At 68.3% G+C, this 56,049-nt stretch carries 58 protein-coding genes, 1 tRNA gene and 1 riboswitch (1 of these 60 only partly in view); of the genes, 35 read left to right on the forward strand and 24 right to left on the reverse strand.

The window, feature by feature from the left end:
• The 3 genes from LF262_RS15185 to LF262_RS15195 form a co-directional block, all read right to left on the reverse strand.
• On the reverse strand, nt 1-262 hold a 262-nt coding region (locus tag LF262_RS15185), incomplete at its 3' end, for a hypothetical protein (protein ID WP_372462787.1).
• An 82-nt stretch (nt 263-344) separates the two neighbouring features.
• Entirely contained in the window at nt 345-1,334 is a 990-nt protein-coding gene (locus LF262_RS15190) for a hypothetical protein (protein WP_235781248.1), read from the reverse strand.
• A gap of 96 nt (nt 1,335-1,430) precedes the next feature.
• Nucleotides 1,431-2,504 carry a Gfo/Idh/MocA family protein gene (locus LF262_RS15195; RefSeq protein ID WP_235781249.1) on the reverse strand — a complete coding sequence of 358 codons (1,074 nt, stop codon included), beginning with the start codon at nt 2,502-2,504 and terminating at the stop codon, nt 1,431-1,433.
• A gap of 99 nt (nt 2,505-2,603) precedes the next feature.
• Here LF262_RS15195 and LF262_RS17165 point away from each other — a divergent pair, with 99 nt between their 5' ends.
• On the forward strand, nt 2,604-3,041 hold the full coding sequence (locus LF262_RS17165) for a hypothetical protein (protein ID WP_308190547.1): 438 nt from the start codon (nt 2,604-2,606) through the stop codon (nt 3,039-3,041).
• Nucleotides 3,002-4,075, forward strand: coding sequence for an HAD-IC family P-type ATPase (locus LF262_RS15200; RefSeq protein WP_308190548.1), 1,074 nt, complete (start codon nt 3,002-3,004; stop codon nt 4,073-4,075). The genes LF262_RS17165 and LF262_RS15200 overlap by 40 nt, the downstream gene beginning before the upstream one ends.
• A gap of 71 nt (nt 4,076-4,146) precedes the next feature.
• Here LF262_RS15200 and LF262_RS15205 read toward each other — a convergent pair whose 3' ends face one another.
• A complete protein-coding gene (locus LF262_RS15205) occupies nt 4,147-5,862 on the reverse strand; it encodes a hypothetical protein (RefSeq protein WP_235781250.1) in 1,716 nt (571 codons plus the stop codon).
• A gap of 135 nt (nt 5,863-5,997) precedes the next feature.
• On the opposite strand from LF262_RS15205, the gene LF262_RS15210 reads away from it, so the two are divergent.
• On the forward strand, nt 5,998-6,519 hold the full coding sequence (locus tag LF262_RS15210) for a gamma carbonic anhydrase family protein (RefSeq protein ID WP_235781251.1): 522 nt from the start codon (nt 5,998-6,000) through the stop codon (nt 6,517-6,519).
• A gap of 30 nt (nt 6,520-6,549) precedes the next feature.
• Here LF262_RS15210 and purU read toward each other — a convergent pair whose 3' ends face one another.
• Both purU and LF262_RS15220 read right to left on the reverse strand, forming a co-directional pair.
• Entirely contained in the window at nt 6,550-7,398 is an 849-nt protein-coding gene (gene purU, locus LF262_RS15215) for a formyltetrahydrofolate deformylase (RefSeq protein WP_235781252.1), read from the reverse strand.
• Nucleotides 7,399-7,428: 30 nt separating this feature from the next.
• Nucleotides 7,429-8,529, reverse strand: a complete 1,101-nt coding sequence (locus tag LF262_RS15220; protein ID WP_235781253.1) for an NAD(P)-binding domain-containing protein — start codon at nt 8,527-8,529, stop codon at nt 7,429-7,431.
• Nucleotides 8,530-8,611: 82 nt separating this feature from the next.
• Nucleotides 8,612-8,698, forward strand: a riboswitch (ZMP/ZTP riboswitch).
• Between the two features lie 100 nt (nt 8,699-8,798).
• On the opposite strand from LF262_RS15220, the gene glyA reads away from it, so the two are divergent.
• Both glyA and LF262_RS15230 read left to right on the forward strand, forming a co-directional pair.
• Nucleotides 8,799-10,106 carry a serine hydroxymethyltransferase gene (gene glyA, locus LF262_RS15225; RefSeq protein WP_235781254.1) on the forward strand — a complete coding sequence of 436 codons (1,308 nt, stop codon included), beginning with the start codon at nt 8,799-8,801 and terminating at the stop codon, nt 10,104-10,106.
• Nucleotides 10,107-10,113: 7 nt separating this feature from the next.
• The gene (locus LF262_RS15230) at nt 10,114-11,019 is read left to right on the forward strand and encodes a bifunctional methylenetetrahydrofolate dehydrogenase/methenyltetrahydrofolate cyclohydrolase (RefSeq protein ID WP_235781255.1); all 906 of its coding nucleotides are present in this window, start codon (nt 10,114-10,116) and stop codon (nt 11,017-11,019) included.
• Nucleotides 11,020-11,175: 156 nt separating this feature from the next.
• Here the strand turns inward: LF262_RS15230 and LF262_RS15235 are convergent, their stop codons facing one another.
• Nucleotides 11,176-12,561 carry an MFS transporter gene (locus LF262_RS15235; protein WP_235781256.1) on the reverse strand — a complete coding sequence of 462 codons (1,386 nt, stop codon included), beginning with the start codon at nt 12,559-12,561 and terminating at the stop codon, nt 11,176-11,178.
• Between the two features lie 223 nt (nt 12,562-12,784).
• Here LF262_RS15235 and LF262_RS15240 point away from each other — a divergent pair, with 223 nt between their 5' ends.
• The 8 genes from LF262_RS15240 to LF262_RS15275 all read left to right on the forward strand — a co-directional run bounded on the left by LF262_RS15240 (nt 12,785) and on the right by LF262_RS15275 (nt 19,631).
• Nucleotides 12,785-13,768, forward strand: a complete 984-nt coding sequence (locus LF262_RS15240) for a LysR substrate-binding domain-containing protein (protein WP_235781257.1) — start codon at nt 12,785-12,787, stop codon at nt 13,766-13,768.
• A gap of 163 nt (nt 13,769-13,931) precedes the next feature.
• Complete coding sequence (locus LF262_RS15245) at nt 13,932-14,870, forward strand: ABC transporter ATP-binding protein (RefSeq protein WP_235781258.1); 939 nt, start codon at nt 13,932-13,934, stop codon at nt 14,868-14,870.
• Entirely contained in the window at nt 14,863-15,747 is an 885-nt protein-coding gene (locus tag LF262_RS15250) for an ABC transporter permease (protein WP_235781259.1), read from the forward strand. The genes LF262_RS15245 and LF262_RS15250 overlap by 8 nt, the downstream gene beginning before the upstream one ends.
• Entirely contained in the window at nt 15,744-16,574 is an 831-nt protein-coding gene (locus tag LF262_RS15255) for an ABC transporter permease (RefSeq protein ID WP_372462788.1), read from the forward strand. Before LF262_RS15250 ends, LF262_RS15255 begins: the two co-directional genes overlap by 4 nt.
• 46 nt (nt 16,575-16,620) lie before the next feature.
• The gene (locus LF262_RS15260; RefSeq protein WP_235781260.1) at nt 16,621-17,154 is read left to right on the forward strand and encodes a hypothetical protein; all 534 of its coding nucleotides are present in this window, start codon (nt 16,621-16,623) and stop codon (nt 17,152-17,154) included.
• Nucleotides 17,155-17,163: 9 nt separating this feature from the next.
• Nucleotides 17,164-17,991: an exodeoxyribonuclease III gene (locus LF262_RS15265; protein ID WP_235781261.1), complete on the forward strand. Its 828-nt coding sequence runs from the start codon at nt 17,164-17,166 to the stop codon at nt 17,989-17,991.
• 22 nt (nt 17,992-18,013) lie between these two features.
• A complete protein-coding gene (gene trpS, locus LF262_RS15270) occupies nt 18,014-19,054 on the forward strand; it encodes a tryptophan--tRNA ligase (protein WP_235781262.1) in 1,041 nt (346 codons plus the stop codon).
• A gap of 4 nt (nt 19,055-19,058) precedes the next feature.
• Nucleotides 19,059-19,631 carry a 2'-5' RNA ligase family protein gene (locus LF262_RS15275; RefSeq protein ID WP_235781263.1) on the forward strand — a complete coding sequence of 191 codons (573 nt, stop codon included), beginning with the start codon at nt 19,059-19,061 and terminating at the stop codon, nt 19,629-19,631.
• 92 nt (nt 19,632-19,723) lie between these two features.
• On the opposite strand, the gene LF262_RS15280 is transcribed toward LF262_RS15275, so the two are convergent.
• From LF262_RS15280 to sdhC, 4 genes are read right to left on the reverse strand one after another with little or no spacing between them, the layout of a single operon-like run.
• Nucleotides 19,724-20,500: a succinate dehydrogenase iron-sulfur subunit gene (locus LF262_RS15280; protein WP_235781264.1), complete on the reverse strand. Its 777-nt coding sequence runs from the start codon at nt 20,498-20,500 to the stop codon at nt 19,724-19,726.
• On the reverse strand, nt 20,500-22,287 hold the full coding sequence (sdhA, locus tag LF262_RS15285; protein WP_235781265.1) for a succinate dehydrogenase flavoprotein subunit: 1,788 nt from the start codon (nt 22,285-22,287) through the stop codon (nt 20,500-20,502). The genes LF262_RS15280 and sdhA overlap by 1 nt, the downstream gene beginning before the upstream one ends.
• A 37-nt stretch (nt 22,288-22,324) precedes the next feature.
• On the reverse strand, nt 22,325-22,804 hold the full coding sequence (locus LF262_RS15290) for a succinate dehydrogenase hydrophobic membrane anchor subunit (protein WP_235781266.1): 480 nt from the start codon (nt 22,802-22,804) through the stop codon (nt 22,325-22,327).
• A 1-nt stretch (nt 22,805) separates the two neighbouring features.
• Nucleotides 22,806-23,186, reverse strand: a complete 381-nt coding sequence (sdhC, locus tag LF262_RS15295) for a succinate dehydrogenase, cytochrome b556 subunit (RefSeq protein ID WP_308190549.1) — start codon at nt 23,184-23,186, stop codon at nt 22,806-22,808.
• 253 nt (nt 23,187-23,439) lie between these two features.
• On the opposite strand from sdhC, the gene LF262_RS15300 reads away from it, so the two are divergent.
• From LF262_RS15300 to LF262_RS15365, 14 genes are all read left to right on the forward strand, one after another.
• The gene (locus tag LF262_RS15300) at nt 23,440-24,600 is read left to right on the forward strand and encodes a mannose-1-phosphate guanylyltransferase (protein WP_235781267.1); all 1,161 of its coding nucleotides are present in this window, start codon (nt 23,440-23,442) and stop codon (nt 24,598-24,600) included.
• 41 nt (nt 24,601-24,641) lie between these two features.
• Nucleotides 24,642-25,841, forward strand: coding sequence for an amidohydrolase (locus LF262_RS15305; protein WP_235781268.1), 1,200 nt, complete (start codon nt 24,642-24,644; stop codon nt 25,839-25,841).
• A gap of 49 nt (nt 25,842-25,890) precedes the next feature.
• Nucleotides 25,891-26,307, forward strand: a complete 417-nt coding sequence (locus LF262_RS15310) for a cytidine deaminase (RefSeq protein ID WP_268933942.1) — start codon at nt 25,891-25,893, stop codon at nt 26,305-26,307.
• Nucleotides 26,308-26,326: 19 nt separating this feature from the next.
• A complete protein-coding gene (locus tag LF262_RS15315) occupies nt 26,327-27,649 on the forward strand; it encodes a thymidine phosphorylase (RefSeq protein WP_235781269.1) in 1,323 nt (440 codons plus the stop codon).
• A gap of 161 nt (nt 27,650-27,810) precedes the next feature.
• Nucleotides 27,811-28,551 carry a DedA family protein gene (locus LF262_RS15320; RefSeq protein WP_235781270.1) on the forward strand — a complete coding sequence of 247 codons (741 nt, stop codon included), beginning with the start codon at nt 27,811-27,813 and terminating at the stop codon, nt 28,549-28,551.
• 47 nt (nt 28,552-28,598) lie between these two features.
• Nucleotides 28,599-29,741: an adenosine deaminase gene (locus LF262_RS15325; RefSeq protein ID WP_235781271.1), complete on the forward strand. Its 1,143-nt coding sequence runs from the start codon at nt 28,599-28,601 to the stop codon at nt 29,739-29,741.
• Nucleotides 29,742-29,778: 37 nt separating this feature from the next.
• On the forward strand, nt 29,779-30,492 hold the full coding sequence (locus tag LF262_RS15330; RefSeq protein WP_235781272.1) for a MazG nucleotide pyrophosphohydrolase domain-containing protein: 714 nt from the start codon (nt 29,779-29,781) through the stop codon (nt 30,490-30,492).
• 176 nt (nt 30,493-30,668) lie between these two features.
• Entirely contained in the window at nt 30,669-31,949 is a 1,281-nt protein-coding gene (eno, locus tag LF262_RS15335) for a phosphopyruvate hydratase (protein ID WP_235781273.1), read from the forward strand.
• A 155-nt stretch (nt 31,950-32,104) separates the two neighbouring features.
• On the forward strand, nt 32,105-32,755 hold the full coding sequence (locus LF262_RS15340) for an FtsB family cell division protein (protein WP_235781274.1): 651 nt from the start codon (nt 32,105-32,107) through the stop codon (nt 32,753-32,755).
• Nucleotides 32,756-32,833: 78 nt separating this feature from the next.
• Complete coding sequence (locus tag LF262_RS15345) at nt 32,834-33,514, forward strand: DUF501 domain-containing protein (protein ID WP_372462789.1); 681 nt, start codon at nt 32,834-32,836, stop codon at nt 33,512-33,514.
• Nucleotides 33,511-34,485 (forward strand): Ppx/GppA phosphatase family protein, encoded by a 975-nt coding sequence (locus LF262_RS15350; RefSeq protein ID WP_235781275.1) that lies wholly within the window; start codon nt 33,511-33,513, stop codon nt 34,483-34,485. The genes LF262_RS15345 and LF262_RS15350 overlap by 4 nt, the downstream gene beginning before the upstream one ends.
• On the forward strand, nt 34,482-35,849 hold the full coding sequence (locus LF262_RS15355) for a S8 family serine peptidase (RefSeq protein ID WP_235781276.1): 1,368 nt from the start codon (nt 34,482-34,484) through the stop codon (nt 35,847-35,849). The genes LF262_RS15350 and LF262_RS15355 overlap by 4 nt, the downstream gene beginning before the upstream one ends.
• A gap of 32 nt (nt 35,850-35,881) precedes the next feature.
• Nucleotides 35,882-37,360, forward strand: a complete 1,479-nt coding sequence (locus LF262_RS15360; protein WP_235781277.1) for an NAD(P)/FAD-dependent oxidoreductase — start codon at nt 35,882-35,884, stop codon at nt 37,358-37,360.
• A 128-nt stretch (nt 37,361-37,488) separates the two neighbouring features.
• Nucleotides 37,489-37,562 (forward strand) — tRNA-Leu (locus tag LF262_RS15365).
• 164 nt (nt 37,563-37,726) lie between these two features.
• On the opposite strand, the gene LF262_RS15370 is transcribed toward LF262_RS15365, so the two are convergent.
• Nucleotides 37,727-37,987, reverse strand: a complete 261-nt coding sequence (locus LF262_RS15370) for a hypothetical protein (RefSeq protein WP_235781278.1) — start codon at nt 37,985-37,987, stop codon at nt 37,727-37,729.
• On the opposite strand from LF262_RS15370, the gene LF262_RS15375 reads away from it, so the two are divergent.
• Nucleotides 37,950-39,101: an ABC transporter substrate-binding protein gene (locus LF262_RS15375; protein ID WP_235781279.1), complete on the forward strand. Its 1,152-nt coding sequence runs from the start codon at nt 37,950-37,952 to the stop codon at nt 39,099-39,101. The two genes, LF262_RS15370 and LF262_RS15375, sit on opposite strands and share 38 nt — an antisense overlap.
• A gap of 219 nt (nt 39,102-39,320) precedes the next feature.
• Here the strand turns inward: LF262_RS15375 and LF262_RS15380 are convergent, their stop codons facing one another.
• The 5 genes from LF262_RS15380 to LF262_RS15400 form a co-directional block, all read right to left on the reverse strand.
• Nucleotides 39,321-40,103, reverse strand: coding sequence for an ABC transporter ATP-binding protein (locus tag LF262_RS15380; protein ID WP_235781280.1), 783 nt, complete (start codon nt 40,101-40,103; stop codon nt 39,321-39,323).
• Nucleotides 40,100-41,170 carry an ABC transporter ATP-binding protein gene (locus tag LF262_RS15385; protein ID WP_235781281.1) on the reverse strand — a complete coding sequence of 357 codons (1,071 nt, stop codon included), beginning with the start codon at nt 41,168-41,170 and terminating at the stop codon, nt 40,100-40,102. Before LF262_RS15385 ends, LF262_RS15380 begins: the two co-directional genes overlap by 4 nt.
• Nucleotides 41,167-42,135, reverse strand: coding sequence for a branched-chain amino acid ABC transporter permease (locus tag LF262_RS15390; protein ID WP_235781282.1), 969 nt, complete (start codon nt 42,133-42,135; stop codon nt 41,167-41,169). Before LF262_RS15390 ends, LF262_RS15385 begins: the two co-directional genes overlap by 4 nt.
• 10 nt (nt 42,136-42,145) lie before the next feature.
• A complete protein-coding gene (locus tag LF262_RS15395) occupies nt 42,146-43,441 on the reverse strand; it encodes a branched-chain amino acid ABC transporter permease (protein WP_372462790.1) in 1,296 nt (431 codons plus the stop codon).
• 333 nt (nt 43,442-43,774) lie between these two features.
• On the reverse strand, nt 43,775-44,071 hold the full coding sequence (locus LF262_RS15400; protein ID WP_235781309.1) for a GroES family chaperonin: 297 nt from the start codon (nt 44,069-44,071) through the stop codon (nt 43,775-43,777).
• A gap of 220 nt (nt 44,072-44,291) precedes the next feature.
• Here LF262_RS15400 and LF262_RS15405 point away from each other — a divergent pair, with 220 nt between their 5' ends.
• Complete coding sequence (locus tag LF262_RS15405) at nt 44,292-45,209, forward strand: Bax inhibitor-1/YccA family protein (protein WP_235781284.1); 918 nt, start codon at nt 44,292-44,294, stop codon at nt 45,207-45,209.
• A gap of 85 nt (nt 45,210-45,294) precedes the next feature.
• Here LF262_RS15405 and galK read toward each other — a convergent pair whose 3' ends face one another.
• The 3 genes from galK to LF262_RS15420 are packed head-to-tail and all read right to left on the reverse strand — an operon-like array spanning nt 45,295 to nt 48,385.
• A complete protein-coding gene (gene galK / locus LF262_RS15410) occupies nt 45,295-46,452 on the reverse strand; it encodes a galactokinase (protein ID WP_235781285.1) in 1,158 nt (385 codons plus the stop codon).
• Nucleotides 46,449-47,576 carry a galactose-1-phosphate uridylyltransferase gene (gene galT, locus LF262_RS15415; RefSeq protein ID WP_235781286.1) on the reverse strand — a complete coding sequence of 376 codons (1,128 nt, stop codon included), beginning with the start codon at nt 47,574-47,576 and terminating at the stop codon, nt 46,449-46,451. The genes galK and galT overlap by 4 nt, the downstream gene beginning before the upstream one ends.
• Nucleotides 47,573-48,385, reverse strand: coding sequence for a DeoR/GlpR family DNA-binding transcription regulator (locus tag LF262_RS15420; protein WP_235781287.1), 813 nt, complete (start codon nt 48,383-48,385; stop codon nt 47,573-47,575). The genes galT and LF262_RS15420 overlap by 4 nt, the downstream gene beginning before the upstream one ends.
• Nucleotides 48,386-48,533: 148 nt before the next feature.
• On the opposite strand from LF262_RS15420, the gene LF262_RS15425 reads away from it, so the two are divergent.
• From LF262_RS15425 to LF262_RS15440, 4 genes are read left to right on the forward strand one after another with little or no spacing between them, the layout of a single operon-like run.
• On the forward strand, nt 48,534-49,484 hold the full coding sequence (locus tag LF262_RS15425; protein ID WP_235781288.1) for an aldose 1-epimerase family protein: 951 nt from the start codon (nt 48,534-48,536) through the stop codon (nt 49,482-49,484).
• Nucleotides 49,485-49,500: 16 nt separating this feature from the next.
• A complete protein-coding gene (locus LF262_RS15430; protein ID WP_235781289.1) occupies nt 49,501-50,715 on the forward strand; it encodes an AI-2E family transporter in 1,215 nt (404 codons plus the stop codon).
• A 21-nt stretch (nt 50,716-50,736) separates the two neighbouring features.
• Entirely contained in the window at nt 50,737-51,990 is a 1,254-nt protein-coding gene (ilvA, locus tag LF262_RS15435; RefSeq protein WP_235781310.1) for a threonine ammonia-lyase, read from the forward strand.
• 10 nt (nt 51,991-52,000) lie between these two features.
• A complete protein-coding gene (locus LF262_RS15440) occupies nt 52,001-52,618 on the forward strand; it encodes a rhomboid family intramembrane serine protease (RefSeq protein ID WP_235781290.1) in 618 nt (205 codons plus the stop codon).
• Between the two features lie 87 nt (nt 52,619-52,705).
• On the opposite strand, the gene greA is transcribed toward LF262_RS15440, so the two are convergent.
• On the reverse strand, nt 52,706-53,203 hold the full coding sequence (greA, locus tag LF262_RS15445) for a transcription elongation factor GreA (protein ID WP_235781291.1): 498 nt from the start codon (nt 53,201-53,203) through the stop codon (nt 52,706-52,708).
• A gap of 170 nt (nt 53,204-53,373) precedes the next feature.
• Nucleotides 53,374-53,790, reverse strand: a complete 417-nt coding sequence (locus LF262_RS15450) for a DUF4307 domain-containing protein (RefSeq protein WP_235781292.1) — start codon at nt 53,788-53,790, stop codon at nt 53,374-53,376.
• Nucleotides 53,791-53,808: 18 nt separating this feature from the next.
• Here LF262_RS15450 and mca point away from each other — a divergent pair, with 18 nt between their 5' ends.
• Nucleotides 53,809-54,714: a mycothiol conjugate amidase Mca gene (mca, locus tag LF262_RS15455; protein WP_235781293.1), complete on the forward strand. Its 906-nt coding sequence runs from the start codon at nt 53,809-53,811 to the stop codon at nt 54,712-54,714.
• A gap of 4 nt (nt 54,715-54,718) precedes the next feature.
• Nucleotides 54,719-55,024: a hypothetical protein gene (locus tag LF262_RS15460; protein WP_235781294.1), complete on the forward strand. Its 306-nt coding sequence runs from the start codon at nt 54,719-54,721 to the stop codon at nt 55,022-55,024.
• Here the strand turns inward: LF262_RS15460 and LF262_RS15465 are convergent.
• Nucleotides 55,021-55,161, reverse strand: coding sequence for a hypothetical protein (locus LF262_RS15465; protein WP_235781295.1), 141 nt, complete (start codon nt 55,159-55,161; stop codon nt 55,021-55,023). The genes LF262_RS15460 and LF262_RS15465 overlap by 4 nt on opposite strands.
• Nucleotides 55,162-55,182: 21 nt before the next feature.
• Nucleotides 55,183-56,049 carry the 3' portion of a bifunctional polysaccharide deacetylase/glycosyltransferase family 2 protein gene (locus LF262_RS17170; protein WP_235781296.1) on the reverse strand. 864 nt of this gene lie beyond the right edge of the window, so the window shows 867 of its 1,731 coding nt (coding positions 865-1,731); its start codon lies off the right edge, out of view; its stop codon occupies nt 55,183-55,185.

The raw sequence follows: 56,049 nt of genomic DNA on the forward strand, positions 1-56,049 counted from the left end.
CGCCGACGACGCCGGGCACTGCCTGCGCAGTCGGGTTGGCGGCTCCGACACCCCCGACGGTGACAGAGGTTGGGGCTCCGACGACGAGAACCGGATCGGTGACGACACTCAGTGGGTTGATCGCCGCTGGTGGCTGGGCCGCTCCATGGTGTGGATCGGCTGAGGGTAGGGTCGCGTCCGCACTTGCGGCGACTTGGCCGAGGCCGAACAGGCCTCCCGCGACCAGCGTGCCGAGCATGGCTCGGCGCACAAGCGTATGCATGATTCTTCTCCTGACAAAGATGGTGGTGGCGCTCACGTGCGCCGGGGATCGTATGCCTGCATGAGGGCAGGCCTGTCCCCTCTTAGTCGGGAGTAGAGCCGGGGTCGAAGCAGGGCGAGGCCGGCAAAGGCGTTGCCCAGGGATGAAGTCGTGGGCCGAAGCGCCAGAGGAGCAGGAGCCCGAAGGCGACGGCAGTGAGTGCGCTCAAACTGCCGGCACCGCTCCAGGGACCAACGTACGAGCTCCCCAGAGAGCCTGGGGCCGGCAGATACGGAAGCGGGGGAGCCGCTGGCCAACCCGGTGCGTCCGGATGCGCAGCAGCAGGGGCGTGTGAGATCAAGACGGCGATTGAGAAGGGCGCCGGTCGCAACAGATCGCCGAGCAGGTCGCCTCGATAGCTGGCACCGGCATTTTGGTCTGCGGACGCGACTGCGTTGCCCAGACCGACCTCAGCGTTGACCGCTACAGCCTGTGGGGCAGGAGCCTCTGGGACAGCAGCCTCTAGGACAGCAGCGGGCGGGGGAGCCGCCTGCGAATCTGCCTCCACGGCGACGTGACCGCTTGTCGCGTCTGCGAGCAGCACAGGGGCAGGAACCTGGATCAGGGGAACAGATGCATCGGAGGCCACGGCGGTAACCTCGCCAGTCACCCCGGCCACGGTCCCGAGGACATTCCCGAGGGCGGCCGTGGATCCGGCCGAAACAGACTCGACCACGGGCGCGAGCGGGGCCAATAAACCTTCCGTGAGGGGCGCGGTGACAGCGGGCAGCGTCTGCACCGCGGTGCTCGCGGCGGATGTTGCCGTCTGGACCAGATGCGCAGCCGTGCCGGTCGGATTGGAGGCGAGTGCCGTCGTCGTGCCTGAAGCGGAACCGACGGTTCCGGGAAGCGCCGAAACCGAGGACGACGGCGCGGGCGCCGCTACGGTGCCGAGGAGATCGCCTGCGGCGGGGGCCGAGGCGGCAGCAGATCCCGCTGAGAGGAGGAGCCAGCCGACGCCTAGACCAGCGGCTGCAGCGGCATGCCGGCCGAAGGAGAGCCATCGCGTCCGCCATGTGGCGTCATCGCGCATGCTTGCCCTCCTCCCCAGTCAGGCGGTCCTGTGGCACAGGCCGTCGGGCCTTATCGTAAGCAAAGGTCCTCAATTGGTCCAGACCGGAGGACGTTTTTAGGACCTGATGTCGTTTGGGTAGGCGATGCCCAGCTGCCGGCGGACCCCATCGAAGAGGCGCATGGTGTCGAGCGTATGCCTCCAGGGCATCGTGGGGCTTTCACCGATGCCCTGCTGGATGCAGCGGACCACCTCGCGCAGCTCGTACACATAGCCTCGGCCGACCACCTCGATCTTCTCGATCTGCGCCGGGTCCCAGCCGCGCCGGACCACAAGCTCCGTGGGGTTGTTGATGCTGCCCACGCTCGTCAGCACGCCTCCTGCCCCGGCCACCGTAGCCGTTCGCGGCCCGTGGGCCAGGAGAGATGAGATGAGGGTGGCCAGCTGGCCGCCGCTGTAGGAAAGCGTGAGTGCGTTCTGCTCGTCCACGCCCGCGTCGTTGAGGCTCCCGACCGCCGTGAGCGAATCCGGGAAGCCTAGGGCTCCCACGGCCCACAGCAGCGGGTACACGGTCAGGTCCAGCAGTGCGCCCCCGCCTGCGGCCACGTCCCAGATGCGGCTGGTGGGATCCTTCGGTGCGGGGAACCCCAGGTCTGCGGAGACCCACTGGATCTCGCCGAGGTCTCCGGACTCGATGATGTCGAAGGCCCGGAGCATGCCCGGGACGAACCGGCTCCACACCGCCTCCATGAGGAACAGCCCTTTCGCAGACGCCAGGTCCACAAGTTCCTGGGCCTCGTGCGCGTTGACCGTGAAGGCCTTTTCCACCAGAACGCCCTTGCCCGCCTCGAGCACGGCCTTCGCCACTTGGTGGTGCTGCCCATGGGGGGCCGCGACGTACACGACATCGATGTCGGGGTCGTCGGCAAGCTGGACGTAGCCCGGAGTGGACCCCTGATCGGCATAGGCGTGGGCGGCCCCGAACTCGCGGGAGAAGCCGAGCGCGCGTTCGCGGGACCGCGAGCTGACGGCGTGCAGGACAGCGTCCGGCAGCAGGGAGAGATCCCGCGCCACGGTCCTCGCGATCGAACCCGTGGCCACGACGCCCCACCGGACCGTGCGGCCGGTCGGCTCGAGCGGATCGTTGTTGGGCTGCAGCGACAGCCACGGCCGCTGGATGTGACGCGTCATGGGCCCCATCCTTCCACGCCACGACGACGCTCGCGGAGCACATATGAGGCCAGCCTCGCCTCGCTGGACTGGGGCTGCCCTGACGGGGAGGATCGCACCATGGGGATGCTCCGACTTGTGCGAACCTATCCGATCGTCATCGCCGGCGCCGTCGTCCTGGCCCTCGCGCTCGTCCTCGCGGTGATCGGCCAGGGGGACGCGGCCCAGCTGGTTGCGAGCGCCTTCGCGGGAGCGATCGCGGCATGGACGTTCATCGGAATGGTCCGGGAGATCTTCCGCGGCCATTGGGGTCTGGACATCCTTGCCGTCACCGCCATCGTCGCGACGCTCCTTGTGGGCGAGTACATCGCCGCCGTGATCATTGTGCTCATGCTTTCCGGCGGCGAGGCCCTCGAGGACTATGCCGCCGGGCGGGCCAAGCGTGAGCTCACCGCACTTCTGGACCGGGCGCCGCGCGCCGCTTCGCCGAAGTCCTTGTCGTCGCTACCCCTTGTCCATTGCTCATCGCAGCCCCCGTGGCGTTCATGGGCGGAATGAGCCGCGCAGCCAAGAGCGGCGTGATCGTCAAGGGCGGCGCGGTCCTCGAGCTGCTCTCACGAGTGAAGACGGCAGCCTTCGACAAGACGGGCACGCTCACCCGCGGCCGGCCCGAGCTCGTCGCCGTCCGTCCCGAGCGGGGGTTCGACGTCGAGGAGCTCCTGACGCTGGCTGCCTCCGCTGAGCAGTACTCGACCCACGCGCTCGCGGGATCAGTGGTCCAGGCGGCCGTCGCTCAGGGTGTAAACCTCCTGCCCGGCTCGGGCGCAGAGGAAGCCGCCACCAACGGGGTGCTCGCGGACATTGATGGCCAGCGCGTGCTCGTGGGCAAGCGTGCCTACGTCGGCGCCGAGACCGGCCGCACCATCCCCGAACCACCGCTGGAGCCGGGCGAGCTGGCCGTTTACGTGGCGGTCGACCGGGCGTTCGCCGGCGTCGTCGTGCTCCGCGACCTTCCCCGCCCCGAGGCGAGGGCGACGCTTGCGCGGCTCGCCGAGCTCGGCGCGCGGCATACGGTCATGCTCACGGGCGACGGCGCGTCGACGGCCCGCAGCATTGCCCGCCAGCTGGGGGTCTCGGACGTGCGTCCAGAGCTCCTGCCCCTGGACAAGGTCGAGATCGTCCGGGCGGCCGAGCCGCGGCCGGTGCTCATGGTCGGGGACGGGGTCAACGACGCCCCGGTGCTCGCGGCCGCCGACGTCGGCATCGCCATGGGCGCCCGGGGCTCGACGGCTGCCAGCGAGTCCGCGGACGCTGTGGTGCTGGTCGACGACATCGCGAGGGCCGCGACCGCAGTCGAGATCTCGCAGCACACTGTGCGGGTGGCACTGCAGTCGATCTGGCTCGGGATTGCGCTCAGCGTAGGACTCATGGTGGTGGCCCTCACCGGCGTCCTGCCCGCCGTTGCCGGAGCCCTCCTCCAGGAACTCGTGGACCTCGCGACCATTCTGAACGCCTTGCGGGCCATCGGAGGCGGTCGCCCGAGGGTGGGGCACCCGGTGCAGCCCGCAGCGGAGCCCGCGCGGCTTCCCTGACTCCTCTCAGCGCGACGGCGGCTGCCCCCCGAGAAGGGGACGGCCGCCGTCATGGGCCGGAATCCCGGTTCTCAGGGGGCCACAGTTGCCATGAAGACGTCCTCGTCAGGTCCGGCAGCGCCGCTGTTGCGCGTGTCGGACCAGACGGCGTGTACGAGGTCCGATCCCGGCGCTGTGGAGGCCGCGATGCTGGAGTAGTCGCCGAGGAAGCCAGCCTGGCTGCGATTGGCCTGCGGGCTCGGGTACTCCTGCCCATCGCTGAGCGGGCGGTACACGCCGAACGCGCTGGCGCCCGCGGGGCGCGAACGGAGCCCGTAGCCGAACGTGCCGCCTCCGACCGCCGAGCCCGCGTAGGGGTTGGCGTTGTAGAAGCTAACAGCAGTCGTGCCGGTGCGCGTGATGGCTACGGACGGCTGGAACAGGGCCGCTCCGGGGACGCCCCCGAACACCGTTCCCTTGCCTTGCGCATCGCTCCACGTCCGGCCTCCGTCGTGGCTGTCGGACACGACCACGTTGTACGCTTCGCTCCCCTTGCGGCTGTCCTGCCAGACGGTCACGAGGTGGTTCGAGTTCGTGGGGTCGACGGCGATCGCCGGGAAGTCATTGGTCCGGACATTGAGGGACTTGACGCACTCCTCCGGGCCGCGCCCGAAGTCGCACAAGCTTATGTTGCTCTCATCGTCCACGCCGACCTTGACGACCGGGCCCATGGTGCCATCGGTGTTGATGCGGCGTCCGAGCTGCTGGTTGACGGCGGTGGGGGTGTTGCCGTTGCTCCACGTGACGAACACGCTTCCGTCGATCGGATCCACCACCGGCATGCTGCCTTGGTCGAAGTTGCACGCGTCCGCGGGAGCCTTCTTGTCGAAGGTGTTGCCGCCGGTGCACAGCGGTGACGTCCCCGAGACGTTGGCGATCGGGGACCACTTCTGGGTCGCACCGTCCCACTTGGAGTAGAAGATCTCGGAGCTGCAGAAGGCGCCGGGGTTGTTGCCCGTGGAGCACTTCTGGTCGGCAGTGAACACTGTGAACGTCACGTACACGCTCTTCTGGCCGGGTCGCGGGTCACCGGCCATGAACTGCTTGTCATAGAACGTGTGTCCGTCGTTCGTCTCGGCGACGACGAACTTCGATGGGCCTGCACCCACATTCGCGTAGGCCGAACCCTTGAGGCCCACGGTGGAGGGCACAGCGAGGAGGCCGCTGGCGTTGCTGTTGACATCGAAGACTACGCAGGAGTACCAGGCGACACCCGCTCCGTTGAAGGTCACATTGGGATCGCTTGCGGCGTCGTAGGTGTGGCCCGTGCCGGGATTGAGATGCTGGAAGAACGGCGGGAGCCCGTCACCGAACGTGGTGCCTTGGTCCAGCGAGTAGTCGAAGCCGCAGTGGTTGAAGCCGACGCGGCTGTCGTTCTGGCCGGCGATGACATTGCGGGGGTCCAACGGGTTGACGGCGACCTGCTCCTCGGCCTGTCGGCGCGCAGTGCAGTCCTGGTTCACCCGTGGATTCGTGGCTGAGCCCCGATTCGCGCAGCCGAGGGCAGACGCGGTGCCGTCAGGCGGGAGGTCCGAGGAGGACGCCTTGTCCGCCCCGAGCGCGCGCTCCTCGTCGAAGGTCACCTCCGTTCCTCCCGAGACGTGGGGGAGAGCCTTGCCGTTGTCCAAATGGCCATGCGCCTTGGCATCGAGGTTCGGGTTGACTGCCTGGGCGCTGGCAATGAAGCCACCTCCCAGCGACAGGGTCCCGACCAGTGCTGCAATGGCGAGGGCGAGGCGAGCCTTCATATCCGGTCCAATCGCTAGGAGTGATGGAGATCACGGCAGCGACAGTCTCCGCCGAGGCCAAGGGGCTGTAAACACGTCGATCAACGAATCGGTCGGATAATTTCGCGACAGGGGGCCGCCCACTAGTCTTGGCGCATGAGCCCAGTCATCGACTTCGGGGACAGCACCCCGGACATCCATCCCAGCGCGTTCGTGGCGCCCACGGCGTCGATTATCGGCGACGCGCATCTTGCCGAGCGGTCGAGCGCGTTCTACGGCGTCTCTGTCCGTGCGGACACCGCGACCATCAGCGTCGGCGCCGGCAGCAACCTCCAGGACAATGTGGTCCTGCACGCGGACGCCGGCTTCCCCTGCACGCTGGGCGCCGGGGTCTCGGTGGGGCACAACGCGGTCGTGCACGGCTGCACCGTGGGGGACAACGTCCTCGTCGGCATGAGCGCCACCATCATGAACGGCGCGGTGATCGGTTCCGAGTCGCTCGTGGCCGCCGGCGCCGTGGTGCTCGAGGGCACCGAGGTGCCTCCCCGGTCCCTAGTGGCAGGCGTGCCCGCGAAGGTCCGGCGGGAGTTGACGGAGGAGGAGGTCAAGGGCCTCTACCGCAACGCCTCGCACTACGTGGAGCTGGCGCGGGCGCATCGGCAGGCCAACGGCCACTAAGGGCGCTCAGCGGCTGAACGCGGCGCGATCCTAGGCGAAGACGACCGTCCGGTGCCCGTCGAGAAGGACACGGTGCTCGGCGTGCCATTGGACGGCCCGGCACAGGGTGCGCCCCTCGACGTCGCGGCCCAGTCGCACGAGCTGGTCGGCGGTCTTGGAGTGGTCCACCCGGATGACCTCCTGCTCGATGATCGGCCCCTCGTCGAGCGTGGCGGTCACATAGTGCGCGGTCGCGCCGATGATCTTCACGCCGCGCGCGTGCGCCTGGTGGTACGGCTTGGCCCCTTTGAACGAGGGCAGGAACGAGTGATGGATGTTGATCGCCCGTCCCTCGAGGGCCCGGCACAGGTCATCGGAGAGCACCTGCATGTACCGCGCGAGGACCACGAGCTCCACCTGGTGCTGACCGACGAGCTCGAGGAGCCGCGCCTCCGCGTCCGCCTTCGTGGCCGCGGTGACGGGCAGGTGCACGAACGGCACGCCGTAGAACTCGGCCATCGGCGCGAGGTCGATGTGGTTGGAGACGACCACCGGCACGTCGATGGGCAGGGTCCCGGTCCGCTGCTGGAACAGGAGGTCGTTGAGCGTGCGCCCGTCCTTGGAGCACATGATGAGCGTCCGCACGGGCCGCCCGCCGTCGAACAGCCCCAGCTTCATGGAGAACGCGTCGGCGACCGGCGCGAGCGCGGCTTCGAGTTCCGCTCGCGGCGACTGGGTCTCGACCTCGACTCGCATGAAGAACGTTCCCGTATCGGGGCTCTCGTACTGGCGCGACTCGGCGATGTTGCAGCCTGCCGCTAGGAGCGCGCCCGAGACGGCGTACACGATTCCGGGCCGGTCGGGGCAGGAGAGGGTGACGATGAAGGTGTTGCGTTGCACGCGCCCTAGCGTACCGAGCCGTCCGCGGCACTAGCGCACGACGGCGCCTGCCTCCTCGCGTTCAACAGTTCGCCGCAGCAGGCGCGTCGCCGCGATCGCGGCGGCACGTCCAGCCCGCGTGGCCCCGACCGTGGACGCCGAAGCCCCGTACCCCACGAGGAAGAGGCGGGGCTCGCGCACCACGCTCACGCCGTCGGTGCCCATGAGCACTCCGCCGCCGGCCTCGCGCACGTGCAGCGGTGCGAGATGCCCGAGGGAGGCCCGGAAGCCGGTGGCCCACAGGATGGCATCAAGCTCTAGCTCGGTGCCGTCGGCCAGCACCGCCCCCGTCGGCGTGATCCGCGCGAGCGGCCCGCGCGAGAGAAGCACTCCTGAACGGATGCCGGCGTGGTACTGCTCGGTCAGCGGCAGGCCGGTCGCGGCGGAGACGGAGAGCGGCGGGAGCCCCGCGCGGGTGCGCTCGTTGACGCGGCGCTCCACATCCACGCCCCAGTCCGCATCGAACGCCGCGTCGGTCCATTGCGGCGGCCGCCGAGTGGACCAGAACGTCTGGGCGCCGGCGGCATCGAGCTGGAGCAGGAACTGGAGAGCGCTGGTCCCGCCGCCGACCACGAGCACGCGCTGTCGGCGGAACTCCTCTGCGGCCACAAAGTCGTGCGTGTGGAGCTGCCTGCCTCGGAACGTCTCTCGGCCGGGGTAGTGCGGCCAGTAGGGGCTGTCCCAGGTCCCGGTGGCCGAGATGACCTTCTGGGCCAGCCACGAGCGGCCGTCCGCCGCGCGCACGAGGAGGCGGTCGCCGTCGTCCGCCGGCTCCACCGCAGCGACGCGCACTGGCCGGATCACCGGGAGCGCGAAATCCCGCTCGTACTCGCCGTAGTAGCGGCGCACGACGGCGGAGGCCGGCTCGCGCGGGTCCGGCACCTCGAGCGGGAGTGCGGGCAGCGGATGCAGGTTGTGCGCGGCATCGAACGTCAGGGAGTCCCAGCGGTGGCGCCATGCGCCCCCCGGCCCGTCGTTGCCGTCGAGGACCACGAAGTCTTCCCAAGGTTCGAGGCCCCTACGCCCGAGCCAATACGCAGCGCTGAGCCCGGCCTGGCCCGCGCCGATGACCACGGTTTGGAGGGTCTCCATCTCGTCTCCTCTTGAGTGACACGTCAACTAATAGATGGAACCTTCCGGCGCTTCCCGGCATTCCCGGCCAGCGCGGTAAACTGGGCGGCGTCGTGACTGGCGTTGGGTGGATCACCACCGGGGAGCGGCACCAATGGGACACCGCGGATCGTACGCCTGGGCCGGGGGTCGAGAAGCCGCGCCTTCACGCTCCGCCACGCAGTACCAGGCGGAGCGCTGGGCCGGTAGCCTGACCAGTAGCCTCCCGCCACCTGAATCCAGGAGATCCCGTGACCCCCACCACTCCTACCGTGTCCGCAGTCAGCAACCTGCCGCTGAGTGAGGTCGACCCCGAGATCGCAGCTGTCCTCGAGCAGGAGCTCGGCCGCCAGCGCGACACCCTCGAGATGATTGCCTCCGAGAACTTCGCACCGCGCGCAGTCATGGAGGCGCAGGGCTCCGTGCTGACCAACAAGTACGCGGAAGGGTACCCCGGCAAGCGGTACTACGGGGGCTGCGAATACGTCGACGTTGCCGAGAATCTTGCGATCAGCCGCGTCAAGTCCCTCTTCGGCGCCGAATTCGCGAATGTCCAGCCGCACTCCGGCGCCCAGGCCAATGCCGCGGCGCTCTCGGCGATGATCAACCCGGGCGACAAGATCCTGGGCCTCTCGCTCGCGCACGGCGGGCACCTCACGCACGGTATGAAGCTCAACTTCTCGGGCAAGCTCTACCAGGTGGCCGCCTATCAGGTCGAAGAGGACACGTTCCGCGTTGACATGGACAAGCTGCGCGAGCAGGCACTGGCCGAGCGTCCGCAGGTGATCATCGCGGGATGGTCGGCCTACCCCCGCCAGCTCGATTTCGCCGCGTTCCGTTCGATCGCCGACGAGGTTGGCGCGTACCTCTGGACTGACATGGCCCACTTCGCCGGCCTCGTGGCCGCCGGCCTGCACCCGTCTCCCGTCCCGCACTCCCATGTCGTGACCTCTACGGTGCACAAGACGCTCGCGGGCCCCCGCTCCGGCGTGATCCTTGCCAAGGAGGAACTCGGCAAGAAGATCAACTCGAACGTCTTCCCGGGCCAGCAGGGCGGACCGCTCATGCACGTCATCGCGGCCAAGGCCGTGGCGTTCAGGATTGCTGCGTCGGACGAGTTCAAGGAGCGCCAGGAGCGCACGCTCGAGGGCGCCAGGATTATCGCGGACAGGCTCAGCCAGAAGGACGTCGCAGATGCCGGCGTGTCCGTCCTCACCGGCGGAACCGACGTGCACCTCGTGCTCGTGGATCTGCGCAACTCCGCCCTCGACGGACAGCAGGCCGAGGACCTCCTCCACGAGGTCGGCATCACGGTGAACCGCAATGCCGTCCCGTTCGATCCCCGCCCGCCGATGGTCACCTCGGGCCTGCGCATCGGCACCCCTGCGCTTGCCACCCGCGGGTTCGGCGCGGCCGAGTTCACCGAGGTCGCCGATATCATCGCGACCGCGCTCAAGGTCGGGGCAGGCTCCGGGCCTTCCAGCGTGGAGTCCCTCCGCGGGCGCGTGGACACGCTCGCACAGGAATTCCCCCTCTACCCCGGACACGAGGAGTGGTGAGGCGCCGATGACGACCCAGCCAACAAGCAACGCCGTCGTCCTTGACGGCAAGAAGGCGTCCGCCGAGATCAAGGCCGAGCTCGCCGAGCGCATCGCTGCCCTCGAGGCCCGCGGCGTGACCCCCGGCATCGCGACGGTCCTTGTGGGGGCCGACCCCGCCTCGCAGCTGTACGTGGGCATGAAGCACAAGCAGTCCAAGGCGATCGGGATGAACTCGATCCAAAAGGAGCTGCCCGCGGACGCCACGCAGGCGCAGGTTGAGGCCCTCATCGACGAGCTCAATGCGGACCCGACGTGCCACGGGTACATCGTGCAGCTGCCGCTGCCCAAGCACATCGACACCGACGCGATCCTCGAGCGCATCGACCCGGCGAAGGACGCGGACGGGCTCCACCCGACCAACCTCGGAAGGCTCGTGCTCAATGTCAATGGCAAGATCGAGACGCCGCTGCCGTGCACGCCACGCGGGGTCATCGAGCTCCTGCTGCGCAACGACTACGACCTCAAGGGCAAGCATGTGGTCGTGGTGGGCCGCGGAGTGACCATTGGCCGGCCGATGCCGCTCCTGCTCACCCGGCGCGAGATCAACGCGACCGTCACGATCGTCCACACGGGCACCCCGGACATGGCCCAGTATCTGCGCCAGGCGGACGTGATCGTCTCCGGTGCGGGCGTCAAGCACATCGTCAAGCCCGAGGACGTCAAGCCCGGCGCGGCCGTGCTGGACGTGGGCGTGACCCGCGAGGACGATCCCGAAACCGGCAAGTCGAAGGTGTACGGCGACGTCCACCCCGATGTTGCCAACGTGGCCGGGTACATGTCCCCGAACCCCGGAGGTGTCGGCCCGATGACCGTGGCACTGCTCATGACCAACGTGGTCGAGGCCGCTGAGCGGGCTGCGGGCCTCGCCTGACGCGCACGCTCACCCCACCACAGCAACGGGCGACGGCGGCACTCACCTTGAGTGCCGCCGTCGCCCGTTGCCGTTGTCCCCAAACGCCGTGTGGCCACGTCCGCAGACTGCGGACGTGGCCACACAAGGTGCCGGGCAGTGGCTGGGCCTGAGGTGTCAGGCCTTGGCCGGGGCCTTCTCCGCCGAGCGGTTCGGGGCGAACATCGTCGAGCCGCTGGCCTGCTCGGCCTCGTGGTCCGGACCGAGCGGGATGCCGCGGCGATCGCGGAGCATGAGGACCGCGGCGATGGAGACGAGGACCGTGATCAGCAGGTAGACGGAGATCGACACGGTGGATCCGGTTGACTGCAGGAGCGCCTGGGCGATGGTCGGGGCGAATGCGCCGCCGAGAATCGCGCCGATCGCGTACGAGATCGAGACGCCGGAGAAGCGCACGGAGGCGGGGAAGATCTCGGAGTACCACGCAGCCTGCGGGCCATACGTCAGGCCCAGGCCAATCGAGAAGAGGATCAGGCCCGTGTAGAGCGCTCCCACGGTCCCCTGGTTCACGAAGAAGAACACGACGAAGGCCATGACTGCCTGGATCGCGAACCCGATGAGGTAGGTGTTGCGCCGGCCGATCGTGTCTGCGAGGTAGCCCGCGGCGAGCGTCGAGAAGAACCAGACGGCCGCCGCGACGGTGACCGCGAGGAGCACTGCGGTGGCGTCCATCTTGAGCTTGCCGGTTGCGTAGCCCTGGAGGAAGCCGCCGGTGGTCATGTAGCCGGCAGCGTTGTTGCCCACGAACACGAGCGCGGCGAGGATCACGAGGTGCCAGTGCTTGCGGAACAGCGCGACGATCGGGACCTTGGTCTGCTGGCCGCGCTCGGCGATCTCGGTGAACACTGGGCTCTCCTCGACGGAGCGGCGCACCATGTACCCGACCGCGATGAGCACCACACTGAGCAGGAACGGCACGCGCCAGCCCCAGTCGATGAACGCCTGGCCGGGGGAGACCAGGCCGGTCATGATCGCCATCACGCCCGAGGCGAGGAGCATGCCGAGCGGCACGCCGAGCTGTGGGAAGGCGCCGGCACGGCCACGTCGATCCGCCGGGGCGTGCTCCACGGCCATGAGCACCGCCCCGCCCCACTCGCCGCCGGCGGAGATGCCCTGGAGGATGCGGAGCAGGAGCAGGAGGATCGGTGCGGCGATGCGGATCTGGGCGAACGTGGGCAGGACGCCGATCAACGTCGTCGCCGCACCCATGAGGATGAGCGTGATCACGAGCATCGCGCGGCGGCCGATGACATCGCCGAAGTGCCCCGCGAGGAACGCGCCGAGCGGGCGGAAGAGGAACGAGATGCCGACCGTGGCGAAGGAGAGCAGCAGGCCGATCTCCTCGCCGGCTGGCTTGAAGAAGAGCTGGGCGAAGACGAGCCCGGCGCCTGTGGCGTAGATGAAGAAGTCGTACCACTCGATCGTGGTGCCGATGATCGTCGCGAGCGCGACGCGTCGCTGGTTTGCCGCGGAAGATGCGGCGGGGGCGGCGGGAGTAGCCATGCGGGATGTCCTTGCTCATCGGCATCGTCACCGATGCCTCACGGTGCGGCGCGGCCGCGGGGAACGGGGTGCCAGCGGCCCGAGACGGGGAGCAGGCGGTGGGTGATGGTCCACCTATCGTGGCCCCCGTCACTTCCAAATGTAAACTTCAGATATCCGCAGATATACTTTGATTCGACTTAAGTTCGATTGCTCCGGACTCTTTTCCTTGGAGGAAGCATTCATGGCAGAGGTGACTCTCCGGCAGCTTGAGCTGTTCGCCGCGCTGCCGGACTTCGAAACGCTCAGCGCGGCCGCGGTTCACCTGCACATCTCTGAATCCGCCCTCTCACAGGCCATCACGGGCCTCGAGCGGACGGTGGGGGAGCAGCTGTGCGTGCGCCGGAAGGCCCGCGGCCTGGCCTTGACCCCAGCCGGGCAGCACTTCGCCCATCAGGCCCGCCGGATCCTTGCTGACACGCGCGAGCTCGTCCTCGATGCGCAGCGCGGCGGCGACCTGCGGGGACCAGTCAAGCTCGGCTGCTTCGCGAGCTTTGCCACCAGCGTGGTCCCCGAACTCCTCGACGGCTTCCCGCGCCGCTACCCCGGGGTTGACCTCGAGATCACCGTGGGGACGAACGACGACCTGCTGCCGGCGCTGGAATCAGGCAAGCTCGACGTGGCGATCATGTATGACATGTACCTGCCCGTCGGGTACCGACAGCGCAGGATCTATGCCACGGAACTCGAGGCGCACCTCCACCCCGACCATCCGCTCGCGGCACAGGCCACGGTGGACCTTGCCGACCTCGCGGACGAGCCGCTCATCCACTACGAGGCCAGCCCGAGTACCGTCAACACCGTGCAGGCGTTCGCCGCCCGAGGGCTCACCCCAAGGATCGTGGCGAGGGTCCCGCAGATCATCCTCGTCCAGGCGCTCGTGGGCCGCGGCGTGGGATACGGCCTGCTCATGTCCCGTCCGAACGTCCTTCCGATGAGCATCGAGGGCCGTCCGCTCGCGGTCCGCACCCTCGACCCACCCACGACTCGCACGCACGTCGTGGGGATTTGGCCCGAGGACATGGCCCTCACGCCGCGCGCCGCCGCTCTCCTCGACTATGCGGTCGAGAAGCTCGGCTGCTACGGCCAGCCGGAGACGCACGACGCCGCGGGGCCGGCGCTCGCGGCCAGTCCGCATCACGCCGGCTCCGCCACCGCGCGGGAGTAGGCCTACAAGTCGAAGGCCGGGTCGGCGGCGTCGTCCGGCGAAACGGCAACCTAGCGCTGGTGCCGCACACCCTGTTGTGAAAGATTCGTTGCCCATGTCGGAGCGCCGTACTAGGGTGCAATTTGTGTCACAGTTCGCTTCAGCACCTGCCGGGGGGAGGGCCGTGAACGACGCATCCCGGAGAACCGTGATCTCCGCCCAGGACCTGGTCAAGACCTACGGCGAGTTCAACGCCGTCGACGGCATCACGTTCGAGGTGCCCGCGGGGGAGTCCTTCGGCCTGCTCGGGCCGAATGGTGCTGGCAAGTCCACGACGATGCGCATGATCGGCGGCGTCACCCGGCGCACGTCCGGACGGCTCGAGATCATGGGCCTCGATCCCGAGGAGCAGGGCCCCGAGGTCAGGGCGCACCTCGGCGTCGTGCCCCAGCAGGACAACCTCGACGAGGAACTGCGGGTCCGAGACAACCTCATCGTCTACGGGCGCTACTTCGGCCTGCCGCTGAGCTACTTGCGCCAGCGCGCCGATGAGCTGCTTTCCTTCGCCCAGCTCGAGGACAAGGCCAATGCCAAGGTCGATTCGCTCTCGGGCGGCATGAAGCGCCGCCTCACGATCGCCCGCTCGCTCGTCAACGAGCCCAAGATCCTGCTCCTCGACGAGCCCACCACTGGCCTTGACCCGCAGGCGCGCCACGTCCTGTGGGACCGCCTCTTCCGGCTCAAGGAGGAGGGGGTCACGCTCGTCCTTACCACGCACTACATGGATGAGGCGGAGCAACTCTGCGATCGGCTCATGGTGGTCGACAAGGGCCGGATCATGGCCGAGGGGTCGCCGGCGGCCCTCATCCGCGAGCACTCGAGCCGGGAAGTGGTCGAGGTGCGCTTCGGCGCCGAGCACAATGCGGCCGCCCTCGCTGCACTCGACGGCGCAGGGGAGCGGCTCGAGCTGCTTCCCGACCGCGTGCTCATCTACACGCACGACGGCGAGTGGTCCCTCGAGCAGGTCAGCGCTCGTGGCCTGCACCCCATCACCTCTCTCGTGCGCCGGTCCTCTCTCGAGGACGTCTTCCTTCGTCTGACGGGACGGTCCCTCATTGACTGAGCCCCGCTCCGGCGGTTCCCCGACCGCTGCGCGCCGTGAGACCGGCCTCCTGCGCGCCCATTCGCCGGAGGTCTCCGCCGCGAAGGCCCGCCGTTGGGGCTCGTTCTACTTCGCCGAGCACATGCTGCGCAGCATGCGCGCCTACCTCGTCGCGATCGTCGTCACGAGCGTCGGCAACCCCTTCCTGTACCTCTTCTCGATGGGGGTGGGCCTCGCCTCGATCGTGGACCGGAGCCCCGGCGGGACGAGCGCGGCGTTCGACGGCGTGGGGTACCTCGCGTTCGCGGCCCCGGCGCTGCTGGTCTCGAGCGCCGTCATGACGAGCGCGAACGAGATGATGTTCCCTGTGATGGCCGGTTTCAAGTGGCGCCGCACCTACTACGGCCCGCACGTCACGCCGCTCGTCCCGGGCCAGCTTGCCGCCGGGCACACCATGGCCGTCGGGGTGCGGCTCCTCGTCCAGAGCCTCGTGTTCTTCCTCATCATGCTTCTCTTCGGCGCCGCCCCCGGGCCGTGGGCGTGGCTCCTCGTGCCGATCGGCGTGCTCGCCGGCATGGCCTTCGGGGCACCGGTCATGGCGTACTCGGCCCACATCGAGCAGGAGAACTTCCAGTTCTCGATGATCCAGCGCTTCATCGTGATGCCGCTGTTCCTGTTCTCGGGCACGTTCTACCCTCTGGGCACGATGCCGGTCGGCATGCAGTGGATCGGCTGGATCTCGCCCCTGTGGCACGGGAACCAGCTTGGCCGAATCGTCTCCTACGGGCTCCAGGAGCCGGCGTGGCTCGTGGTCGTGCACGTTCTCTACCTTGTCGCTCTGGGTGCGTTCGGGGTCTGGTGGGCGCAGCGGAACTACGTGAGGAGGATGGGCAAGTGAGCATGCTGACCGACGAGGACTACGCTCTTTCGCCCAGCAGGCGGCCACTCGGCGCGCTCTACGCAGGAAACGCCGCGGCCGTGATCGAACGAGGGTTCCGCGTCATCAAGAGCCAGAACTGGATCATCCTCGTCTCCGGCTTCTTCGAGCCGGTCTTCTACCTGCTCTCGATGGGGGTGGGTCTCGGTAGCCTTGTCGGGGCGGTCCAAGGCCCGGGGGGGACGCAGGTCTCCTACGCGGCATACATCGCCCCCGCGCTGCTGGCCGTGTCCGCCATGAATGGCGCGATCTACGACTCTACCTGGAACGTGTTCTTCAAGATGCACTTCGGCAGGATCTACCAAGGGATGCTCTACACCTCTCTGGGGCCCCTCGACATCGCCATGGGCGAGATCTTCATGGCACTCTTCCGGGGGTTCCTCTATGCGCTCGGATTCACGGGGGTAATGGGCGTCATGGGGCTCATCACCACACCGTGGGCCCTCCTGCTCGTGCCGGCGTCAGTGATGGTCGCATTCGGATTCGCCTCGTTCGGCATGGCCGTGACCAGCTACATGAAGACGTTCCAGCAGATGGACATGATCACGTTCTTCATGCTGCCGATGTTCCTGTTCTCCGCAACGTTCTATCCGCTGTCCGTGTACCCCGTGCCGGTGCAGTGGGTCGTCCAGGCGTTCCCGCTCTGGCATGGGGTGGAGCTCATGCGCCAGATCAGCATCGGGGTCTTCACCTCGGCCACGTGGCTGCACCTGGTGTATTACGCGGTCATGATCCTCGTGGGCGTCGCCTTCACCACCGGCCGACTCCGGGCCCTCTTCCTGCGCTGACTGCGCCTCCGCGGGAGGCGCCCGGGCGTCTGGGAGAATGGAAGGCATGCAGAGTCTCGGCCACCAGAACACGTCCCAACGCCCCGACGCCCCCGGGGCCCGCCGCGGAGGTGGGATCAGAGTGGGCGCACTCGGCCTCTCGGTCCTGGTTCTCGCGTTCCTCGTGGCGGTCATCTTCGCTGCCAACCAGAATGAGGTCATCGGCTGGATCGTCGCGATCATCTCGTTCGGGTGGCTCGTCTTCGCGCTGTTCGTCTTCACCACGGTGCGCAAGGCCGGCCGCAGGGCCCAGGAGAAATTCGAACGCGCGGCCGAGCAGCTCGGCGTGCGCGCGCCGTCGGTGGCCGGCACCTCTGTGGGTGAGGCCCGCACGGTCGACGATGCCCGCGATCTCAAGCTCGACCACTCCTTCAAGATCATTCAGGTGCAGGAGCGCGTGGTCCGCGACAACCTCGGCAAGGACAACGACCAGGTTGCGCGGGCCCTCGAGACCATCCAGATCACCGCCTCCAACGCACGGGACATGCTCCGACCCGACGACTCCGGCCCCGTCACAGGGACGGTCGTCGACGAAGGGTAGAGTGGCTAGGTGACTTTCCCCGTGACGGCCCCGAAGGGTGGGGCACTGCGCATCGCCACTGTCAACGTCAACGGCCTCCGAGCAGCGTGGCGCAAGGGCATGCAGGAGTGGCTCGAGCCGCGCGAGGTCGACATCCTCTGCATGCAGGAGGTACGCGCGCCGGATCCGGTAGTGCGCGGGTACTTCGACGGCTGGAACGTGCTCCATGCCGAGGCGGATGCGAAGGGCCGTGCGGGAGTGGCCATCGCTTCCCAGGAGCCCCCCACCCAGACGCGGGTGGGCATTGGGGACGACTACTTCGCGACGGCGGGCCGCTGGGTCGAGGCGGACTATACGCTCGACGGCGGGCGGCAGCTCACGGTGGTCAGCGCCTACGTTCACTCGGGGGAGGCCGGGACGCCGAAGCAGGTGGACAAGTACCGCTTCCTGGACGTCATGCTGAAGCGGCTGCCCGAGCTCGCTGAGTTCTCCGACTACGCGCTTGTGGTCGGCGACCTCAATGTCGGCCACACCCCGCTGGACATCCGCAATTGGAAGGCCAACCAGAAGCGCGCCGGCTTCCTCCCCGAGGAGCGTGCCTACTTCGACAGGTTCTTCGGCGATGAGATCGGCTGGAGGGACGTCCACCGGGGCCTCGCCGGCGAAGTGGACGGCCCCTACACGTGGTGGTCCCAGCGCGGAAAGGCCTTCGACAACGACGCGGGCTGGCGCATCGACTACCACATGGCGACCCCTCCTCTGGCCACAGCGGCGCGGAACGCCGTCGTGGACCGTGCCGCGGCATGGGACACCCGATGGTCCGACCACGCCCCGCTCGTCATCGACTACCAGCTCTAGACCTTCCGGAAGCAACTTACTCATGACCTTCACTCCTCAGGCCCGCCAGCGGCTCCTCTCCGGCATGCAGCCCTCGGGCGATTCGCTCCACCTCGGCAACTACCTTGGCGCGCTCGTCAACTGGGTCGCCCAGCAGGACGAGTACGACTGCTTCTATTTCATCCCGGACCTTCACGCCATCACCGTCCCGCAGGATCCGGCGGAGCTCCGCCACCGCACCCGTCTCACTGCAGCCCAGTACATCGCGGGTGGGATCGACGTGGAGAAGTCCACCCTGTTCGTCCAGTCCCACATCCCCGAGCACGCGCAGCTCGCGTGGGTCCTCATGTGCCTCACGGGCTTCGGCGAGGCCGCCCGCATGACCCAGTTCAAGGACAAGTCGGCACGCCAGGGCCATGATGCCGCGAGTGCCGGTCTCTTCACCTACCCCATGCTCATGGCGGCGGACATCCTCCTGTACAAGCCGTACGGCGTCCCTGTGGGCGAGGACCAGCGCCAGCATCTTGAGCTGGCCCGCGACCTCGCACATCGGTTCAACACACGCTTCGGCGAGACCTTCACAGTCCCGGAGCCGCTCATCCCACGCACGTCGGCCAAGATCTACGACCTGCAGAACCCGACGGCGAAGATGTCCAAGTCCGCCGAGTCGCCGAATGGTCTCATCAACATCCTCGATGACCCGAAGGTGACGGCCAAGCGCATCAAGTCCGCCGTGACGGACACCGGGACGGAGGTCAGGTTCGACCAGGAGAACAAGCCTGGCGTCTCGAACCTGTTGAGCATCCTCGCGACCGTGACCGGGCGCAGCGTCCCCGACCTCGAGGCGGACTACGAGGGGAAGATGTACGGGCACCTCAAAGTGGACGTGGCAGAGGCGGTGGTGGATACGCTCGCCCCCATCAAGGCGCGCACGGAGGATCTCCTGACAGACCCCGCAGAGCTCGACCGCCTGCTCGCCGTCGGCGCGGCGAAGGCACGCGAGATCGCGGTGCCAACGCTCGCCGAGGTGTACGAGCGGGTCGGCTTCCTGCCCGCCCTGGCCCCGGCGGCAACCCTCGCCTGAGGCCATGCCCCAGCTTGAGGACGGTTCGCTGGGAGGGCCGCTCGCGCAGCCAGTCAGGCCGCTCGTCGGCGTGATCCTGGGCCTTCCTGAGCCGGTCGCCGAGGAGCTCCGCGCCTGGCGCGCCTCGTTCGGCGACAAGATGGCGGAAGCGATTCCCGCTCACATCACGCTCGTCACCACCACCGAGACGGACAATTGGGACGCGGCCGAGACGCACGTCCGTGCTGTCGCGTCCCGCACGGAACCGTTCCGGATCAGCCTGCGGGGCACGGGCTCGTTCCGTCCTGTGTCACCGGTCGTGTATGTGAATGTCGCAGAGGGCTTTGAGGAGTGCGTCCGCTTGCACCGCCGGCTCCAGTGTGGGCCGCTCGCACGCGTGCTGCCCTTCCCCTTCCATCCCCACGTCACGGTTGCGCACGATCTGCCCTCCGAGAAGCTGGACGCGGCACAGGGGGCGCTCAAGTCCTATAGGGCGTCCTTCACGGTGACCAGCATGGGCCTGTACGAGCATGATGTGGACGGGTCCTGGCAGCTGAAGGAAGAGCTTGGTTTCGGTGCCGGATCAAACTCGAGGTGATCCACCGCCACTAATGGTGGCCAAGGCACGCCAAACGCGCCGAGGGGCGCCGCTCACGAGCGGCGCCCCTCGGACGTAGGGGAGGGGAGGCGTCAGACCTTGCGGGTCAGGATAGCCTGCTTGACCTCGGCGATCGCCTTGGTCACCTGGATGCCGCGGGGGCACGCCTCCGTGCAGTTGAAGACGGTGCGGCAGCGCCACACGCCTTCCTTGTCGTTGAGGATCTCGAGGCGCATGTCCCCAGCGTCATCGCGCGAGTCGAAGATGAAGCGGTGCGCGTTGACGATCGCCGCCGGGCCGAAGTACTGCCCGTCCGTCCAGAAGACCGGGCACGACGAGGTGCACGCGGCACACAGGATGCACTTCGTGGTGTCGTCGAACCGCTCGCGGTCCTCGGGAGACTGGATGCGCTCCTTCGTGGGCACATGGCCCTTCGAGATGAGGAACGGCATGATCTCGCGGTAGGACTGGAAGAACGGCTCCATGTCCACGATGAGGTCCTTCTCGACCGGTAGGGCCTTGATGGGCTCCACCGTGATCGGCTTGGACGTGTCGAGGTCCTTCAGGAGGGTCTTGCACGCGAGCCGGTTGCGGCCGTTAATGCGCATGGCATCCGAGCCGCACACGCCGTGTGCGCACGAGCGTCGGAACGACAGCGAGCCGTCGATCTCCCACTTGACCTTGTGCAGGGCGTCGAGCACGCGGTCCGTGCCGTACATCGTGAGCTTGAACTCGTCCCAGTGATGCTCGTCCGACACCTCGGGATCGTACCGGCGCACCCGGAGCGTGACGTCGAACGTGGGGATCTCGCCCCCGCCGCCCACGCTCGCGGGCAGCTCGACCTTCGAAGCGGGCTCTACAGTTGACATCAGTACTTACGCTCCATCGGCTCGTAACGGGTGAAGATCACGGGCTTCGTGCCGAAGCGGATGCCCGTGATGCCCTCGGTCTCGGCGGCGGCGTCCTTGTACAGCATCGTGTGCTTCATCCAGTTGGCGTCGTCGCGGTCGGGGAAGTCCTCGCGGTAGTGGCCGCCGCGGGACTCCTTGCGATGCAGGGCGGCAACCGTCATGACCTCGGCGAGGTCCAGGAGGAAGCCGAGCTCAACGGCCTCGAGGAGGTCGAGGTTGAAGCGCTTGCCCTTGTCCTGGATGCCGATGTTCTGGTAGCGCAGCCGGAGGGCCGAGATGTCGGCGAGGGCCTTGTCGATCGAGTCCTTGGTGCGGAACACCTGCATGTTCGCGTCCATGGTCTCCTGCAGGTCGGCGCGGATCGAGGCAATCCGCTCTGTGCCGGAGGCTGTGCGGACGGCGTCGAGCAGTGCGACCGTGGCCGCGGCCGGGCTTTCCGGGAGCTCCACGAAGTCGGCGGTCTTGGCGTACTCCGCGGCGTTGATGCCGGAGCGCTTGCCGAACACGTTGATGTCCAGCAGTGAGTTGGTGCCGAGGCGGTTGGAGCCGTGCACCGACACGCACGCGACCTCGCCCGCGGCGTACAGGCCGGGGATGACCATGTCGTTGTCCTGGAGGACCTCGCCCTTGATGTTCGTGGGCACCCCGCCCATGACGTAGTGGCAGGTCGGGAACACCGGGACGGGCTCGGTGTAGGGCTCCACGCCGAGGTACGTGCGTGCGAACTCGGTGATGTCCGGGAGCTTGGCGTCAATGTGCGCCGGCTCGAGGTGAGTGAGGTCGAGGAGCACGTAGTCCTTGTTCGGGCCGCACCCGCGGCCCTCGCGGACTTCGTTGGCCATCGAGCGGGCCACGATGTCGCGCGGTGCGAGGTCCTTGATGGTCGGCGCGTAGCGCTCCATGAAGCGCTCGCCTTCGGAGTTGCGCAGGATCGCGCCCTCACCACGGGCTGCCTCGGAGAGGAGGATGCCAAGGCCGGCCAGGCCGGTCGGGTGGAACTGGATGAACTCCATGTCCTCGAGCGGGATGCCGCGGCGGAATGCGATGCCCATGCCGTCACCGGTGAGGGTGTGGGCGTTCGAGGTCGTCTTGAAGACCTTCCCCGCGCCGCCCGTGGCGAACACGACGGACTTGGCCTGGAACACGTGCAGCTCGCCGGAGGCCAGATCGTAGCTCACGACGCCGGCCACGCGCTTCTGCTTGTAGACGGAGCCGTCCTCGCGGGTTGCGTCCTCCTCGACGACCAGGAGGTCGAGCACGTAGTACTCGTTGTAGAACTCGACGTTGTGCTTCACGCAGTTCTGGTACAGGGTCTGGAGGATCATGTGGCCGGTGCGGTCGGCGGCATAGCACGCACGGCGTACCGGGGCCTTGCCGTGGTCCCGTGTGTGGCCGCCGAAGCGCCGCTGGTCAATCCGCCCCTCAGGGGTGCGGTTGAAGGGAAGGCCCATCTTCTCAAGGTCCAGGACCGCGTCGATGGCTTCCTTGGCCATGACCTCCGCTGCATCCTGGTCAACGAGGTAGTCGCCGCCCTTGACGGTGTCGAAGGTGTGCCACTCCCAGTTGTCCTCTTCGACGTTGGCCAGGGCCGCGCACATTCCGCCCTGTGCAGCGCCCGTGTGCGAACGGGTGGGATACAGCTTGGTCAGCACGGCGGTCCGGGCACGCTGGCCGGACTCGATCGCTGCGCGCATGCCAGCGCCACCGGCGCCGACGATCACCACATCGTATTTGTGGACCTGCATGCTTTGATGCTCTTTTCTCTTGCGGGAATTCCGCCGGTTACGCGGCGGGGCAGAAGTCGGGGAGGCCGGTCGTGACACCGTGCGGGCACGGATCGAACGTGAAGATCACGAGCGTGCCGAGGATCACGATGATGGCGGCCGCAGCGAGCAAGACCACCTTGAGCCAGAAGCGGACGGCGTCGCGCTCGGCGTAGTCGTTGATGATCGTGCGGACCCCGTTGGTGCCGTGGAGCATCGCGAGCCATAGCATCGCAAGGTCCCAGAACTGCCAGAACGGGTCGGCCCACTTCCCGGCCACAAAGCCGAAGTCGATTCCGTGGACTCCCTCGCCCACCAGGAGGTTGACCGTCAGGTGGCCGAAGATGAGGACGACCAGGACGATGCCGGAGAGGCGCATGAACACCCATGCGGCCATCTCGAACTGGCCCTTGGAACCGCCCGCGCGCTGGTACTGCGGGGCGATGCGGCCGGTGACGGAGGTGCTGCGCGGCTCGCGGATTTCAGGTGCAGTGGTCATGTCAGTGTGCCCCCAGCGCGAGTGAGAGGTGGCGGATGGCGAAGCCCACGAAGGCGATAATCCAGACGACGACGACGGTCCAGAGCATCTGACGCTGGTACTTCGGGCCGTTCTTCCAGAAGTCCACGAGGACCACCCGGAGGCCATTGAACGCATGGAAGAGGATCGCGGCGACGAGGCCCGTCTCCCCAAGGGCCATGAGCGGGTTCTTGTATTCGGCGATGACGGCCGTGTACACCTCGGGGGACACCCGCACCAGCGACGTGTCCAGGACGTGCACCAACAAGAAGAAGAAGATCACGACTCCGGTGATCCGGTGTATCACCCAAGACCACATGCCTTCATGGCCGCGGTACAGGGTGCCAGCTGGTTTTGTCGGCACTGAATAAACCTCCCTGCGGGCACCGGGTGCCCGCATGGGGCCCATGCGGAGGGGGCAACCGGTGCGGAGTGGCCCTGCCGTGCTGCAGGGCGCGCTCACTAGTCGAGCTCCAGCCTAAATCTAGACTTCGCCCTCAGCTTACTCAATTCGCCCTGGGGCAGATGTTAAGGCAGTGGTGATTCTCACAGTGAGCTGCCGTTGCACTCCACATGGGCGAGGGGGACTGTGCCCCGTTCAACTACAGTGGAGGGCGATGACTGACTTTCCAGCCCCCGCCGGGGATGCTACGCCCGCCGCCGCCGACCCGCTCGACCGGTTCGTTGCCGTGATCCCGGCTGGCGGCGTGGGTACCCGGCTCTGGCCGCTATCGCGCGCTGCCGCCCCGAAGTTCCTCCACGACCTCACGGGGTCGGGCAGCACCCTGATCCGCGCAACGTACGACCGCCTGGCGCCTTTGGCCGGGGGCCGATTCCTCGTGGTGACGGGCGACGCCCACCGCGTGGCCGTGTGCCGGCAGATCCCGGAACTCGCCTCCGCCGACCTCGTGCTCGAGAGCGAGCCGAAGGACTCCGCCGCGGCGATCGGCCTCGCCGCGGCGATCCTCTACCGCCGAAACCCGGACACCATCATGGGCTCCTTCGCAGCGGACCAGGTCATCTCGCCAGACTCCGTCTTCCAAGCGGCCGTACGTGAGGCCATCCACACCGCTGCAGCTGGTCCACACGGCAAGATCGTCACGATCGGGATCGAGCCGACCCACCCCTCGACAGGGTTCGGGTACATCCGTGGAGGGGAGGCGCTCGACGTCCCGGGCGCACCCAGCGCGCGCTCCGTCGTCGAATTCGTCGAGAAGCCCAGCCTCGAGGTTGCGGAGAAGTACCTGGCCACAGGGGAGTACCTGTGGAACGCAGGCATGTTCGTCGCGCCGGTGGCCCTCATGCTCCACCACCTCAAGGCCAATCAGCCCGAGCTGCACGCCGGCCTCACCGAGATCGCCAACGCCTGGGACACTCCCGCCCGGGATGAGGTCGCGGCACGGGTCTGGCCCACGCTGCCCAAGATCGCGATCGACTACGCCGTCGCCGAGCCTGCCGCCGTCGCCGGGGACGTCGCCGTCGTGCCCGGCGCGTTCCGCTGGGACGACGTGGGCGACTTCGCCGCGCTCGGCCGGCTCAACAGCGCACGCGAGGCGGAGCGCGTCACGGTGATGGGTGAGGGGGCCCGCGTCTTCACTGAGGACGCCAGCGGGATCGTCGTCTCGGACACCAAGCGGGTCATCGCGCTCATCGGCATCAAGGACGTCGTGATCGTGGACACGCCCGACGCGCTCCTTGTTACCACGACTGAGCACGCCCAGAAGGTGAAGAACGCCGTGGCCGGCCTGAAGGCCAAGGGCGATATCGACGTGCTGTGATGCCCTCCGCCCGCACCACGCGGTGACGCTAGAGTGAACGGGTGCGAAACTACACGACGGAGACCGAACCCACACCGGTCGTGGGCCCGAGGCTCGAGGCCTTCCTGCCAGAGCTGATCGCCTTCCGGAGAGACCTCCACTCGCACCCAGAACTCTCGTTCCACGAGTACCGCACCACCGACCGGATCATGGCCCGGCTGGAGGCTGCCGGGCTCGCCCCGAAGCGGCTCAACGGGACAGGGGTCGTCGTCGATGTGGGATCCGGCGCCATCGCCACAGCCATCCGCGGCGACATCGACGCCCTCCCCATCATCGAGGAGACCGGCCTGCCGTTCGCCTCACGCAACCATGGCGTGACGCACGCCTGCGGCCACGACGTCCACACCACAGTGGCCCTCGGGGTGGCGCTCTTCCTGGCGGAGATGGACCGCGAGAGCCCGCTCGGGGCCACCGTGAGGGTCATCTTCCAGCCAGCCGAGGAGACGATGCCAGGCGGCGCCCTCGCCTGCATCGACCAGGGAGTGCTCTCGGGTGTTCCGCGCATCATGGCGCTGCACTGTGATCCGCGGATCGAGGTCGGCAGGATCGGCACGCGCATCGGGCCCATCACGTCCGCGTCCGATACTGTTCGGATCTCGCTCACGGGCCGGGGCGGGCACACGTCGCGCCCGCACTTGACCGAGGATCTGGTCTTCGCCCTCGCCCAGATCGCCATCAACGTCCCCGCGGTCCTCTCGCGGCGCGTGGATGTCCGCAGCGGGGTCTCCGTGGTCTGGGGCCAGATCTCCGCCGGCGCAGCGCCCAATGCCATTCCGGCATCGGGGTCGATGGCTGGGACTATGCGGTGCCTGGACCGCGAAGCGTGGCACAGCGCCGGGGAGCTCCTCGATGAGGTGGTCCAGCAGGTCGCGGCACCCTACGGCGTGGACGTAAGCCTCGAGCACATCCGGGGAGTCCCCCCGGTGGTGAACGCCGAGCACGAGACAGCGTTGTTCGAGGCAGCCGCACGTGCTGAGCTCGGGGAGGCCGCCGTGGTCCTGACTCCGCAGTCGATGGGCGGGGAGGACTTCGCGTGGTTCCTCTCGGAGGTCCCCGGCTCGATGTTCCGCCTCGGGACCCACACCCCCGGCGGTGAGGAGTACGACCTCCACCGGGGAGACTACGTGGTGGACGAGGCCGCGATCGGATATGGCGTGCAGGTCCTGGCCGCCGCAGCGCTCAGGAGCGTGCGCGACCTCTGAGCGGGCCTCGTGGGACGCGCGCGGCTACCGGCGAAGGAGGGCATCCCGTATGGCAAGCAGTGAACCCGGCACACGGCCAGAGATCGACTGGCCCGCGCTCACGGCGGAGGCCGCGGACGCGATGCGCCACGCTTACGTCCCGTACTCGAATTATCCGGTCGGAGCGGCGGCACTCGTCGACGACGGCCGGATCATCACGGGCTGCAACGTCGAGAACGCATCCTACGGGCTGACGCTGTGCGCTGAGTGCACCCTCGTCGGCCAGCTCCGGCTCGGCGGGGGCGGCCGGATCACCGCATTCGTGTGCGTCGACGCCTCCGGCAGCGTGCTCATGCCGTGCGGCCGCTGCCGCCAGCTGCTCTACGAGTTCCGTGCGCCGGGAATGCTGCTGGCAACGGTGAGCGGGGTGCGGACCATGGACGAGGTCCTCCCGGACGCGTTCGGTCCCCAGAATCTCGAGAACTGACAGGAGGGAAGCACCCACCATGAGCGCAGTCTTCTCTTCGGCAGAGCCCTTCGACGCCGTCGACGTCATCCGGCGCAAACGCGACCGCCATGAGCTCAGCGACGCCCAGATCGACTGGGTCATCGACGCCTACACACGCGGCGACGTCGCCGACGAGCAGATGTCTGCCCTGGCGATGGCGATACTCCTCAACGGCATGACGCACCGGGAGACCGCCCGATGGACGACGGCGATGATCGCCTCCGGCGAGCGGCTGGACTTCTCGTCGCTGCACTCCCCTGGCGGGGCGCAGCGCCCCACAGCTGACAAGCACTCCACCGGAGGCGTGGGGGACAAGATCACCCTCCCGCTGGCCCCGCTCGTGGCGGTCTTCGGCGTGGCCGTCCCGCAGCTCTCGGGCCGCGGGCTGGGGCACACGGGCGGCACGCTGGACAAGCTCGAGTCGATTCCCGGGTGGAGGGCATCGCTCACCAACGGGGAGATGATGGCCCAGCTCGGCGAGGTCGGCGCCGTCGTGTGCGCCGCGGGCGCGGGGCTGGCCCCTGCGGACAAGAAGCTGTACGCGCTGCGCGATGTGACGGGAACGGTTGAGGCGATCCCGCTCATCGCCTCCTCCATCATGAGCAAGAAGATCGCTGAGGGCACAGGCACCCTCGTACTCGATGTGAAGGTCGGCACCGGCGCCTTCATGAAGGACGAGGCACAGGCCCGTGAGCTCGCGCAGACGATGGTGGCCCTCGGCAGCGATGCAGGGGTCCACACCGTGGCACTTCTGACCGACATGGGCACTCCACTCGGTCTCACCGCGGGCAACGCAATCGAGGTCGAGGAGTCCGTCGAAGTGCTCGCTGGCGGCGGCCCGGAGGACGTCGTCGAGCTGACGGTCCGCCTCGCCGAGGAGATGCTGGCCGGCGCGGGGGTGCACGATGGCGACCCGGCCGCCGCGCTGAGGGACGGACGCGCCATGGATGTTTGGCGGCGCATGATCACTGCGCAGGGAGGCGACCCGGACGCTCCGCTTCCGCGAGCCAAGGAGTCCGAGACGGTCTACGCCCCGGCGGACGGTGTGCTCGTGGGGCTCGACGCCCTCTCCGTGGGCGTGGCGGCGTGGCGTCTGGGCGCGGGGAGAGCGCGCAAGGAAGACGCGGTCCAGCCAGGGGCCGGCGTCCGCCTCCACGCCAAGCCGGGCGCGACTGTCCGCGCGGGCGAACCACTCATGACGCTCCTGACCGACACCCCCGACCGGTTTGCCCGGGCCAAGGAGGCCCTCGATGGCGCCGTTACCATCGCGCCGGACGGCTCGCGGCCTGCACGCAGACTCATCATCGACCGGATCGCCTGAGCAGCCCCGCGCGTCGCGAGGCGGTGGCCGCGATGCCAGCCGTGCGGCGTCGTCCGCGGGGATGACACGGGCCGGCCAGGCGTGGGTCTTCCGGTGGATAGCCGGAGTGAGCCCGGCATGGGACACTTGATAAGGTCTATTAGTCCGAGGAGCACCGCCCCATGTCGCTTGAGCTCATCAACGGAGCGATTCTCCATGCCGCCGGGCAATGGTGGATCTACCCGGTGCTGCTCGTCTTCTTCTTCGTTGACGGCTTCGCGATGATTGCCCCGAGCGAGACGCTCATCGTCGCGCTCGCGGCGTACTGGCGCCATTCGGGAGAACCGAACCTGTGGATCCTGGGCCTCACCGCGCTCGTCGGCGCCATGTGCGGGGACAACATGGCATATCTCCTCGGGCGCAAGATCGGCACCGACCGGTGGAAGTGGATGCGCCGTAAACGTGTGCAGAAGGTCTTCGGGTGGGCGAGGTACGAGCTCGACAAGCGCGGAGCCGTGCTCATCTTCACCGCGCGGTACATCCCCTGGGGCCGCGTCGCCGTCAACTACGTCTCCGGCAGCACCGGATTCCGGCACCGCACGTTCTTCTGGCTCGACGCCTTCGCGTGCCTGACCTGGGTGGGCTACTCCCTCGGGGTGGGCCTGCTCGCGAGCTCCTTCCCGTGGCTGCACCACAATCCTCTCCTGAGTGTCGTGGTGGCAGTGGTGTTCGCCCTGGTCCTCGGCATCGGGCTTGATCATGCCATCACGGTCTTCCACCGGTGGCGGGACACCGTGGACGCCAAGAAGGCCGCAGCGGCGGCGGCCGCCGAGCACGAGCGCGAGCAGCGCCTCCACCCGCATGCGCCGGCCGACGACTACTCGCCCCGTGATCGCGCCGTCAGCCCGACGCCGGGCGACTAGACGCTGTCCTGCTGGCTCCCGGGCCGTGCCTTCTTTAGAGTTGTGGCGTGACTGAGCCGAACATCGACGACGCCCCGGACCTCGCCTTCGACCTGCGTATCCTCCCGAAGGTGTCCCTCCATGACCACCTCGACGGTGGCGTCCGCACCGCGACCATCATCGAGCTTGCCGCCGAGATCGGCCACGAGCTCCCGTCCACGGACCCTGTTGCCCTCGGCCAATGGTTCCGTGATGCAGCCGGTTCGGGCTCCCTGCCGCGCTATCTCGAGACTTTCGACCACACGATCGCCGTCATGCAGACCGCCCCTGCGCTGCGACGGATCGCCAAGGAGTTCGTCGAGGACCTCGCGGATGACGGTGTGGTGTACGGCGAGGTGCGCTGGGCGCCTGAACAGCACCTCAACCAGGGGCTCACACTCGACGAGGCGGTCGAGGCGGTCCAGGCCGGCCTCGAGGACGGGATGGCCGCTGTCGAGGAGTCAGGGCGGATCATCGCAGTGGGCCAGCTCATCACGGCGATGCGCCATGCGGACAACTCCCAGGAGATCGCCGAACTCGCCGTACGCCACCGAGACCGCGGCGCCGTCGGGTTCGACATCGCGGGGGCAGAGGAGGGATTCCCGCCGTCCCGCTTCGCCGAGGCCTTCACCTACCTCGCCCGGAACAGCTTCCCCGCGACCGTGCACGCTGGCGAGGCCGCCGGGCTGGACAGCATCCAGTCCGCACTCGTGGACGGCCGCGCGCTCCGGCTCGGGCACGGCGTGCGCATCGCGGAGGACATTGCGGTGGAGTCCACGGACGAGGTCGACGACGATGGCGTGCCGATCCTCGACGTGACGCTCGGGCCCCTCGCCGCGTGGGTGCGCGACCGCGGGATTCCGCTCGAGCTCTGCCCGTCCTCGAACCTGCAGACGGGAGCGATCGCCAAGTGGGGCGAGGACATCCTCGACCACCCGTTCGACATGCTCTACGAGCTCGGCTTCAACGTCACGGTCAACGCTGACAACCGGCTCATGAGCGGCGTGACCCTCACCGACGAGTTCGAACTGCTCGTCGAGGCGTTCGACTACGATCTCGACGATCTCCTCGAACTCACGCTCAACGCTGCCGAGGCCGCGTTCCTCCCGCTCGAGGACCGGGAAGACCTCGTCGAGTACATCAACGAGGCCTACGCGAACCTGGCCGACTAGAGGTGGGAAACGCCACGGCCAGCCCGAGGAGCGGCGGGTGAGTGCCGCCGTCGACCGCCTCGTCGAGGTAGTGCGCCTCCTGCGGGAGCACTGCCTGTGGACAGCGGCGCTCACGCACGGCTCGCTCGTGACCTACCTCATCGAGGAGTCCTACGAGCTGGTCGAGGCCATCGAGGACGGCCAGCCCGAGGCGGAGCTCAAGGGTGAACTCGCGGACGTGCTCCTGCAAGTGGTCCTCCACTCTGAGATCGCCCGCGGGCGTGGTGCGTTCGACCTCGACGCTGTGGCCGAGGCGCTCACCGAGAAGATGGTGCGCCGCAACCGGCACGTCTTCACGCCCGACGGCGCCCTGCAGCCGAGCTTCCCCGCGACGGTCGAGGAGATCATCGCCTCGTGGGATGCGGCCAAGAAGGAGGAGAAGGCGGCGAAGGCGGCTGCCTCCGGCGAGGGGACGCGCGACGGCGACGAGTCGCCTCGGCTGGTCGGTCCCGACGCGCTCGAGGGGCTTCCGCGGCACCTGCCCGCGCTGGCGCTCGCACAGAAGGCCCTTGGGCGAGCCGAGCGCCGTCGTGCGCTGGAGGGCTCCACCTCCGTCTCGGGGGGCCCGGCCACGGTGTCAGCATGCGGGGCGCCAGTTGACTTCCGGACGGAGGAGGAGCTCGGGGAGCTGCTTCTGGGCGTGGTGCAAGAGGCTCGGGCCCGCGGGCTGGACGGGGAACGGGCACTGCGCCGCGCCGTCGGCCGGCTCTGACCCAGCTCGCCCCGCCCGGCCCGGCCGCCTCATCGCCAGCCATGCCTCGGTCCGTCACAGGTCGCGCGCCCACGGGCTAGGCGGATAGGCTGAGGGCGACACGGTGGCTGCCCCGTGACTGCGTGCGGCCGAGCCACATCACGTCAGAACCGTTCCACACACCAAGGAGCACATCCATGGCGCTTATCGATGCCATCCACGCCCGCGAGATCCTTGACTCCCGGGGCAACCCGACGGTCGAGGTCGAGGTCCTTCTCAGCGACGGCTCCCTCGGCCGCGCAGCGGTCCCGTCGGGTGCCTCGACAGGCGAGTTCGAGGCCGTGGAGCGCCGCGACGGCGACAAGGGCCGCTATCAGGGCAAGGGTGTCCAGCAGGCTGTCGAGGCCGTCCTCGACCAGATCGCCCCGGCCCTCACCGGGTTCGACGCGACCGACCAGCGTTCGATCGACCAGGCCATGATCGATCTCGACGGCACCGCCAATAAGGGCAGCCTCGGCGCGAACGCGATCCTCGGCGTCTCCCTCGCCGTAGCAAACGCCGCGGCCGACTCCGCCAACCTGCCGCTGTACAAGTACCTCGGCGGTCCGAACGCCCATGTGCTCCCCGTGCCCCTGATGAACATCCTCAACGGCGGCTCGCACGCCGATTCCGATGTGGACATCCAGGAGTTCATGATCGCCCCGATCGGGGCCGAGACGTTCTCGGAGGGCCTGCGCTGGGGCGTCGAGGTGTACCACAACCTCAAGAGCGTGCTGAAGGAGAAGGGCCTCTCCACAGGCCTCGGCGACGAGGGCGGCTTCGCGCCGAACCTGCCGTCCAACCGAGCGGCCCTCGAGCTCATCACCGAGGCGATCACCAAGGCCGGCTACACGCCGGGCACGGACATCGCACTGGCGCTGGACGTTGCGTCCTCTGAGTTCTTCCAGGACGGCGCCTACCAGTTTGAAGGCAAGGCCCTTTCCGCGGAGGAGATGAGCGCCTACTACGCGGGCCTCGTCGAGGACTTCCCGCTCGTCTCGATCGAGGACCCGCTCGACGAGAACGACTGGGACGGCTGGAAGGTCCTCACCGACATGATCGGGGAGAAGGTCCAGCTCGTCGGCGACGACCTGTTCGTGACCAACCCCGAGCGCCTCCAGCAGGGCATCAACGCGAAGACGGCCAACTCGTTGCTCGTGAAGGTCAACCAGATCGGTTCCCTCACCGAGACGCTCGACGCCGTCTCCCTCGCGCAGCGCAACGGGTACACCACGATCACCTCGCACCGTTCGGGCGAGACCGAGGACACGACGATCGCGGACATCTGCGTTGCGACGAACGCCGGCCAGATCAAGACCGGTGCACCGGCCCGCTCCGAGCGTGTCGCCAAGTACAACCAGCTCCTGCGCATCGAGGAGGAGCTCGACAACGCCGCCCGCTACGCCGGCCGTAGCGCCTTCCCGCGCTTCAAGGGCTGAGGGCCCTTCGCTGAGGCGCAGGCGCCCGACCTGCCACCGGCAGGGGGCGCCTACGCCGAATCGTGGCCCGCGGCGGCTATCGTGAAACGACGATAGCCGCCGTGGCGCACTCCGGCGGCCGCACACTCGTAGGAACCCGAGCGCAAGGAGCTTCCATGGCGACGCGTCGACCGGCAGTGCCCCGCACGCCGGCCCCGAAGCGGCCCTCGCGCTCAGCGCCGGCTGCGGAGGCGCCCATCCGGGATGCAGCCGCATCGCAGGGATCCGGCGCGAAGCTCGCAGCAGCGAAGGCCAGCGCTCCCGAGCCCACACCGGCAAGGGGGAAGTCCGAAAAGCCCCAAAAGCCCGGGAAGGCATCGAAGGGCAGGACGAAGGCCCGGCCCAAGACCCCGTTACGGACACCCGTCCCCACCGACGAGGGGCCCGTTCCTGCCCGGGCGTTCTCGGGGCGCATCATCGCCCTCGCAGTCGTGCTCGTGGCCATCACGATCATGCTCGCCCCGACCGTCCGGGTGTTCCTGGGGCAACGAGCGGAAATCAGCTCGCTCCAAGCTGACATCGCAGCCAAGAGGGCGGAGCAGGACTCACTCAGGCAGTCCATCGGCCGCTGGGAGGACCAGAACTACGTCAAGCAGCAGGCACGCGATCGCATTAACATGGTCATGCCCGGCGAGACCGCGTACTGGGTGTTCGGAGACGCTGGCGCGCAGGCCGGCAGAGGCGGCGGCGGCGCTGATCCCGCTGCGGGCGAGAAGCCGTGGGCCCAGGGGTTCTGGGACTCGCTCGTGCGCGCGGCCACCGACTGATCCCACCACACGCGCAATCCCACCGCACGCGCGGAGCGTCGTCGGCGGCACCATACTCAGCAAGGACAGTGAATCATCGTGACCGACATCCCCTCGAACCCCAGCGATGCCCCTACGGCCGCCGACCTCGAGACTCTGAGCCGTCAGCTCGGCCGGCCGGTGCGAGACGTGGTGGCGATCTCGGCGCGCTGCATCTGCGGGAACCCGCTCGTCGCTGCCACCGCGCCGAGGCTCTCCAACGGGACACCCTTCCCTACAACGTTCTACCTCACGCACCCCGTCATCACCTCGGCAGTGTCGCGGCTCGAGGCGGCCGGGCTGATGGCCGAGATGAACGAGCGCCTGACGGCCGATCCCGAACTCGCTGCTGCCTACAGGCGTGCGCACGAGGCTTACCTCGCCGCGCGCGGGGAGGTCGGCCGCCGTGCTGGTACCGGCCCCGTGCCCGAGATTGACGGCGTGTCGGCTGGCGGCATGCCGTCCCGGGTCAAATGCCTCCACGTGCTCGTGGGCCAATCGCTCGCGCTCGGACCCGGAGCCAACCCGCTCGGGGACGAGGCCATCGAAGCGCTCTCGGAATGGTGGACGGCGGATCGGTGCTACTGCGGCGGCGCCTGGGACACGGCTGGTGCCGTCCCGGACCAGGACCTGTCCCGCCACGGTCCGCAGGGCCTGCCATCCATGACCGGGAGGGCGTCGCCACAGCGGAACCGGCCCGCAGGGCCGGAGAATGCCGCGAACGAGGGGAGAGCCCAGTGAGGGTCGCGGGCATCGACTGTGGGACGAACTCCATCCGCCTGCTCGTGGCCGAAGCCGAGGAGCCCGCAGGTGACCGCGTGGCAGAGGGTGTGCGGCTCACGGACGTGCACCGGGAGATGCGGATAGTCCGGCTCGGCCAGGGCGTGGACGCGACCGGGATGCTCGCGCCGGAGGCATTGGCCCGCACGTTCACGGCAGCCGACGACTACGCCGCCACGATCAGGGGCCTCGGCGCCGAGCGGGTGCGGTTCGTTGCCACCTCGGCCATGCGGGACGCACGCAACCGGGATGAATTCATGGCTGGAATCCGCGAGCGCTTCGGCGTAGACGCCGAGATCATTCCGGGTACCGAAGAGGCGGCCCTGAGCTTTGCGGGTGCCGCCAGCGTCCTGGCGCTTGAACCGGACAGGCCCGTGCTCGTGGTCGACCTCGGCGGCGGCAGCACGGAGTTCGTCCTGGGGGATGCGGGTGGTGTGATGGCCGCCCGTTCCATCGACCTGGGCTGCGTGCGACTGACCGAGCGCCACCTCCGCTCGGACCCGCCCACGCCCGAGCAGATCGCCGCGGCGGAGCGCGAGGTGGAGGCAGGCATTGACGTGGCCCTTGCAGGCGTGCCGCTCGCGGACGCGACTGCCGTGGTCGGCGTCGCGGGCTCCATCACCACCATCACCGCCCACGCGCTGCGCCTGCCTCGGTATCAGCCGGAACGTATCCACGCGTCGGAGCTGACAATCGGGGAGATCAGCGCCGCGTGCACGTCCCTCCTCGCGCTCACCCACGCCGAGCGCGCCGCCCTGCCGTACATGCATCCGGGCCGCGTCGACGTCATCGGTGCTGGGGCACTCGTGTGGCGCCGCATTCTGGCACGCATCGCCGAGCTGACCGGCGGCCGCATCTCGACTGCCGTGACGAGTGAGCACGACATCCTCGACGGCATCGCCCTGAGCACCCTGGACCGGAAGGCCACATGATCCGACGCGCCCTCGCCCTCGCCATCCTGCCCCTGCTCGCCTTCGCCCTCGCGGCCGTAGGGCTCCTGCGCACGGCTCCCGGAGCGGCCGCGGACAGTATCCGGGATCGCGAGTACTGGCTCGGCGAGTACGGGATCGCGAAGGCCTGGGAGGTGTCGAAGGGCACGGGTGTGAAAGTCGCGGTGATCGACAGCGGCGTCGACGGAACGCATCCCGACCTGCGGGGCGTCGTCGTGGGCGGGCATGACTCCTCCGGGGCCGGGGGAGCGGACGGGCAGAAGCCGATTGGTGCGAGGCCCGAGCACGGAACACTCGTCGCCACCATGCTTGCGGGCCGCGGACACGCCGCGGACGCAGCGAAGGACCCGAAGAAGGATGCCGGCGGCCCGGACGGGATCGTCGGTGTCGCGCCCGAGTCCCAGATCCTCGCCGCCTCCACCTGGCTTGGCTCGGCAAACCCGGCCGGCCGTTCGGACACTGAGCAAATCCCCGACGCCGTCCGCTGGGCTGTGGACCAGGGCGCCAAGGTCATCAACATCTCCCTCGGCAGTGCGTCGCCGGTGTGGCCGCCCAGCTGGGACTCGGCATTCCAGTACGCCGAGCAGAAGGACGTTGTGCTCGTCGCGGCGGCGGGCAACCGGGTGGGCGGGAACGTCCAGGTGGGCGCCCCCGCCACGATCCCGGGCGTCCTGACAGTGGCAGGGCTCGATCGCGAGCAGAAGGCCAGCATCGACTCGTCGTCTCAGGGGATCAGCATCGGCGTGGCGGCGCCCGCCGAAGAACTCGTCGGCGGCCTCCCGGACGGCCAGTACGCACAATGGGCCGGGACCTCGGGCGCCGCGCCCATCGTGTCCGGCGTGGCGGCGCTCATCCGTTCGAAGTGGCCCGACATGAGCGCCGCGCAGACCATCAACCGGATCATCTCGACGGCCAAGGACGTCGGCGCCCCTGGCGCCGACCCGATCTACGGGCGCGGAATCCTCGACGCCGAGGCCGCGCTCACGGCAGATGTCCCGGAAACCAAGGCGAACCCGCTCGGGTCCATTGCGGACTGGATCCGTGTCCACCGCAAGGGTGCGGCGAGCAGCCCTGCCACCCCGGGCGCATCGGACGCGACGGCCGGGCCAACGGCTCCCGCCCAGGCCGTTCCAGAGCCCTTGCCGCCCTCACCTCGCATTGACGCCACCGACAGTCCGTGGCCTGCGGTGGCCGTCCTCGGGTCGGCGGTCGTAGTGCTCGGGATCGCCGCTGGCGGGGCGGTGCATGTGCGGCGGCGTGGGCTGTGGGAGAGGGCGCACGACGGCGCGCGGATCCCATCCGAGGGGCAGCGCGATGTGGCACGCATCACCCCCGGGAACCGATAGTGAATTTTTTCACAAACTGCTACGCTTGATTCATGCCTTCCTTCCTGCAGCTTGTCGATCGCCCCCGCGTCCTTGTCGTCGGCGGTGGCTATGTCGGCCTCTACGTAGCCCTCAACCTCCAGAAGAAGATCGCCACGGCCGGTGGCATCGTCACGGTCGTCGATCCGAACCCCTACATGACGTACCAGCCGTTCCTGCCGGAGGTGGCGGGCGGCAACATCGAGGCGCGCCACGCCGTCGTCTCCCTCCGCGAGCACCTCAAGGAGAGCGAGGTCATCCAGGGCTCGGTGATGAGCGTCGACCACGAGAACCGCAAGGCCGTCGTCGAGCTCCCGGGCGACCAGGGCACCATCGAGGTCCCCTACGTGGACGTCGTCCTCGCCGCGGGCGCGATCACCCGCACGTTCCCGATCCCCGGCCTCGCCGAGAAGGGCATCGGCAACAAGACGATCGAGGAGGCAATTGCCCTCCGCAACCAGGTGGTCGAGCGCATCGAGTTCGCCTCCACCGCAACGGACCCGGCAGAGCGGAAGCGTGCGCTGACGTTCGTCGTCGTTGGCGGCGGGTTTGCAGGCATCGAGACCATCGCCGAGCTCGAGGACCTGGCCCGCGAGGCCGTGCGCAACAACGGGCGCCTGCGTCAGGACGAGGTGCGCTTCGTCCTCGTCGAGGCCATGGGGCGCATCATGCCCGAGGTCACCGCCGAGCAGGCCGACTGGGTGGTGGGCCACCTGCGGAGCCGCGGCATCGAGGTGCTCCTCAACACCTCGCTCGCCAATGCCGAGGGCTCCCTGAAGCTCATCAGCATGCCCGAGAAGGCTCCCGTGGACGAGTTCGAGGCCGACACCCTCATCTGGACTGCCGGGGTGCAGGCCAACCCGATGGTCCGCTCGACCGACTTCCCGCTTGAGCCGCGGGGCCGTGTCCGCGTGCTGCCGGACCTCCGCATCGCCGGGGACGAGGGCATCATCGAGAACGCGTGGGCTGCTGGCGACGTTGCGGCCGTGCCGGACCTCACCGGCAAGGGCCTTCCCGACGGCACGTGCGTTCCCAACGCCCAGCACGCCCTCCGCCAGGCCAAGGTCCTTGCGAAGAACCTGTGGGCCAACCGCTGGGACAAGCCGCTCACGGACTACAAGCACAAGAACCTGGGTGCTGTAGCCGGCTTCGGTCCCTGGAAGGGTGTCGCGAACATCAACCTGTTCGGCCGGATCGGCCTCAAGGGCCCCGTCGCCTGGCTCGCGCACCGCAGCTACCACGGCATGGCCATCCCGACTGCGGAGCGCAAGTTCCGTGTGGTTTTGGACTGGTTCTCCTCGCTGTTCGCGGGCCGCGACACGACCCCGCTCCAAGGGCTCGAGAATCCGCGGGCGGCCTTCGAGACGGCGGCGCGCCCGGCCCCGAAGCCCGCTGCGCCCGCGCCGGCCCCGAAGCCCGCTGCAGCCGCGCCAGCCCCGGCTCAGGCCGCCAAGGCTGACGAGGCCGGCGAGAAGGTGCCAGCCGGCGCGTAGTCGGCGAGAAGTCGACGCACCTCGTCGTTGCCTTTGCGGCGCTGAACCACCACGGCGGCGGCCGCCTTCCAGCTCGGGAGGCGGCCGCCGCCGCGTGCATCCATCGCCAAGTAGGCTGGGTGGCACATGCCCCAGTAGCCCAATCGGCAGAGGCAGCGGACTTAAAATCCGTTCAGTCAGGGTTCGAGTCCCTGCTGGGGCACACTGCAGATACCAGCTGGTAGAGCCGTTACAAGGCTGTGACCTGAATCACTGTGACCTGCCTTAAACGTTCAATTAGCCTGTTTCCTAAATCAGGAACACCTGATTGTTCGCATCAGGGGCCCACCGTGCCCTTCGATGGAGGAGATTACGCATGATTCCACGTCACCAGGCTGCGCCCCGGGCGGCAAAGCTGGCCGCACTAGGCGTCGGTGTCGCCCTCCTGGCGACCGCCTGCAGCGGTTCCTCGGGAACGCCGTCGAGTTCGGGTTCGGGTTCGAGTTCGAGTACGAGCAGCGCTGCGTCCGGCAGCATCGCATGCCCCGCACCGAGCGCGTCAGCAGGCGCAAGCGGCGCATCGTCCGGGTCCGCCGCCGCTGCGGGCAGCGTGCCGAAGTCGCCGACCACGTCCGCGACTCCGCTCAAGCTCGGCTCGCTCCTGCCGCAGACGGGTGCACTGGCATTCCTCGGGCCACCGGAGATCGCCGGCGTCAACCTCGCCGTCAAGCAGATCAACGACGCGGGCGGGGTGCTCGGACACCCGGTGGACGTCATCCACCGCGACTCGGGCGACACCACCACCGACATCGCGACCCAGTCGGTGACGAACCTTCTCGGGCAGGGAGTGTCCGCCATCATCGGTGCCGCGTCCTCGGGCGTCTCCAAGACGGTCATCAACCAGATCACCGGTGCCGGTGTTGTGCAGTTCTCCCCGGCGAATACGTCCCCGGACTTCAGTACGTGGAACTCCAAGGGCCTCTACTGGCGCACCGCACCCTCTGATGTGCTGCAGGGCCGCGTGCTCGGCAACTACATGGCGTCGTGCGGAGCGCAGACCCTCGGCATGATCGTCCTCAACGACGCCTACGGCACGGGCCTCCGGGACAACGTGAAGAAGGCGTTCGAGGGCGCCGGCGGCAAGATCGTCGACGAGGAGCTGTTCAACGAGGGCGATTCGCAGTTCAGCTCGCAGGTGGACAAGGTCGTGGCGGCGAAGCCAGACGCGATCGCCGTGATCTCGTTCGACCAGGCCAAGCAGATCATCCCCCTGCTGACGGCCAAGGGCGTCAAGCCGGCCCAGATGTTCTTCGTGGACGGGAACACATCCGACTACAGCAAGGACCTGAAGCCTGGCACACTCAAGGGCTCCCAAGGCACCATCCCGGGCACGTTCGCGAAGGACGACTTCAAGAAGCAGCTCGCAAGCGTGGATTCGGGGCTGAAGGACTACTCGTACGCGGGCGAGTCCTGGGACGCGGCGAACCTGATCGCGCTGGCGGCTGAGAAGGCCAAGAGCACCAAGGGCACCGATATCGCCGCCCAGTTCGTGGACATCACCCACGGCAGCAACCAGTGCTCCGACTTCCCCAGCTGTGTGACGCTCATCCGTCAGGGCAAGGACATCCACTACATGGGCAAGTCGGGTCCTGTGAGCTTCGCCAAGAACGGTGATCCCCAAGAGGCCTACATCGGCATCTACCAGTTCGACGACAACAACAAGCCGCAGCCTGTCCGCGAGGAGTCCGGCAAGCTGAGCTGACACAGATCTACCCGATCCGGCCAAGGCGGCCGGATATGAACTGCTCCCCTGGGGCTGGACTGAGAACGTCAGTTCCAGCGCCGGGGGAGCAGTTCTCTGCATCGGATGAGTCCGCTTCCACACCGACAGCATCACCGGTGCGGACCCGCCACGGACGACGGCGCCGCCCACCCAAGGCGGGGCGGCGCCGTCGTGCGCGGGCCGAGTCAGCGGGCGAAGCTAGTTCTCCTCGCCCTCCACCGTGTCGGCGAGGGTGCCAAGGTAGAGCTGGATGACCTTGGGGTCCTTGAGTAGCTCGCGCCCCGTACCGGTGTATGCGTCGCGGCCTTGGTCGAGGACATAGCCGCGGTCGCAGATCTGCAGGCAGCGACGCGCGTTCTGCTCGACCATGATCACCGAAACCCCCGCACGGTTGATCTCGTGCACCCGCAGGAACGTCTCGTCCTGCTTGACGGGGGACAAGCCCGCGGAGGGCTCGTCGAGGAGGAGCACGGCGGGATCCATCATGAGCGCGCGGCCCATGGCGACCATCTGCCGCTCGCCGCCTGAGAGGGAGCCCGCACGCTGGGCGCGCCGCTTTCCGAGCTCAGGGAACAGCTCGGTCACGAAGTCCCAGCGTTCCTTGAACACCTTGGGCCGCTGGAAGAGGCCCATCTGCATGTTCTCCTCGATGGTCAAGGTCGTGAAGACGTTGTTGTTCTGCGGAACGAAGCCGATACCCCGGCTCACGAGCTTGTTCGCCTTGAGGCCGGTCAGATCCTGACCGCGCACCACAACGGAGCCCGAATGGACCTTGACGAGCCCGAACATCGCCTTGAGAAGCGTCGACTTGCCTGCTCCGTTGGGGCCGATGATGCCGATCAGCTCGCCCTCGCGTGCCTCGACGCTGCAGCCATTAAGGATGTTGACCCCGGGCAGGTAACCCGCAACAAGTTCGGTGACAGTTACGACGGCGTCGCCGCCCGGCGCAGCGCCGCCTGCGGAAGCCCTGTGCTCGCTCACTGGTGGTTCTCCTTCTCCTGGCCTTCGGCCTCGCCCTGGGAAGCCACGTGCTTCCCAGGCTTCTCCACCGTGATGTTCTCGGCCTCGGTCTCCGCGAGGATGGCCTCCCGCGAGATGATTCCGGCGTTGTCTGTGCCCACCACAGACTCGTCGTCAGCGGCCAGCTCTTCCTCGAGTTCCCTGAGCCCTCCGGCGGAGCCGAGATCCACATCGTGGTGCGCGCCGAGGTACGCGTCGATCACGGCCTGGTCCTTCATCACGTCGGCGGGCGGCCCTTCGGCGACGATCTTCCCCTCGGCCATGACCACGACCCAGTCCGCGATATGCCGGACCATGTGCATGTCGTGTTCGACGAACAGCACCGTCATGCCCTCGGCCTTGAGGTTCTTGACATGGTCCAGAAGGCTCTGCGTCAGCGCGGGGTTGACCCCGGCCATGGGCTCGTCCAGCATGACGAGTTTCGGGCTCACCATGAGAGCCCGCGCCATCTCGAGCAGCTTGCGCTGGCCTCCCGAGAGGGACGCGGCGTAGTCGTCGCGCTTGGTGTCGAGCTTGAACTTGGCCAGGAGCGCCTCCGCCTGCGCGGTGATGTCCTTCTCCCGGCCGCCCCAGACACCGCGGAACAGGGCGTTCCGAAGCTTCTCGCCCGGCTGTGCGGAGGCGCCAAGACGCATGTTCTCGATGACGGTCAGTTTGCCCATGACCTTGGTCAGCTGGAACGTGCGGACCATGCCGAGTCGGGCCACCTTGTAGGAGGCCATCCCCGCCAAGTCGGTGCCCTCGAACTGCCAGGTACCGGAATTCGGGGTGTCGAAGCCCGTGAGCAGGTTGAAAAGGGTCGTTTTGCCTGCTCCGTTCGGCCCGATGAGGGCAGTGATCTTGTGCCTCGGGATCTCGAGGTGGTCGACGTCGACGGCATTGACGCCGCCGAAGCGGCGGCTCACATTGTCCGCGACAACGATCGGATCGCGCTTCTTGCAGCCGGGCACCGCCTCGCCCTCACTGATAGGGCGGGAGTCCGTCATGTAGTCCACGGTGCTGTCCTTGGTGCTTCCTGTCCCGCTCATGAGAACGCGAGCTCCTTCTTGTTGCCGAACACGCCCTGTGGCCGGAAGACCATGAGCAGCATGAGTGCGACGCCGACGAGGATGTAGCGCAGCTGCCCCGCCTGGGTGGTGCTCAGGAACGGCAGTACGCCGATGCCGATGAGTCCATACAGCACGTTCTGGGTCAGCGAGAGCACGACCCAGAAGAGCATGGCCCCCACGATCGGCCCCAGCACCGTGGCCATGCCGCCGAGCAGGAGGCAGGTCCAGAGGAAGAACGTGAACTCCGACCCGTAGTTCGCCGGCTGCACCACGTCGCGGGGAAGCGTGAACACCAGCCCAGCAAGGGCGCCGAGGATGCCGCCGATGATGAGCGCCTGCATCTTGTACGAGTAGACGTTCTTGCCGAGCGAGCGGACGGCCATCTCATCCTCGCGGATCCCCTTGAGGACTCGGCCCCACGGGCTGCGCATGAGGAGCCAGACCGCGATCCCGAGGATGACGACGAGGCCCCAGCCGAACACCCTGTAGAAGAAGTCGGGGCTGCTGTACCCGAGGTAGTTCCCTGCGGGGAACGGGTTGAGCCGCAGGAAGTCCTGCCGGAACCCGGCGAGGCCGTTCGCTGAGCCAGTGACGTCGGTGAGGGTGTTGGTGGTGACGACGTAACGGATGATTTCCGCAGCGGCGATGGTGACGATGGCGAGGTAGTCGGCGCGCAGCCGCAGCGTCGGGATGCCAAGGATGAGGGCGAACACCACCGAGGCGACGACCGCGATGATGAGCGAGAGCCAGAACGGGAAGGCGAGGTGGATCGTACTCATCGCGAACGCGTAGGCACCGACGGCGATGAATCCAGCCTGGCCGAAGTTGAGCAGGCCCGAGTAGCCGAAGTGCACGGCGAGGCCGAGAGCGGCCAGGGCGTAGGCCGCCGTCGTGGGGCTCACGAGCTCGCCGAGAGCCTCGAGAAGAATCTGTCCGAAATCCATGGTGGCCTCCTCAGCCCACTCGCTCGCGTCGGCCCAGGATGCCCTGTGGCCTGAACAGGAGGACGAGGATCATGACGACCAGCGCCCCGACATACTTCAGGTCCGACGTGAAACCGAAGACGGTGGTGAGCTCAACGAAGATGCCCACCACGATCGAGCCGACAAGCGCCCCGAACACCGTTCCCAGTCCACCCAGCGTCACGCCCGCGAAGATCATGAGCAGGAGCTGCTGCCCCATATTGAAGGACACCCCCGGCCGGTAGTAGGCCCACAGGATCCCGCCGAGTGCTGCGAGGAACCCGCCGGTGACCCACACGAGCCGGATGACACGGTCCACGTCGATGCCGCTCGCGGCCGCCAGCGCCGGGTTGTCCGCCACGGCTCGGGTCGCCTTGCCGAGCCGCGTGCGAAGGAGCACGAACCCAATGAGCAGGATGACGACGACCGAGATGAGCAGGGACCACAGGTTGTTGGGTGAGATGGAGATGACGCCCAAGTCGATGTCGGTGGACTGGGAGTAGGGGAGCTGCTGTGTTGCGCCGCCGAAGAAGAACAAGATGACGTAGCGGGACGCGAGGGCGAGGCCGATGCTCACGATCATCATCGGCACCAGGCCGGTCCCACGGCGCCGAAGAGGCTTCCACAGGAAGGCGTCCTGCACGTAGCCGAAGGCGACGCCGGAGACCAGGCCGGCGATCCCGGCCAGCCAGAACGGGACGCCGACGACGCTGAGTGAGAAGACGACGACCGCGCCCAGAGTGACCATCTCGCCGTGCGCGAAGTTCGTCAGCCCTGTGGTGCCGAAGATGAGGGACAGCCCCACGGCGGAAAGGGCCAGCAGGAGCCCAAAGCTCAGACCGGCCACGAGCCGGTTCGCGAGTGTGGTGAAGAAGCTCTCCTGATGCACTTGGATACCGGCGCCGAAGGCGAAGATCGTGCTGGCGTTCGACGTCTGGTTGAAGGTGACAGTGCGAGGGTTCTCCTGGCCGTCGGCGAGCTTGATGCCCTGTGGGAGGCTGGATTCGTCGAGGGTCACCTTGTAGCTGCCCTGGGCGGGCACCGGGATGCTCCAGGCACCGGAGGCCGACGACGTGGCGCTGCCGGTGAAGCCGTTCCCCTCGGCTTTGATTTTGACCCCTTGGATGGGCTGCCCGGCGTTGCGCAGGAAGCCGGAGATGCTGTTCTGGAACTGGCCTTGGCTGGGGCTCGGCGCGGGGCTGGGCGAGGTCGTCGCCTCTGCCGCCGGAGCGAGGGCAAGGAGCACTGCAAGGATGGCGCCGATCAGGGCGCCCGCTACCACCAGCACGCGGGGTGCGCGTGGCCGGGGGACGGACGAGGCTGTGCTTGTCACGTAGGGGCCTCCGTGTTTCACGGGTACGGCTGGCACTGCCAGCCACAACGGTTGGTGCAACGGGCACAGCCCCATCGCACCGGGACTTGCGACCCGGAATGTGACGAATCTCACCCGCTCGATGGTCATGTTACCCGGGGGAGGCGAGCTGGTTCGCACACCGCGGCCCCGCCGGAGGTCGCGATCCGATAACGACTCGGAGGCCGAAGGCTGGATCCAGCGAGGTCCGACTCAGGGGAGTGGTACGCGCGGGGTCGGACCTGACCTTGGTCGATCAGAGGCAGTCGATCAGAGGTAGAGGCCCAGATCGCGCGAGGGCTCGTCGTGTTCGGCCACAGCGTGCACATCGCGTTCGCGCAGCAGGATGTAGTCGTGGGCCGCGACTTCGACCTCGGACCGGTCTTCGGGATCGAACAGGACGTGGTCACCCACAGCGACTTGTCGCACGCTCGGTCCTGCGGCCACGACCTGGGCCCATGCGAGCCTCTTGCCCAGCACAGCCGTCGAGGGGATGACGATGCCGGAGGCCGAGCGGCGCTCGCTGGCCTCCTTGTCGAGCTCGACAAGGATTCGATCGTGGAGCATGCGCAGGGGCAGGCGGTGGCGCTGGGGCGTGGGCTCGGCGTTCGGCACCGATCCAGTCTAGTCAGCTATGGTCGGGGGGAGGTCGGGAACTTCCTCGGGTTCCTGAACGTGTTCTCGATGGAGTCCACCGCAGCACCCGGGGGCGTACAGATCGAGGCAGCGTCAGGTGCCGCGATCGACGCAGGGATAAGACGCGAACCATATTCGAGAAGGAGCCGACATGGCATTTGGGGGCAACCCGGTCTTCCGGGGGAAGAACTACAGGGGCGCCATCGCCACAGCGCCGCCCGTGCCTACAGGGCCTCACGGCCAGCAGCCGTATGGACAGCAGCAGCCTTACGGCCAGAACCCTTACGGCCAGAACCCTTACGGCCAGGCCCCCTACGAGCAGCCGATGTCGGCGGAGCAGCTCGACAGGCTCTACCGCTCCCCGTCCGCCGGTCCAGTCGAGACGGGTCGGATGACGTATGACGACGTCATCGTCAAAACCCTCGCGTGCCTCGGCTTCGTGGTGGTGGGCGCTGCGGTCACGTTGGCGGTGCCCGTCGGCGCGGCCTTGGGCCTTACAGTTCTCGGCGCGATCGGCGGGTTCGTCCTGGCGATGGTTAACACCTTCAAGCGCGAGCCTGTAGCGGGCCTCATCCTCGCGTACGCGGCGCTCGAGGGCCTGTTCCTCGGCGGCCTCACGCGGATCATCGACGGGATGGCGCCGGGCGTGGGCATCCAGGCTGTGCTCGGAACGATAGTAGTGGCGGGTGTGACCCTCGCGCTCTACAAGAGCGGCAAGGTCCGGGCCACCCCGCGACTCGCCAAGTTCCTCATGATCGCGCTCGTCAGCTACCTCGCGTTCAGCCTTGTCAACGTGTTCATCATGCTCTTCAACCCGGGCATGGGCGCGTGGGGCCTGCGCAGCAGTGTCCACATCTTCGGCATCCCGCTCGGCGTGATCGTCGGCCTCTTCGCCATTGTGCTCGCCGCGATCTCGCTGATCTTTGATTTCAACAGCATCGAGCAGGGCGTCCGTGCCGGTGCCCCGCGCCGCTACGCCTGGACGGCGGCATTCGGCCTCACCGTCACCCTCGTGTGGCTCTACACCGAGATCCTGAGGCTCCTCGCGATCTTCAACAGCAACGACTGATTCACTGAGAAGGCCCCGGACGTGTGGTCCGGGGCCTTCTCTGTCTCCCCGATGGCGGGGTGCTCAATCTGGATGCGTCCCCGATCTAGATGAGCCGGTGTGCTCCGTTCGAAGGTGAGACCGTGAAGAGGTCCGGCGTACGGAAGCCGGCGCGGGCAAAGCCGGCCAGGACGGCTTCACGGACCCCCGTCTCGGCATCCACGGGAATGAGGGCAATGGCGGACCCACCGAATCCGCCGCCCGTCATCCGCGCGCCGAGGGCTCCCGCGGCCCGGGTGGTCTCGACGGCGAGGTCGAGCTCGGGGCAGGAGATCTCGAAGTCGTCCCGCATCGAGGCGTGGCTTGCGTCGAGGAGGGGCCCTATCCCGGAGGGCCCGGCAGCGCGGAGCGTCTCCACGGTCGCGAGGACACGCTCGTCCTCCGTGACGACGTGCCGAACGCGTCGGAAGGTGAGCGGGTCAAGCAGTCCCTGGGCCTCGGCGAGATCTGCGGAGGACACGTCCCGCAGTGCCTCGACGCCCAGCACCTCGGCGCCGAGCTCGCAGGCCCGGCGGCGGCTCGCGTAGCCGCCCTCGGCGTGGGAATGGGACACCGTTGTGTCGACCACGAGGACAGACAGTCCGGCTCCGGCCGCGTCGAAGGGAACGAGCTCGACGCTTTGGTCCCGACAGTCGAGGAACACCGCGTGACCGGCCGCCCCGCGCAGCGACGCCGACTGGTCGAGGATTCCGGTGGGTGCGCCGACGAAAGAATTCTCGGCCCGCTGGGTGACCCGCACGAGGTCGTGAACCCCGAAGGACGCGCCCGTGAGCTCGGCGAGGCCGGTGGCGACGGCGCACTCGATCGCGTGGGAGGAGGAGAGGCCAGAGCCCACAGGCACAGTCGATTCGAGTGCCAGGTCGAAGCCCGGAACGTCGGCGCCATCGCACGCCAAGGCCCAGGCAACGCCTCCCGGATACACCGCCCAGCCCGTGGCCGTGCCTGGGCTGAGGGAGTCCAGGTCCAGCTCGATCAGGCCGCCGCCATGGGTCGAGACGAGCCGTACTGCGCGGTCCGCGCGGACGCGGACGGCCACGCGCGCCGCCAGCCCGATCGCGAACGGGAGCGCAAAGCCCTCGTTGTAGTCGGTGTGCTCACCGATGAGGTTGACACGGCCCGGCGCCTGCCATACGCCGTCGGGCGTCCCGCCGAACGCGGAGGCGAACGCGTCCAGAACGCGTGTGGTGTCCCCGCCGGCACTCATGCGGTGGCCTCGGCGTCCGAGGTGAGGACGGCCCGGAGGTTCGCAGCCACCTGTTCGGGGGTCGTGTCGGTGATGAAGGCACCCATGGCCGCCTCGGAGCCCGCGAGGAACTTGAGCTTGTCCGCAGACCGGCGCGGTGACGTCAGCTGGAGGTGGAAGCGGCTCGCGGGCCGCAGCGAGGCATCGAGCGGCGCCTGGTGCCAGGCGGCGATGTACGGGGTGGGCGTGGGGTAGAGCGCGTCGATCGCGCGGAGCAGGGAGAGGTAGGACGCGGCCAGCTCATCCTTCTCCTCACCTGTGAGCGCGGTGAAGTCGGCAAGGTGGCGGTGCGGCACGAGGTGTACCTCGAGGGGCCAGCGGGCGGCGAACGGAACGAACGCGGTGAACGCGGTGCCCTCGTAGACGATCCGCTCGCCCGAGTCGCGTTCGCGGTCCAGGAGGACACCGAGAAGGGTGGCCTGCCCAGCGGCTTCGTCGTAGAACTTGCGGGCGGCGGCAGCGAGCTGCGCCGCGCGCGGCGCCACGTAGGGGTAGGCGTAGATCTGGCCATGCGGATGGTGGAGGGTCACGCCGATCTCCGGTCCGCGGTTCTCGAAGGGGAAGACCTGCCGGACGCCCGGCAGGGCACTCAGGGCAGCGGTGCGGTGTGCCCACGCCTCGACGACCGTCCGCGCGCGCTCGTATCCCAGCTCCGTGAAGGACCCGGTGTGGTCCGGGGTGAACGAGACCACTTCGCACCGGCCCACGGCCCCTGTGGTCTGTCCCCACGGAAGCGCCGACGGGAGCGGGCTGCTTCCGGGCCCGAGAGACGGGAAGCGGTTCTCGAACACGACGACGTCGTAGTCGGGGTCCGGGATCTCGGAAGCGTTCGCCGGGGTGCTCGGGCACAGCGGGCAGGCCTCGACCGCCGGCAGGTGGGTCCGGCCCTGACGGTGGGCGGCAACGGCGATCCAATCACCAGAGAGCTCGTCGTAGCGGAGCTGTCCGGACCCACACCGGGCGGGCAGGTCCCGGAGGTCTGGGAGCGGCGTACGCGCAGGGGCCCCCGGGTCGTCGAAGTACAGGAGCTCGCGGCCGTCGGACAGCCGCGTGGCCGTGATGCCAACGGGCTGCGCGGGGGTCACGGCGTTCCCTGCTCGGCGGCGCCGGGGGGCATGTCCTGCAGCGGGGCGACGATGAGGTCTGGCACGCCCTGCCTGAGCTCATCGAGCGCATTTGTGGAGAGGCCGTCATCCGTGATGAGCGTGTCCACGGCGTTCAGGGGAAGGATCCTGGCGAGGCTCACGAGCCCATACTTGCTGTGGTCCGCGAGCACCACGAGCCGTGCCGCGGCCTCCGCTGCCGCTCTATTCGCCTCCGCCTCGAGCATGTTGGGGGTGGTGAGCCCTCCGCGGGGGTGCAGCCCGTGGACGCCCATGAAGCATGTCTCGACGTGGAGCTGGCGCAGCGTCGACGTTGCGAGTGGACCTACAAGGGCCTCCGAGGGAGTGCGCTCGCCGCCGGTGAGGATGGTCCTCACCGTCTCCTGGCCCCCCTCGCCGAGGGCCTCCGCAACCTTGAGGGAGTTCGTCGCGACCGTGAGGTCCGGAATGCCGGTCAGGAGGCGTGCAAACGCAAAGGTGGTGGTGCCGGCGGTGACGAAGATCGTGGCCCCGGGCCGCACGAGTTCGATGGCGCGCGCGGCGATGGCGCTCTTCGCATCCGCCCGGTGCTCGCTCTTGGCCGCGAAACCCAGCTCGCTGAATCCCGCCTCAGTGGGCCGTGCGGCTCCACCGTGGACGCGGCGGGCCAGTCCCTGCTGCTCCAGATGCTCGATGTCGCGGCGAATAGTCATCTCTGAGACGCCCAACGCGGACGCCAATTCGACGACCCGCACCGCTTCGCGGCGTTCGAGTTCGGCGACGATGTGCGCGTGGCGTTCTGCAGCCAGCATGGCCGTCCCCCTTACGACACCCCTTGTGAGAGTGCACTAACACAAACAAACATTCTCCTCACAAAATATAACATCAAAGACGATGCAGACGGAAGAGGCCAGCAGCGGCTGGATGTGCCCGACGCGAGCGAGAGGCTAGCGTGGGCCCATGACCATTTCTTCCACGGCGCGTCCCGCTGCGACCGGCCGCCAGCATGAGCTCCGGCGGGCCGGATCCACAGCCGTGGTGACCGAGCTGGCAGCGGCGCTGCGCTCCTACTCGCGCGACGGCGTCGTACTCACCGAGACGTACGGTGACCACCAGATCCCGCCGCGCGCTGTCGGGATCATGCTCGCCCCGTGGGCGAACCGCATCGAGGATGGCCGGTGGACGCTCGACGGCACTACACAACAGCTGGATATCACCGAGCCCACACGCGGCCACGCGAGCCACGGGCTCCTCCGCAACACCGGCTACGATCTGCTCGAACGCACGGAATCCTCGGCGGCGCTCGAGGCCGTGGCCTTCCCCCAGCATGGCTACCCCTTCCTCGTCCGGCACCGCGTGGACTACGCGCTCGATGCCGAAGGCGGCCTGCGCGTCACGCAGACGCTCACGAACGACTCCGACGCCGCGGCGCCCTATGTTCTGGGCGCACACCCCTACCTTCGGGTGGGGGACGTGCCGAGCGAGGAGCTCACGCTCACTGTGCCGGCAACAACTCGGTTCGTGGAGGACGAGCGCCTCATCCCGCGCAGGTCGGAACCGGCCGCGGGCGAATGGGACCTGCGCGGTGGCCGCACCGTGGGCGAGCTCACGCTCGATGCGGGGTACACCGGGCTGGCCTTCGCTGCGGTGGCGCACGACGGCGAGGGGGAGCCTCGGTCGGTCCGCTCGACGCTCACCGCGCCGGACGGCCGGAGCGTGTGGCTCTGGCAGGAGGAGTCTTGCCGCTACGTGCACGTGTTCGTCACGGACACCTTCCCGGGGCGGGCCAAGGGCGTGGCGCTCGAGCCGATGACCGGTGCGGCCAACGCGTTCAACTCGGGCGAAGGGCTCCAGTGGGTAGGCCCCGGGGAGTCGGCCTCGATGAGGTGGGGCATCGGCTCGAGCCTGTGAATGGCAGGATGGGGACATGGAGCCCACGCCCGAAGGACCCCTGACCGACGTCGTACCGGCCCCAAGCGCTGGGAACCCAGCCGAACCGGAGCCCACATTTCCCGCCCCGCGCCCGGTGAATGACGCTGACCTGCCGTTCGCCCTGAGGATCGCGGCGGCGTGGTCGTGGCGCATCGCGATGATCCTCGTGGTGGCCTGGGCCATCGCGTGGGCGCTCGCGCAGCTGAGCTTCCTGGTGATCCCGGTCCTCGTGGCCGCGCTCCTCGCGGGCCTGCTGAACCCCGTGGTCGGGCTGCTCCGCCGGGTGCGCGTGCCGCGAGGCCTCGCGGTCGCCGTCACGGAGCTGGGCTTCATCGCCGTCGTGGCCGGGCTGCTCACCCTCGTCGGCCGGCAGATCTCCTCCGGATTCGCCGAGCTGTGGGGGGAGGCGCTCGCAGGGCTGACCGAGATCCAGAGGTGGCTCGCGGAGGGTCCCCTGCAGCTGACCTCGGCCCAGCTCGGGACCTACATCAGCGACGCCCGGCACGTGCTCGAGACGAATCAGGGCACCCTGGTCAGCGGAGTCCTCAGCGTCGGCTCGTCCGCGGGACACTTCATCACGGGCGCGCTCATCACCTTGTTCGTCCTCGTCTTCTTCCTGCTCGAGGGGGAACGGATCTGGGCCTTCCTCGTGCGGCTCCTGCCCCGGCAGGCCAGGCCGGCCGCGGACGGCGCAGGCCGCAGGGGCTGGACCTCGCTCGTGAGCTACGTGCGGGTCCAGGTGTTCGTCGCCGCGGTGGATGCCATCGGCATCGGCGTCGGGGCGGCGATCCTCGGCGTCCCGCTCGCGCTCCCGCTGGGCATCCTCGTCTTCGTCGCGTCCTTCGTCCCCGTGGTTGGCGCGCTCGTCAGCGGCGCGATCGCCGTCCTCCTCGCGCTCGTCGCGAACGGGGCCGTCAACGGGCTCATCATGCTCATCATTGTCATCGCGGTCCAGCAGCTCGAGTCCCACGTGCTCCAGCCGCTCGTGATGGGGCGCGCCGTCGCCCTCCACCCGGTGGCGGTGATCCTCGCCGTCGCCGCTGGCTCCTACATCGCAGGGATCGCGGGCGCACTGTTCGCGGTCCCCACCCTGGCCGTCACGAACTCCTCTGTGCGCTACATCGCGGCACGCGGGTGGGAGAACTCGTGGGAAACTGAAAGGGCGCCTGCCCCAACGGCAGGCGCCGCGCCGGCACCCCACTCCCCGTAGACGCCCCTAGGAGCAATGAGCATGAATGCACTCTCGACTCTCGCTGTGACGCTCGACGATGTCGTCGCCGCACAGGAGCTGCTCGAGGGCATCAGCACCAAGACGCCCATTGAGCAGTCGCGGGCGCTCGGGCAGATGGTCGGCGGGGACGTCTTCCTCAAGTGTGAGAACCTCCAGCGCGCGGGCTCCTTCAAGGTCCGCGGAGCCTACGTGCGCATGGCCCGCCTCAGCGATGAGGAGAAGCGGCGTGGCGTCGTGGCGGCCTCCGCGGGCAACCACGCGCAGGGTGTGGCATCCGCGGCGAAGCGGCTGGGCATCCGCGCCCGGATCTACATGCCGCTCGGCGTCGCGCTGCCCAAGCTCCAGGCCACCCGCTCCCACGGGGCGGAGGTGGTCCTCCACGGGTACAACGTCGACGAGGCCCTCGCGGAGGCCAAGCGCTACGCGGACGAGACCGGCGCCGTGTTCGTCCACCCGTTCGACAACACCGACGTCGTGGCCGGCCAGGGCACGATCGGCCTCGAGATCCTCGACCAAGTACCCGACGTGGACACCGTGCTCATGGGAGTCGGCGGCGGCGGCCTGCTCGCCGGCGTCACGGTCGCGGTCAAGGGCAAGGCGGCGGAGCTGGGGCGGGACATCCGGGTGATCGGGGTCCAGGCCGAGAACGCGGCCGCCTACCCGCCCTCGCTCGCGGCGGACGCGGTCGTCCCCCTCCCGAAGGTCGCGACTATGGCGGACGGCATCGCCGTCGGCCTCCCCGGCCAGATCCCGTTCAGCATCATTCGCGAGCTCGTCGACGACGTCGTGACCGTGAGCGAGGATTCCCTTGCCCGTGCCCTCATCTTCCTCCTCGAGCGTGCCAAGCTCGTCGTGGAGCCGGCCGGCGCGGTCGGGGTGGCAGCGCTCATGGACGGAAAGCTCGCCGAGCTGGGCATCGACGCCAAGAAGACCGTAGTGATCCTCTCCGGCGGGAACATCGACCCGATGCTCATGCTCAAGGTGATCCAGCGGGGCCTCTCGGCGGCCGGCCGCTTCCTCACCGTGCGCATGATGCTGGATGACCGCCCGGGCTCCCTCGCGACGATCTCCCGGATCATCGCCGAGAATGACGCGAATGTGACCGGCGTGGACCATACTCGGGTGGGCGGCTCGATTGCGATGGGAGACGTTGCCATCACGATCGACATGGAGACGAAGGGCCACGAGCATTCGGACCAGATCCTGCGAGCCCTGAGGGCCGAGGGCTTCCAGCCGATCGTCATCCACGTCTGAGGCGCTGGCCATGGCCGAAGGCAGACCGGGGGCGGGCGGCCAGCTAGCGAGCCGCGCGAGGGCGGGCCTCGCGACCATGGCCGGAGCCACGCTCGTGCTCTATGCGATCGAGTTCGTCAACATCGCAACGCTCGGCCTGCTCACGCGCACATTCGGCATCCGCCCCCGGGACGTCGGCAGCCTCCCCGACATCCTGACGTCGCCCCTTGTGCACGACTCGACGAGCTGGGCCCATCTGGTCGCGAACACCCTGCCGCTCTTCGTCTTCGGGTTCCTGGCGTTCCTTGCGGGCCTGCGCCAGTTCCTCACCGCTGTGGGAGTCTCCTGGCTGGCCTCCGGGATCGGCGTGTGGCTGTTCGGTGGGAGCGTCTTGGGGTATCCGTCCATCACGGTCGGCGCTTCCGGCGTCATCTTCGGGCTGTTCGGCTTCCTGCTCATCCGCGGCTTCTTCAACCGCAGCTGGTGGCAGATCCTGCTCGCACTCGTGCTCTTCGCCGCCTACGGCGGCGTACTCCTCGGCGTCCTGCCCATCGTGGGCCGGGGCATCTCGTGGCAGGCCCACATCTTCGGCCTCGCCGGCGGCATCATCGCGGCCGTCGTCCTCCGGCCCCGAGACAGGGTCGCCTGAGGCATCGCGGCGGGCCGACCGACGATGACGGCGCCGCCCACCTCTCAGGGTGGACGGCGCCGTCGTGGGTTGCTGCTGGGGAGGGGATCAGCCGTTGTAGGGCTTGGCCGAGATGATCTCGACCGCGATCTCCTTGCCGTTCGGTGCGGTGTAGGAGAGCTTGTCGCCCTGCTTGTGGCCCACGATTGCCGCGCCGAGGGGGGACTTCTCGCTGAACACGTCGAGGTCGGTTGCGCCGTCGGCAATCTCGCGCGAGCCGAGCACGAAGTGCTCCTCCTCGCCGGCGATCTTCGCGACCACCAGCATGCCGGGCTCGACCACGCCGTCGTCGGCGGGCTTCTCGCCCACCTGTGCCGTGCGCAGGAGGTCGGTCAGCTGGCGGATGCGGGCCTCGATCTTGCCCTGCTCCTCCTTGGCGGCGTGGTAGCCGCCGTTTTCCTTGAGGTCGCCCTCCTGCCGCGCGGCCTCGATCCTCTCGACGATCTCATGACGGCCGGGGCCCGAGAGGTGGTCCAGCTCAGCCTTGAGACGGTCGTACGCCTCCTGGGTGAGCCAGGCGCCGCCCTGATGGGTCGTGGTGGACATGTTCGTCTCCTCGTGGTCTATCCATGCAAAGACCCCACCTGTGGCTGTACGCACTCCCGTGAGGCGTGATGCCTCGGGAGCGCTTTCTCGGCCACCGGCGGGGCAATGGGTATTAGGACAGTCTAATGAAGATGGGACTCGATCCCAAGCGGAGTGCCCCGCGTGTTGCCTCAGGAGGCCTTGAGCCAGCACGAGTCGACGACGCCGGAGACCGCCGCGCTTTCAGTCCGCAGGGCCACGCGGTGGAGCGACGCCGTGGTCCCGGATCCGCCCGCATCGGGGCCGATCTCGACCTCCTTGTACCCCACGACCGCGTACGCGCCGGAGAGCGCATGGACCGCACAGACGGCTGTGGCCGAGGCATTCTTGGTCAGTTGGAAGTCGATCTCGGCGTGCCACGCATCCGGGGTCGAGAACCCGACGTCCTTCGACTCCACTCCGCTTCGCGCACTGGATGTGTAGGTCAGCCATCCGGCCACGGCCACCGCCACGGCGAGCGCCGCGACGATGAGGATCCGGGCCGTTCGCTTGGTCAGCCGACGCCGGGGAACGCCGTATCGGGCGGCAAGAGCAGGGGAGTCGGTCACCTGACTATTCTAGGAGGCGTGTCAGAGAACCCTTCCGCCCTCCGACTGCTGGCCGTCCACGCCCACCCCGACGACGAGTCGAGCAAGGGCGCCCCCATGATGGCAAAGTACCTCGCCGAGGGCCACGAGGTCACGGTGGTCTCGTGCACCGACGGCTCGCGGGGCGACATCCAGAACCCCCACATCCTCGATGCCCCGCACCCCCGCCGCGACATGGCCGGTGCGCGCAGGCTCGAGATGGCCGCAGCACGCGAGGTCCTCGGAGTCGCGCACCGCTGGCTGGGCTTCATGGACTCCGGGCTGCCCGAGGGAGACCCGCTCCCAGCGCTGCCCTGGGGCTCGTTCGCTACGCTGCCCATCGAGGAAGCCGCTGCACCGCTCGTGCGGCTGGTGCGCGAGTTCCGTCCGCATGTCATCGTGGCGTACGACGAGAACGGGGGATACCCGCACCCGGACCACATCATGGCCCATCGGGTCGCGGTCGAGGCCTTCCACGCAGCGGGGAATGCTGACGCGTATCCGGATGCCGGCCAGACATGGGCGCCGTCGAAGCTCTACTACGACGTCTCCTTCTACCCCGAGAAGACCCGGCGCATCCACGACGCCCTCGTGGCAGCCGGCCTCGACTCCCCGTATGCGGACTGGATCGCCCGTGCGGCGGAGAACGACGCCGAGGGGCACCGCCCGTGGACATCCCGCCACCCTGTTACCACCCAGGTGGAGTGCGCCGAGTACTTTGGCGTCCGTGACAAGGCACTCCTCGCGCACGCGACCCAGATCGATCCGGATGGATGGTTCTTCGCCGTCCCGCTGGCGATGAGGGAGCGGGAGTGGCCCTGGGAGGACTACGCGCTCATCGAGTCCTCTGTCGGCTTTCCTGCCGAGGGGACGACCGAAATGGACCTGTTCGCCGGGCTACGATAGACCGGTGCAGAACCTCCTCGTTGCCCTCACCCAGACACCACCGTCCCCCGAGGGGACCCTGCGGCCCGGGCTGAGCGAGGACATGATCACCCCCGGAACCTGGGGCTTCATTGCCACGGCCTTCGTGGTGGTCCTGACCATCTTCCTCATCGTGGACATGGTCCGCCGCCTGCGGCGTATACGCTACAAGGCGCAGGTCGAAGAGGCGCTCGCGTCCGAGCAGGGCGATGCCAAGGAGGCCGATCCCCGGGGCACCGAAGCCCGAGGCGCCGGATCCCATGACAGGCGCACCGACGGCGGGGCTTCCTAGACCTCGCGCTGCGGGCTCCTATCCACCGGGACGCTCAGGCTCCCGTACCGCTCCATCCGGTGCCACTTCAGGTTCAGGCCTGCCATGGCGGTGAACACCGACTGGATCACCACGAGGTACATGAGCTGCCGGTACACGACCTGCTGGAGCGGCAGTGTTCACAGCGGGGAGAGCTTCTCGCGGTCCAGCCGGAAGGCGTACGCGGCCATGAGGAGCTGGGCGCCCATGAAGACGAGCCAGAGCACACCGATGCGGACGGGGTCGAGGAAGACCAGCCCATAGACGGCGAAGACGTCCACAACCGGCGCGAAGAGGGGCAGGAGCACTTGCAGGACGAGCAGGTAGCCGAGGCCGCGGCGCCCGAGCTTGCCAGCGGCACCGCCCTGCACCACAGCGCCGCGATGCTTCCACATGGCTTGGAGCGTGCCGTAGCACCAGCGGTAGCGCTGCTTCCACAGCGCGCCGAGGCTTGCGGGCGCCTCGGTCCAGGCGAGCGCATCTTCCTTGTACACCACCCGCCAGCCGTCCCGGCAGAGTGCCATCGTCAGGTCCGTGTCCTCGGCGAGCGTGTCACTGCTCACTCCGCCTGCGCGGACGAGCGCGCCGCGGCGGAATGCGCCGATGGCTCCGGGAACGGTGGGCATGCACTCTGCGAGGTCGAACAGGCGACGGTCCAGATTGAATCCGACCACGTACTCGATGTGCTGCCACGCACGGAGGATGCCGCCCCGGTTCGCCACCTTCGTGTTGCCTGAAACAGCGCCCACCCGCCGGTCTGCAAGGGGCTGGACGAGGGCGTGCACGGTGCCCGGCTCGAAGACCGTATCCCCGTCGACCATCACGATGATGTCCCAGGAGGCCTCGTGGAGACCCGCGTTGAGCGCCGACGGCTTGCCGCCATTCTGCTTCCGCACGACCCTGACGCCGGGGATCGCGAGCGCCTCGACGAGGTCCGCGGTGCCGTCCGTCGAGCCGTCGTCGACAACGATGATCTCCACGGGATGTGTCGAGGCCGCGATGGAGCG

It is taken from the genome of Sinomonas notoginsengisoli (genome assembly GCF_021554725.1).
GTDB lineage: Bacteria > Actinomycetota > Actinomycetes > Actinomycetales > Micrococcaceae > Sinomonas > Sinomonas notoginsengisoli.

What these genes read in the sequence shown, in the direction of transcription:
- LF262_RS15385 (WP_235781281.1), bottom strand. Translation starts at nt 41,170, where the DNA reads ATGAGCGGGACAGGAAGCACCAAGGACAGCACCGTGGACTACATGACG.
- ilvA (WP_235781310.1), top strand. Translation starts at nt 50,737, where the DNA reads ATGAATGCACTCTCGACTCTCGCTGTGACGCTCGACGATGTCGTCGCC.
- LF262_RS15210 (WP_235781251.1), top strand. Translation starts at nt 5,998, where the DNA reads ATGAGCCCAGTCATCGACTTCGGGGACAGCACCCCGGACATCCATCCC.
- LF262_RS15300 (WP_235781267.1), top strand. Translation starts at nt 23,440, where the DNA reads ATGACTGACTTTCCAGCCCCCGCCGGGGATGCTACGCCCGCCGCCGCC.
- LF262_RS15230 (WP_235781255.1), top strand. Translation starts at nt 10,114, where the DNA reads ATGACGACCCAGCCAACAAGCAACGCCGTCGTCCTTGACGGCAAGAAG.
- LF262_RS17165 (WP_308190547.1), top strand. Translation starts at nt 2,604, where the DNA reads ATGGGGATGCTCCGACTTGTGCGAACCTATCCGATCGTCATCGCCGGC.
- LF262_RS15235 (WP_235781256.1), bottom strand. Translation starts at nt 12,561, where the DNA reads ATGGCTACTCCCGCCGCCCCCGCCGCATCTTCCGCGGCAAACCAGCGA.
- trpS (WP_235781262.1), top strand. Translation starts at nt 18,014, where the DNA reads ATGACCTTCACTCCTCAGGCCCGCCAGCGGCTCCTCTCCGGCATGCAG.
- LF262_RS15440 (WP_235781290.1), top strand. Translation starts at nt 52,001, where the DNA reads ATGGCCGAAGGCAGACCGGGGGCGGGCGGCCAGCTAGCGAGCCGCGCG.
- LF262_RS15290 (WP_235781266.1), bottom strand. Translation starts at nt 22,804, where the DNA reads ATGACCACTGCACCTGAAATCCGCGAGCCGCGCAGCACCTCCGTCACC.
- LF262_RS15320 (WP_235781270.1), top strand. Translation starts at nt 27,811, where the DNA reads ATGTCGCTTGAGCTCATCAACGGAGCGATTCTCCATGCCGCCGGGCAA.
- LF262_RS15260 (WP_235781260.1), top strand. Translation starts at nt 16,621, where the DNA reads ATGCAGAGTCTCGGCCACCAGAACACGTCCCAACGCCCCGACGCCCCC.
- LF262_RS15420 (WP_235781287.1), bottom strand. Translation starts at nt 48,385, where the DNA reads ATGCTGGCTGCAGAACGCCACGCGCACATCGTCGCCGAACTCGAACGC.
- LF262_RS15190 (WP_235781248.1), bottom strand. Translation starts at nt 1,334, where the DNA reads ATGCGCGATGACGCCACATGGCGGACGCGATGGCTCTCCTTCGGCCGG.
- galK (WP_235781285.1), bottom strand. Translation starts at nt 46,452, where the DNA reads ATGAGTGCCGGCGGGGACACCACACGCGTTCTGGACGCGTTCGCCTCC.
- LF262_RS15275 (WP_235781263.1), top strand. Translation starts at nt 19,059, where the DNA reads ATGCCCCAGCTTGAGGACGGTTCGCTGGGAGGGCCGCTCGCGCAGCCA.
- LF262_RS15240 (WP_235781257.1), top strand. Translation starts at nt 12,785, where the DNA reads ATGGCAGAGGTGACTCTCCGGCAGCTTGAGCTGTTCGCCGCGCTGCCG.
- greA (WP_235781291.1), bottom strand. Translation starts at nt 53,203, where the DNA reads ATGTCCACCACGACCCATCAGGGCGGCGCCTGGCTCACCCAGGAGGCG.
- LF262_RS15360 (WP_235781277.1), top strand. Translation starts at nt 35,882, where the DNA reads ATGCCTTCCTTCCTGCAGCTTGTCGATCGCCCCCGCGTCCTTGTCGTC.
- LF262_RS15425 (WP_235781288.1), top strand. Translation starts at nt 48,534, where the DNA reads ATGACCATTTCTTCCACGGCGCGTCCCGCTGCGACCGGCCGCCAGCAT.
- LF262_RS15430 (WP_235781289.1), top strand. Translation starts at nt 49,501, where the DNA reads ATGGAGCCCACGCCCGAAGGACCCCTGACCGACGTCGTACCGGCCCCA.
- LF262_RS15400 (WP_235781309.1), bottom strand. Translation starts at nt 44,071, where the DNA reads ATGCTCCACGATCGAATCCTTGTCGAGCTCGACAAGGAGGCCAGCGAG.
- LF262_RS15315 (WP_235781269.1), top strand. Translation starts at nt 26,327, where the DNA reads ATGAGCGCAGTCTTCTCTTCGGCAGAGCCCTTCGACGCCGTCGACGTC.
- LF262_RS15205 (WP_235781250.1), bottom strand. Translation starts at nt 5,862, where the DNA reads ATGAAGGCTCGCCTCGCCCTCGCCATTGCAGCACTGGTCGGGACCCTG.
- eno (WP_235781273.1), top strand. Translation starts at nt 30,669, where the DNA reads ATGGCGCTTATCGATGCCATCCACGCCCGCGAGATCCTTGACTCCCGG.
- sdhA (WP_235781265.1), bottom strand. Translation starts at nt 22,287, where the DNA reads ATGCAGGTCCACAAATACGATGTGGTGATCGTCGGCGCCGGTGGCGCT.
- LF262_RS15280 (WP_235781264.1), bottom strand. Translation starts at nt 20,500, where the DNA reads ATGTCAACTGTAGAGCCCGCTTCGAAGGTCGAGCTGCCCGCGAGCGTG.
- LF262_RS15390 (WP_235781282.1), bottom strand. Translation starts at nt 42,135, where the DNA reads ATGGATTTCGGACAGATTCTTCTCGAGGCTCTCGGCGAGCTCGTGAGC.
- LF262_RS15220 (WP_235781253.1), bottom strand. Translation starts at nt 8,529, where the DNA reads ATGGAGACCCTCCAAACCGTGGTCATCGGCGCGGGCCAGGCCGGGCTC.
- LF262_RS15340 (WP_235781274.1), top strand. Translation starts at nt 32,105, where the DNA reads ATGGCGACGCGTCGACCGGCAGTGCCCCGCACGCCGGCCCCGAAGCGG.
- LF262_RS15355 (WP_235781276.1), top strand. Translation starts at nt 34,482, where the DNA reads ATGATCCGACGCGCCCTCGCCCTCGCCATCCTGCCCCTGCTCGCCTTC.
- LF262_RS15405 (WP_235781284.1), top strand. Translation starts at nt 44,292, where the DNA reads ATGGCATTTGGGGGCAACCCGGTCTTCCGGGGGAAGAACTACAGGGGC.
- LF262_RS15195 (WP_235781249.1), bottom strand. Translation starts at nt 2,504, where the DNA reads ATGACGCGTCACATCCAGCGGCCGTGGCTGTCGCTGCAGCCCAACAAC.
- LF262_RS15310 (WP_268933942.1), top strand. Translation starts at nt 25,891, where the DNA reads ATGGCAAGCAGTGAACCCGGCACACGGCCAGAGATCGACTGGCCCGCG.